60 protein-coding genes (1 of these 60 only partly in view) are annotated in these 56,241 nt (G+C 68.6%); 22 read left to right on the forward strand and 38 right to left on the reverse strand.

Translation table 11 applies throughout. The features are described 5' to 3' along the window. The 3 genes from IRT45_RS16080 to IRT45_RS16090 form a co-directional block, all read right to left on the reverse strand. Positions 1–1,730 (reverse strand): RelA/SpoT family protein (locus IRT45_RS16080; protein WP_194806664.1); only part of this gene is annotated, 1,730 nt, incomplete at its 3' end. 120 nt (positions 1,731–1,850) lie between these two features. Next, positions 1,851–3,455 carry an ABC-F family ATP-binding cassette domain-containing protein gene (locus IRT45_RS16085; protein ID WP_194806665.1) on the reverse strand — a complete coding sequence of 535 codons (1,605 nt, stop codon included), beginning with the start codon at positions 3,453–3,455 and terminating at the stop codon, positions 1,851–1,853. 187 nt (positions 3,456–3,642) lie between these two features. Next, positions 3,643–4,086: a nitroreductase/quinone reductase family protein gene (locus tag IRT45_RS16090; RefSeq protein WP_194806666.1), complete on the reverse strand. Its 444-nt coding sequence runs from the start codon at positions 4,084–4,086 to the stop codon at positions 3,643–3,645. 158 nt (positions 4,087–4,244) lie between these two features. Here IRT45_RS16090 and IRT45_RS16095 point away from each other — a divergent pair, with 158 nt between their 5' ends. Next, positions 4,245–4,547: a hypothetical protein gene (locus IRT45_RS16095; protein WP_194806667.1), complete on the forward strand. Its 303-nt coding sequence runs from the start codon at positions 4,245–4,247 to the stop codon at positions 4,545–4,547. 36 nt (positions 4,548–4,583) lie between these two features. On the opposite strand, the gene IRT45_RS16100 is transcribed toward IRT45_RS16095, so the two are convergent. The 7 genes from IRT45_RS16100 to IRT45_RS16130 all read right to left on the reverse strand — a co-directional run bounded on the left by IRT45_RS16100 (position 4,584) and on the right by IRT45_RS16130 (position 12,743). Further along, the gene (locus tag IRT45_RS16100) at positions 4,584–4,997 is read right to left on the reverse strand and encodes a hypothetical protein (RefSeq protein ID WP_194806668.1); all 414 of its coding nucleotides are present in this window, start codon (positions 4,995–4,997) and stop codon (positions 4,584–4,586) included. Between the two features lie 148 nt (positions 4,998–5,145). Further along, the gene (locus IRT45_RS16105) at positions 5,146–5,703 is read right to left on the reverse strand and encodes an adenine phosphoribosyltransferase (protein ID WP_375540107.1); all 558 of its coding nucleotides are present in this window, start codon (positions 5,701–5,703) and stop codon (positions 5,146–5,148) included. Positions 5,704–5,753: 50 nt separating this feature from the next. Beyond that, entirely contained in the window at positions 5,754–7,490 is a 1,737-nt protein-coding gene (locus IRT45_RS16110) for an ABC transporter substrate-binding protein (protein ID WP_194806669.1), read from the reverse strand. After that, positions 7,490–8,692, reverse strand: a complete 1,203-nt coding sequence (gene secF, locus IRT45_RS16115; protein ID WP_194806670.1) for a protein translocase subunit SecF — start codon at positions 8,690–8,692, stop codon at positions 7,490–7,492. Before secF ends, IRT45_RS16110 begins: the two co-directional genes overlap by 1 nt. Next, entirely contained in the window at positions 8,689–10,515 is a 1,827-nt protein-coding gene (secD, locus tag IRT45_RS16120) for a protein translocase subunit SecD (protein WP_194806671.1), read from the reverse strand. Before secD ends, secF begins: the two co-directional genes overlap by 4 nt. A 136-nt stretch (positions 10,516–10,651) precedes the next feature. Beyond that, positions 10,652–11,113, reverse strand: a complete 462-nt coding sequence (yajC, locus tag IRT45_RS37770; RefSeq protein ID WP_194806672.1) for a preprotein translocase subunit YajC — start codon at positions 11,111–11,113, stop codon at positions 10,652–10,654. 136 nt (positions 11,114–11,249) lie between these two features. After that, the gene (locus tag IRT45_RS16130; RefSeq protein WP_194806673.1) at positions 11,250–12,743 is read right to left on the reverse strand and encodes an NAD(P)/FAD-dependent oxidoreductase; all 1,494 of its coding nucleotides are present in this window, start codon (positions 12,741–12,743) and stop codon (positions 11,250–11,252) included. A gap of 70 nt (positions 12,744–12,813) precedes the next feature. Between IRT45_RS16130 and IRT45_RS16135 the strand changes: the two genes are divergently transcribed. Both IRT45_RS16135 and IRT45_RS16140 read left to right on the forward strand, forming a co-directional pair. Further along, a complete protein-coding gene (locus IRT45_RS16135; protein WP_375540108.1) occupies positions 12,814–13,446 on the forward strand; it encodes a TetR/AcrR family transcriptional regulator in 633 nt (210 codons plus the stop codon). A 22-nt stretch (positions 13,447–13,468) separates the two neighbouring features. Then, positions 13,469–13,993 (forward strand): DivIVA domain-containing protein, encoded by a 525-nt coding sequence (locus IRT45_RS16140; RefSeq protein ID WP_194806675.1) that lies wholly within the window; start codon positions 13,469–13,471, stop codon positions 13,991–13,993. Between the two features lie 28 nt (positions 13,994–14,021). Here IRT45_RS16140 and ruvB read toward each other — a convergent pair whose 3' ends face one another. The 4 genes from ruvB to IRT45_RS16160 form a co-directional block, all read right to left on the reverse strand. Next, the gene (gene ruvB, locus IRT45_RS16145; RefSeq protein ID WP_194806676.1) at positions 14,022–15,140 is read right to left on the reverse strand and encodes a Holliday junction branch migration DNA helicase RuvB; all 1,119 of its coding nucleotides are present in this window, start codon (positions 15,138–15,140) and stop codon (positions 14,022–14,024) included. A 5-nt stretch (positions 15,141–15,145) separates the two neighbouring features. Further along, the gene (gene ruvA / locus IRT45_RS16150) at positions 15,146–15,751 is read right to left on the reverse strand and encodes a Holliday junction branch migration protein RuvA (protein WP_194806677.1); all 606 of its coding nucleotides are present in this window, start codon (positions 15,749–15,751) and stop codon (positions 15,146–15,148) included. Continuing rightward, positions 15,748–16,317 carry a crossover junction endodeoxyribonuclease RuvC gene (ruvC, locus tag IRT45_RS16155; protein WP_030513910.1) on the reverse strand — a complete coding sequence of 190 codons (570 nt, stop codon included), beginning with the start codon at positions 16,315–16,317 and terminating at the stop codon, positions 15,748–15,750. Before ruvC ends, ruvA begins: the two co-directional genes overlap by 4 nt. Before the next feature lie 124 nt (positions 16,318–16,441). Beyond that, positions 16,442–16,960, reverse strand: coding sequence for an O-acetyl-ADP-ribose deacetylase (locus IRT45_RS16160; RefSeq protein ID WP_194806678.1), 519 nt, complete (start codon positions 16,958–16,960; stop codon positions 16,442–16,444). 137 nt (positions 16,961–17,097) lie between these two features. Here IRT45_RS16160 and IRT45_RS16165 point away from each other — a divergent pair, with 137 nt between their 5' ends. Then, entirely contained in the window at positions 17,098–18,582 is a 1,485-nt protein-coding gene (locus IRT45_RS16165; RefSeq protein WP_375540109.1) for an alpha/beta hydrolase, read from the forward strand. A 54-nt stretch (positions 18,583–18,636) separates the two neighbouring features. Here the strand turns inward: IRT45_RS16165 and IRT45_RS16170 are convergent, their stop codons facing one another. From IRT45_RS16170 to IRT45_RS16185, 4 genes are all read right to left on the reverse strand, one after another. Then, positions 18,637–19,389: a YebC/PmpR family DNA-binding transcriptional regulator gene (locus IRT45_RS16170; protein WP_036502880.1), complete on the reverse strand. Its 753-nt coding sequence runs from the start codon at positions 19,387–19,389 to the stop codon at positions 18,637–18,639. Between the two features lie 122 nt (positions 19,390–19,511). Further along, positions 19,512–20,174 (reverse strand): pyridoxal 5'-phosphate synthase glutaminase subunit PdxT, encoded by a 663-nt coding sequence (gene pdxT / locus IRT45_RS16175; RefSeq protein WP_194806679.1) that lies wholly within the window; start codon positions 20,172–20,174, stop codon positions 19,512–19,514. A gap of 67 nt (positions 20,175–20,241) precedes the next feature. Then, complete coding sequence (locus IRT45_RS16180; protein ID WP_194806680.1) at positions 20,242–21,060, reverse strand: acyl-CoA thioesterase II; 819 nt, start codon at positions 21,058–21,060, stop codon at positions 20,242–20,244. A gap of 83 nt (positions 21,061–21,143) precedes the next feature. After that, complete coding sequence (locus IRT45_RS16185; RefSeq protein ID WP_194806681.1) at positions 21,144–22,577, reverse strand: MFS transporter; 1,434 nt, start codon at positions 22,575–22,577, stop codon at positions 21,144–21,146. Between the two features lie 185 nt (positions 22,578–22,762). On the opposite strand from IRT45_RS16185, the gene IRT45_RS16190 reads away from it, so the two are divergent. Next, positions 22,763–23,374, forward strand: a complete 612-nt coding sequence (locus IRT45_RS16190; RefSeq protein ID WP_194806682.1) for a hypothetical protein — start codon at positions 22,763–22,765, stop codon at positions 23,372–23,374. Positions 23,375–23,423: 49 nt separating this feature from the next. Here the strand turns inward: IRT45_RS16190 and IRT45_RS16195 are convergent, their stop codons facing one another. Together IRT45_RS16195 and IRT45_RS16200 are read right to left on the reverse strand one after the other, a co-directional pair. Then, positions 23,424–24,413, reverse strand: a complete 990-nt coding sequence (locus IRT45_RS16195) for a LysR family transcriptional regulator (RefSeq protein WP_194806683.1) — start codon at positions 24,411–24,413, stop codon at positions 23,424–23,426. 288 nt (positions 24,414–24,701) lie between these two features. Then, entirely contained in the window at positions 24,702–25,691 is a 990-nt protein-coding gene (locus IRT45_RS16200; RefSeq protein WP_194806684.1) for a YafY family protein, read from the reverse strand. Between the two features lie 90 nt (positions 25,692–25,781). On the opposite strand from IRT45_RS16200, the gene IRT45_RS16205 reads away from it, so the two are divergent. Then, the gene (locus IRT45_RS16205; protein WP_194806685.1) at positions 25,782–26,213 is read left to right on the forward strand and encodes a VOC family protein; all 432 of its coding nucleotides are present in this window, start codon (positions 25,782–25,784) and stop codon (positions 26,211–26,213) included. Positions 26,214–26,359: 146 nt separating this feature from the next. Here IRT45_RS16205 and pdxS read toward each other — a convergent pair whose 3' ends face one another. Next, complete coding sequence (gene pdxS, locus IRT45_RS16210) at positions 26,360–27,262, reverse strand: pyridoxal 5'-phosphate synthase lyase subunit PdxS (RefSeq protein WP_062997834.1); 903 nt, start codon at positions 27,260–27,262, stop codon at positions 26,360–26,362. A gap of 503 nt (positions 27,263–27,765) precedes the next feature. Further along, positions 27,766–28,380 (reverse strand): TetR family transcriptional regulator, encoded by a 615-nt coding sequence (locus IRT45_RS16215; RefSeq protein WP_309240998.1) that lies wholly within the window; start codon positions 28,378–28,380, stop codon positions 27,766–27,768. A gap of 139 nt (positions 28,381–28,519) precedes the next feature. Here IRT45_RS16215 and IRT45_RS16220 point away from each other — a divergent pair, with 139 nt between their 5' ends. The 5 genes from IRT45_RS16220 to IRT45_RS16240 all read left to right on the forward strand — a co-directional run bounded on the left by IRT45_RS16220 (position 28,520) and on the right by IRT45_RS16240 (position 31,962). Beyond that, a complete protein-coding gene (locus IRT45_RS16220; protein WP_194806686.1) occupies positions 28,520–29,743 on the forward strand; it encodes an alkane 1-monooxygenase in 1,224 nt (407 codons plus the stop codon). Then, a complete protein-coding gene (locus IRT45_RS16225; protein ID WP_194806687.1) occupies positions 29,743–29,940 on the forward strand; it encodes a rubredoxin in 198 nt (65 codons plus the stop codon). Before IRT45_RS16220 ends, IRT45_RS16225 begins: the two co-directional genes overlap by 1 nt. Position 29,941: 1 nt before the next feature. Then, a complete protein-coding gene (locus IRT45_RS16230) occupies positions 29,942–30,124 on the forward strand; it encodes a rubredoxin (protein ID WP_194806688.1) in 183 nt (60 codons plus the stop codon). Continuing rightward, the gene (locus IRT45_RS16235; protein WP_194806689.1) at positions 30,121–31,353 is read left to right on the forward strand and encodes an NAD(P)/FAD-dependent oxidoreductase; all 1,233 of its coding nucleotides are present in this window, start codon (positions 30,121–30,123) and stop codon (positions 31,351–31,353) included. The genes IRT45_RS16230 and IRT45_RS16235 overlap by 4 nt, the downstream gene beginning before the upstream one ends. Positions 31,354–31,695: 342 nt before the next feature. Further along, positions 31,696–31,962 (forward strand): hypothetical protein, encoded by a 267-nt coding sequence (locus tag IRT45_RS16240; RefSeq protein ID WP_194806690.1) that lies wholly within the window; start codon positions 31,696–31,698, stop codon positions 31,960–31,962. 24 nt (positions 31,963–31,986) lie between these two features. Here IRT45_RS16240 and IRT45_RS16245 read toward each other — a convergent pair whose 3' ends face one another. The 9 genes from IRT45_RS16245 to IRT45_RS16285 form a co-directional block, all read right to left on the reverse strand. Further along, a complete protein-coding gene (locus tag IRT45_RS16245; protein ID WP_194806780.1) occupies positions 31,987–33,030 on the reverse strand; it encodes an NUDIX domain-containing protein in 1,044 nt (347 codons plus the stop codon). After that, a complete protein-coding gene (locus IRT45_RS16250; RefSeq protein ID WP_194806691.1) occupies positions 33,030–34,154 on the reverse strand; it encodes a glycosyltransferase family 4 protein in 1,125 nt (374 codons plus the stop codon). Before IRT45_RS16250 ends, IRT45_RS16245 begins: the two co-directional genes overlap by 1 nt. Then, entirely contained in the window at positions 34,151–35,134 is a 984-nt protein-coding gene (locus IRT45_RS16255) for a phosphatidylinositol mannoside acyltransferase (RefSeq protein WP_194806781.1), read from the reverse strand. The genes IRT45_RS16250 and IRT45_RS16255 overlap by 4 nt, the downstream gene beginning before the upstream one ends. 22 nt (positions 35,135–35,156) lie before the next feature. Further along, entirely contained in the window at positions 35,157–35,828 is a 672-nt protein-coding gene (pgsA, locus tag IRT45_RS16260) for a phosphatidylinositol phosphate synthase (RefSeq protein WP_194806692.1), read from the reverse strand. 2 nt (positions 35,829–35,830) lie between these two features. Beyond that, positions 35,831–36,460, reverse strand: a complete 630-nt coding sequence (locus tag IRT45_RS16265) for an HIT domain-containing protein (RefSeq protein ID WP_194806782.1) — start codon at positions 36,458–36,460, stop codon at positions 35,831–35,833. An 8-nt stretch (positions 36,461–36,468) separates the two neighbouring features. After that, the gene (thrS, locus tag IRT45_RS16270) at positions 36,469–38,547 is read right to left on the reverse strand and encodes a threonine--tRNA ligase (protein WP_228534450.1); all 2,079 of its coding nucleotides are present in this window, start codon (positions 38,545–38,547) and stop codon (positions 36,469–36,471) included. A 117-nt stretch (positions 38,548–38,664) separates the two neighbouring features. Next, positions 38,665–39,312 (reverse strand): (2Fe-2S)-binding protein, encoded by a 648-nt coding sequence (locus tag IRT45_RS16275; protein WP_228534451.1) that lies wholly within the window; start codon positions 39,310–39,312, stop codon positions 38,665–38,667. A 246-nt stretch (positions 39,313–39,558) separates the two neighbouring features. After that, entirely contained in the window at positions 39,559–41,799 is a 2,241-nt protein-coding gene (locus tag IRT45_RS16280; protein ID WP_194806694.1) for a bifunctional SulP family inorganic anion transporter/carbonic anhydrase, read from the reverse strand. 290 nt (positions 41,800–42,089) lie between these two features. Continuing rightward, positions 42,090–44,300, reverse strand: a complete 2,211-nt coding sequence (locus IRT45_RS16285) for a bifunctional SulP family inorganic anion transporter/carbonic anhydrase (RefSeq protein ID WP_194806695.1) — start codon at positions 44,298–44,300, stop codon at positions 42,090–42,092. 471 nt (positions 44,301–44,771) lie between these two features. Between IRT45_RS16285 and IRT45_RS16290 the strand changes: the two genes are divergently transcribed. After that, the gene (locus IRT45_RS16290) at positions 44,772–45,635 is read left to right on the forward strand and encodes an NAD(P)-dependent oxidoreductase (protein WP_194806696.1); all 864 of its coding nucleotides are present in this window, start codon (positions 44,772–44,774) and stop codon (positions 45,633–45,635) included. Here the strand turns inward: IRT45_RS16290 and IRT45_RS16295 are convergent. Continuing rightward, positions 45,545–46,123, reverse strand: a complete 579-nt coding sequence (locus IRT45_RS16295) for a VOC family protein (RefSeq protein ID WP_228534452.1) — start codon at positions 46,121–46,123, stop codon at positions 45,545–45,547. The genes IRT45_RS16290 and IRT45_RS16295 overlap by 91 nt on opposite strands. Before the next feature lie 219 nt (positions 46,124–46,342). Between IRT45_RS16295 and IRT45_RS16300 the strand changes: the two genes are divergently transcribed. Genes IRT45_RS16300 through IRT45_RS16310 form a run of 3 tightly spaced genes read left to right on the forward strand, consistent with a single transcriptional unit; the run spans position 46,343 to position 48,770 of the window. Further along, positions 46,343–47,167, forward strand: a complete 825-nt coding sequence (locus tag IRT45_RS16300; protein WP_194806697.1) for a GntR family transcriptional regulator — start codon at positions 46,343–46,345, stop codon at positions 47,165–47,167. Between the two features lie 29 nt (positions 47,168–47,196). Then, a complete protein-coding gene (locus IRT45_RS16305; protein WP_194806698.1) occupies positions 47,197–48,615 on the forward strand; it encodes an amidase in 1,419 nt (472 codons plus the stop codon). Positions 48,616–48,632: 17 nt separating this feature from the next. Beyond that, entirely contained in the window at positions 48,633–48,770 is a 138-nt protein-coding gene (locus IRT45_RS16310) for a hypothetical protein (protein ID WP_194806699.1), read from the forward strand. A gap of 8 nt (positions 48,771–48,778) precedes the next feature. Here IRT45_RS16310 and IRT45_RS16315 read toward each other — a convergent pair whose 3' ends face one another. After that, positions 48,779–48,967, reverse strand: coding sequence for a hypothetical protein (locus tag IRT45_RS16315; protein WP_194806700.1), 189 nt, complete (start codon positions 48,965–48,967; stop codon positions 48,779–48,781). Between the two features lie 10 nt (positions 48,968–48,977). Between IRT45_RS16315 and IRT45_RS16320 the strand changes: the two genes are divergently transcribed. The 3 genes from IRT45_RS16320 (at position 48,978) to IRT45_RS16330 (ending at position 50,542) form a co-directional block, all read left to right on the forward strand. Then, positions 48,978–49,427, forward strand: a complete 450-nt coding sequence (locus IRT45_RS16320; RefSeq protein WP_194806701.1) for a TetR/AcrR family transcriptional regulator — start codon at positions 48,978–48,980, stop codon at positions 49,425–49,427. Between the two features lie 213 nt (positions 49,428–49,640). Continuing rightward, complete coding sequence (locus IRT45_RS16325; RefSeq protein ID WP_106953639.1) at positions 49,641–50,114, forward strand: MarR family winged helix-turn-helix transcriptional regulator; 474 nt, start codon at positions 49,641–49,643, stop codon at positions 50,112–50,114. 5 nt (positions 50,115–50,119) lie between these two features. Beyond that, the gene (locus IRT45_RS16330; protein WP_194806784.1) at positions 50,120–50,542 is read left to right on the forward strand and encodes an organic hydroperoxide resistance protein; all 423 of its coding nucleotides are present in this window, start codon (positions 50,120–50,122) and stop codon (positions 50,540–50,542) included. 1 nt (position 50,543) lies between these two features. Here the strand turns inward: IRT45_RS16330 and IRT45_RS16335 are convergent, their stop codons facing one another. Both IRT45_RS16335 and IRT45_RS16340 read right to left on the reverse strand, forming a co-directional pair. Further along, the gene (locus IRT45_RS16335; protein ID WP_167331982.1) at positions 50,544–50,699 is read right to left on the reverse strand and encodes a hypothetical protein; all 156 of its coding nucleotides are present in this window, start codon (positions 50,697–50,699) and stop codon (positions 50,544–50,546) included. 36 nt (positions 50,700–50,735) lie between these two features. Then, positions 50,736–51,671, reverse strand: a complete 936-nt coding sequence (locus tag IRT45_RS16340; RefSeq protein ID WP_309241000.1) for a universal stress protein — start codon at positions 51,669–51,671, stop codon at positions 50,736–50,738. A gap of 197 nt (positions 51,672–51,868) precedes the next feature. On the opposite strand from IRT45_RS16340, the gene IRT45_RS16345 reads away from it, so the two are divergent. The 4 genes from IRT45_RS16345 to IRT45_RS16360 all read left to right on the forward strand — a co-directional run bounded on the left by IRT45_RS16345 (position 51,869) and on the right by IRT45_RS16360 (position 54,274). Then, positions 51,869–52,600: a FadR/GntR family transcriptional regulator gene (locus IRT45_RS16345; protein ID WP_194806703.1), complete on the forward strand. Its 732-nt coding sequence runs from the start codon at positions 51,869–51,871 to the stop codon at positions 52,598–52,600. Next, a complete protein-coding gene (locus IRT45_RS16350) occupies positions 52,590–53,255 on the forward strand; it encodes a sterol desaturase family protein (protein WP_194806704.1) in 666 nt (221 codons plus the stop codon). Before IRT45_RS16345 ends, IRT45_RS16350 begins: the two co-directional genes overlap by 11 nt. 161 nt (positions 53,256–53,416) lie before the next feature. Beyond that, positions 53,417–53,635 (forward strand): hypothetical protein, encoded by a 219-nt coding sequence (locus IRT45_RS16355; protein WP_036505405.1) that lies wholly within the window; start codon positions 53,417–53,419, stop codon positions 53,633–53,635. A 66-nt stretch (positions 53,636–53,701) separates the two neighbouring features. Beyond that, a complete protein-coding gene (locus IRT45_RS16360; protein WP_194806705.1) occupies positions 53,702–54,274 on the forward strand; it encodes a hypothetical protein in 573 nt (190 codons plus the stop codon). Positions 54,275–54,316: 42 nt separating this feature from the next. Here the strand turns inward: IRT45_RS16360 and IRT45_RS16365 are convergent, their stop codons facing one another. The 3 genes from IRT45_RS16365 to IRT45_RS16375 form a co-directional block, all read right to left on the reverse strand. Then, positions 54,317–54,934 (reverse strand): TetR/AcrR family transcriptional regulator, encoded by a 618-nt coding sequence (locus IRT45_RS16365; RefSeq protein WP_228534453.1) that lies wholly within the window; start codon positions 54,932–54,934, stop codon positions 54,317–54,319. A gap of 54 nt (positions 54,935–54,988) precedes the next feature. Then, entirely contained in the window at positions 54,989–55,939 is a 951-nt protein-coding gene (locus IRT45_RS16370) for an alpha/beta fold hydrolase (protein ID WP_309241001.1), read from the reverse strand. Between the two features lie 83 nt (positions 55,940–56,022). After that, positions 56,023–56,241 carry the 3' portion of an acyltransferase family protein gene (locus tag IRT45_RS16375; protein ID WP_375540110.1) on the reverse strand. Its footprint extends 1,908 nt past the window's final position, so 219 of the gene's 2,127 nt are visible here — the last part of the coding sequence; the start codon falls outside the window, past its right edge; its stop codon occupies positions 56,023–56,025.

Below are 56,241 nucleotides of genomic sequence, written 5' to 3' on the forward strand. Positions count from 1 at the left end.
TCGCGGCGTTCCTTGGCGAACCACTGCCGGATCTTGGCCTTCGCCCGCGGCGACACCACGAAGTTCTGCCAGTCCCGGCTCGGACCGGCGTTCTGAGCCTTCGAGGTGAAGATCTCGACGACCTCACCGTTCTCCAGCTGCCGTTCCAGCGCCACCAACCGGCCGTTGACCCGCGCGCCGATGCAGCGGTGGCCGACCTCGGTATGGACGGCGTAGGCGAAGTCGACCGGAGTCGACTCCTGCGGCAGCGTGATCACATCGCCCTTCGGCGTGAACACGAAGATCTCCGGGGATTTCAGGTCGAACCGCAGCGACTCCAGGAACTCCGCGGGGTCCGCGGCCTCCCGCTGCCAGTCCAGCAGCTGCCGCATCCAGGCCATATCGTCGACCTCGGCGGCGTCGCCGGAATGTTTACCCTTGGTCTCCTTGTAGCGCCAGTGCGCGGCGATGCCGAATTCGGCGGTGCGGTGCATGTCCTGGGTGCGGATCTGCACCTCCAGTGGTTTGCCGTCCGGGCCTACCACCGTGGTGTGCAGCGACTGGTACACGCCGTAGCGCGGCTGCGCGATGTAGTCCTTGAACCGCCCCGCCATCGGCTGCCACAGCGAATGCACCACACCGACCGCGGCGTAGCAATCCCGCACCTCGTCGCACAGGATCCGGATGCCGACCAGGTCGTGGATGTCGTCGAAATCCTTACCCTTGACGATCATCTTCTGATAGATCGACCAGTAATGCTTGGGCCGGCCCTCGACGATCGCGTTGATCCGGCTCGCCGCCAAGGTGTTCACGATCTCGGCTCGCACCCGCGCCAGATAGGTGTCGCGAGACGGGGCGCGGTCGGCCACCAGCCGCACGATCTCGTCGTACTTCTTCGGGTGCAGGATCGCGAACGCCAGATCCTCGAGCTCCCATTTGACCGTGGCCATACCGAGTCGATGCGCCAGTGGCGCAATGACTTCCAGCGTCTCGCGCGCCTTCTTCGCCTGCTTCTCCGGCGGCAGGAAGCGCATCGTGCGCATATTGTGCAGCCGGTCGGCGACCTTGATCACCAGCACCCTCGGATCGCGGGCCATCGCGATGATCATCTTGCGGATGGTCTCGGCCTCCGCGGCCGCGCCCAGGTTGACCTTGTCCAGCTTGGTCACGCCATCGACGAGATGGGCCACCTCGGATCCGAAATCCGCGGTCAGCTCGTCCAGCGAATAGCCGGTGTCCTCGACGGTGTCGTGCAGCAGGGCGGCCACCAGCGTGGTGGTGTCCATCCCCAGCTCGGCCAGGATGTTGGCCACCGCCAGCGGGTGGGTGATGTACGGGTCGCCGGACTTGCGGAACTGGTGGGAGTGCTTCTCGTCGGCCACGTCGAAGGCGCGCTGCAGCAACTGCAGATTCGCCTTGGGATACAGCTCCCGGTGCACGGTCGCCAGCGGCTCCAGCACCGGCTTGACCGCGGCGATACCCCGCTGCCCGGTCATCCGGCGGGCCAGCCGGGCCCGCACCCGCCGCGAGGCCGAACTCGGCACCGCGGCCGGTGTGCCCGGCTGCTTCATCGGCATGTTGCGCGGGGACGGGGACGAGCCCGATGGCTGAGCGCCTCGGTCGGCGCCGGACTTCGGCGCCGCGGGACGCGGCGCGGCGGGGGCGGCCGGCGGGGTCGCCGGTGCGGCAGCCGGCGCGGCATCACCGGCTGCCGAATTCCCGGCATTCGCCTTCTCCAGATGCTGAGTCATGCCACCACCTCTCACGCCTCGATCGCCACACCCTAGCCGACCGCTTCAACAGCCCAGAACACCCACTTTAGTAGGAGTTTTCCCATGGGTGCACCGGTCCGGCTCGACGCACCCGTTCGTTCAACCGGTTCCGGAGCCCGATTCATCCACCAACCCGTCCGGGGTGAGTTCCAGCCGGCGGGTGACGCCGATCTCGTCGAGGAAGCGCGGGTCGTGGCTGACCACGATCAGCGCCCCCTCGAAGCTGGTCAGCGCCTCGGTGAGATGGCGGAGACTGGGCAGGTCCAGGTTGTTGGTGGGCTCGTCGAGCAGCAGCAGTTTCGGTGCCGGTTCGGCGAGCAGCAGCATCGCCAGCGCGGCCCGCAACCGCTCGCCACCCGAGAGCGCGCCCGCCGCCACATCGGCGTCGCCGCCGCGGAACAGGAAGCGCGCCAACTGCGCGCGAATCCGTTCGGCGCCGGCGTGCGGCGCGGCGGCGGACACGTTGTCGAAGACCGACGACCGCTCGTCGAAGATGTCGAGCCGCTGCGGCAGCAGCCGCCACGGCACCTTCGGCGGTTCCGCGACGATCCGATGCAGGAGGGTGGTCTTGCCGGCACCGTTGCGCCCGGTGAGCGCGATGCGTTCGGGACCGCTCACCCGCAGCGTGACCACCGGCCCGTTGGCCAGCCGCACCCCGTCCATGGCCACCACGTCCTGCCCGGGATACAGCCTGGTTCCGGGCAGATCGACGCGGATCTCACGATCGTCGCGCAGCAGATCCTGGGCCTGTTCCAGGGTCGATCTGGCCTCCTCCACCTTGGCGATGTGATTGTTGCGCAGTTTGCCGGCCGACACCTGCGCCTGCCGTTTGCGCTCGGCCATCACGATCTTCGGTTCACGTTTGGTGTCCCACATCTTCTGTCCGTAGCGCTCGCGCCGGTCCAATTTGATTCTGGCCTCGACCAGTTCGCGCGACTGTTTGCGCACATCGCGGCGGGCATCGCGGATCGCCGCGCGAGCGGCCTCCTGTTCGGCCTCGACGATCTGCTCGTAATCGTCGAAATTCCCGCCGAACGTGCGGATCTCACCGCGGCGCAGTTCGGCGACGGTGGTGACCCGCAGCAACAGTTCGCGGTCGTGGCTGACGGTCAGCACGGTACCGGCGAAGCCCTCGACCACGTCGTAAAGCCGTTGGCGGGCAGCGGAATCCAGATTGTTGGTGGGTTCGTCGAGCAACAGCACGTCGGGCTCGCGCAGCAGTTCGGCCACCAGTCCGAGCAGTACCGTCTCGCCACCGGACAGGGTCTCCAGGCGCCGATCCAGTTGTGCCACATCGTCGGCCAGGTAGTTCAGACCCAGCCGGCTGAGCAGCGCGATCGCCGATTCCTCGACATCCCAGCGGTTTCCGACCCGGTCGAAATCGGCGTCGGTCCCCGCACCGGATTCGATGCGATGCAGCGCGGCCCGCACGCCGCCGATACCGAGGACGGCATCGACGCGCTGACCTGCGGCCAACCCGAGGTCCTGGCGCAGATATCCGAGCCGCCCGGCGACCGTCACCGAACCGCGGACCGGGCGTAATTCCCCGGTGATCAGCCGCAACAGGGTGGACTTTCCCGCGCCGTTACTGCCCACCAGACCGATGTGGCCGGGTCCGAGCACAGCGTCGAGACCGTCGAACACCGGGGTGCCGTCGGGCCAGGCGAAGGTGAGATCGGACAACGAAATCGTCGAAATAGACATATACGTGCTCCTGAGGGCGGCGGGAATGGCGCGCAGAAGTGCGGGCCACGCGATGGCTACCTCAGAAGAGCAACGGCACGACTCCGATCAACGGAAACAAGACTCGGCAACTCTAGCGAACCGGCGAAGGAGCCGCAAGATCACGGTGCCGGTGATATCTGTCACCGGCCACGGAAGTCGTTGCGGTTCAGTCGATCCGGAAGACGGGGAAGCCGGGCGCGATGGCGGTGAGTTCGGCGTCGGTGGCATCGGCGGTCACGCCCTCGAAGAATTTGCCGACCTCCCAGCCCCACTTCTTCAGGTACAGCCGCAGCACCGGCACCTTGTCGGCGTCGGCGACCTCGGTCACCCTGAACGCCTCGGTCCTGCGCCCGAGCCGCAGCTCCCCGCCGCCTGCGACGCGGATGTTGCGAACCCACTGGGTGCGACCGCGCGGAGCGACCAGATACCGGGTCCCGTCCGCATCCTGCAGGACGTTGACCATCGTGGTCCGCCACTCCCCGGAGGTGCGTCCGCGCACGGCCAGCAGCCGGGACCCCATCACGCTGATGCCCCATTTCGGCAGGACGTTGAACATCCGGTTCATGATCGGGTCGATACCGGTGGGGGCGATGTACCGGGTGGCGTTCATGACTACTCCTCGCTTTTGTGAGCGGTGCTCTCTTCGATGACTCAATCATCGCGCACCGGTACCCCACTGTCAAGAGCAGCGCTCACATTTCCGAGGCGGTCCAGACCTCTGGACAAAATCGGCTGCGTTCAACGCCGTCAGGCGGGTATTCGGCCGACATGTACAGATATAGAACCTATGGGACAAACCGCACGGGTGGGCTGGCGGCGATCGTCAGCACGGTCGGCGGTGTCCTCGCACTGATCGAGATCGTCTACATCCTGCTGCAGATCTTCGACGCCAACCAGACCAACCGGTTCTTCACCTTCATCAAGGGGTTGGCCGAACCGCTGGCGTTGTTCTTCCCGGGCCTGTTCAACACCGGCTCCCACGATTGGGACGTCATCATCAATTACGGTCTGGCGGCGGTGTTCTGGCTCGTCGTAACCGGGATCATCGCCCGCCTGCTGGCGCGGATCTAGTGCCGCGGAAGTGGATCGACTCGGCGTCGGAAGGTATCAGCGTTCGTGCGGGGTAAGGAATTCCATCCGATGATGGTGGAGGAATTCGAAGGCCGGAGCCCAATGCCCGGTGAAGACGTCCTCTTCCTTACCCACCGCATGCTGTGATGCCGCGCCCGTGCGCGGATCCCGGCAGACGACGCGAGCGTTGTGCCGCCCCGACGGAACCGGTCCGCTGTCCAGTTCCACCGAACCGTCGGCACCGACCGTACGCCACGGCATATTGATATCCGAACCTGTGATACGGCAGGTCTGCCCGGCTTTCTCCCCCGTGACCCGGGCCGTGACGGTGGCGCCGCCGCGCAGCGCCACCGAAGGAGTAGCCGCGGCGGTCGCGGCGCCGACGACGAACGCGACGCCCACCGCGCCCGCGAGCGCTGCCCCGATGCGGGTGCGCCGGCTGCGGCTCATCGCCACCACCGGTCGGCGTGTCCGGTTCCGGCACTGTCGCGCGCACTGCGGTACTCGTTCATGCGATCGTCCGTCGGTCGTTCATCGGGCCCCCTTGCCGCACGTCAGCATAACGATCCTCGCGCGCGCCCCACAACCGACACGCGACTCACACCTGCACGATGGAGGTCAGCGCATAGTCGCCCTGGCGAGCGCGCCCGCCGAGTTCACCGATCTCGAGTACCACCGCGGCCGCGACCACCTGCGCCCCGGCGGTGCGGAACAGTTCCGCCGCGGCGGCCAGTGTGCCACCGGTGGCGAGAACGTCGTCGAGCAGCAACACCTTGCGGCCGGTGAGGTCGATGCCGTCGGCCGGAATCTCCAATGCGGCCGACCCGTATTCGAGGGTGTACTCACGGGAGAGCACCGGCGGCGGCAGTTTGCCGCCCTTGCGCACCGCCACCACACCGGTGCCGAGCAGCGCCGCCACACCGGCGCCCAGCAGGAATCCGCGCGCGTCCACGCCGGCCACCAGATCGGCGTCGGGGGCGCAGGCGGCCAGGCATTCGATCACCGCGTGGAAGCCCTCGGCATCGGCGAACACCGGGGTCAGGTCCGCGAAACGCACACCGGGGGTGGGGAAATCGTCGTGCCAGCGCGTCAGTCGCCCGACCACCTCGGCGGTCCGCGCGACCTTCTCCTCCGCGGTTTCGGCCGTTTCCACCATCGTGTGCTTACTCATCTACACCCGCTCCCTCATCCAGCGTCCGAGGACGCTCACCGCCGCAACACCCAGCGGTCCATATTCCAGCCCGCACCGGCCTTGGTGGGGCTCGCGACCCCGTTCTCCAGGCCCTTCCCGAACGCGACGGTCCGAGGCGTGTTGAACAGCGGGATCGACGGCATCTCGTTCCACAGCAGATTCTCGGCCTCGGTGTCGAGATTCAACACCGTCACCGAATTGTCGTCCGCCGCAAGCTGATCCGCGATCGCATCGTAACGCCCGTTGCCGAAGCGCCCGAAATTCACACCCTGACCGGTGCGCAGCGCCGCGGTCGCCTCGATCCCCGGCAGCGAACCGGCCGGGCCCACGGCCGCCGCCGTGCCGCCGAGGACGGCGTCCACCTTGCCGGCGCCCAGGTACGCGGGCGTGAAGTCCGCCGCACCGGCGTCGACCACGGTCACACCCGCCGCCTTGCAGGCATCCCCGATCATCGCGACGGTGCGGGCACGGCGGTCGTCGGGGCTGCGATAGCCGATCCGGATCGTGGGATTGCTCACCCCGGCTGCCGTGAGAGCCCGCTGCGCACCCGGCGCGTCACCCGTGCGATATTTGTCCGCGGGTCCCGTGATCGCCGGGTAGTACACCGAATCAGCTTGTACCGTACGGGAATTCAGCGGGCCGGAGCCCAGGCCGGATTTGTTGTCGAAACCCGGATGCCCGAGTGTGTCGAACAACGCCTGCCGCGGGACACACAGCGCGAACGCGCGCCGGGCGTCGGCGGAGGCGAAGACACCCGCGGTGGACAGCACCAACTGCTCGGCGCCGCGGCCCGGTTCCTGATTCACCGAGAACTTGTTCAGGCTCAGGTCTTTCACCGAGCCCGCCCCGATGTCGACCACCTCGACGGAGTTGTCGGAGATCTTCTTCTTCACATCGGCGTTCTTGGGCCACACCACGATGCGGGGCGTGGCGGGTTTGTTGCCCCACCACTTCTCGTTCTTCACCAGCACCAAACCGTCGCCGTCGCTGTAGGACTCGATGCGGTACGGCCCCGACGACGGCAACACGTCGGCGTTGATGTCACCGGATTTCAGATTCCAGCCGGTGTTCCAGAACTGCGCCAGCCGGTCCAGGGCGGCCGGGTCGCCGGACTGCACCGCCGCCACCACATTCGGCACACCCGCGGCCTTGGCGGCGATGTGCGCCGGCATCAGATCACCGGCGTTGAACAGCGTCTGCCAGGCCAGGAAGTGATGATCGGGACGGAACACCACGGTGGCGTCCTTGGAGCCGGGCTGGCATTCGACCCGCTCGATATCGGAATAGCCGGTGGTGGAGGCGGCGTCGAACAACGGAATCGCGCCGCCCGGGCCGGGTTTGGTGAACCGCCCGCTGCGCGCGGCCCATTCGAGCACCAGGTCGTCGCACGAGGTGGGCACCCCGTCGGAGTAGACCGCGTCGCGATTGAGCCGGTACCGGACGGTCTGCGCCTCGCCGGCCACCTCGTTGGCGGTGCCGACATCGGTGTCGGCGACGGGCTGGCCGTCCGGACCGGTGTAGAAGAACCCGGTCAGCACGCGGGAGAACAGCGCCGCGGAACCGCCCGCGACACCGGCCGAACTCCCACCGTTGTAGGTGGCCGGCACCGCGTCGACCGCATATCCGATGGACGGCACCTGGTTCTTGCTGGAACAACCCGCGATCCCGCCGGTGAGCAGTGCACCGGCCGCGATCACACCGAATGTCCGCCGGAGCGTCCGCCGCACGCGATCCGACCCCCTTCGCCTCATCAGTGGGTTCTCTTGTGCCGCTTCCCGGTGGGCCGGGCACCGGGTCTCGGTGCGGCGGAACCGCTGGCGCGGGTACGGGTGGCCACCGGGGCACCGGCGGCGCGACGGGCCGGCGTCTCACCCGTGCGGCCGGAATCGCCGGCGGCACGCTTGGCGAGGACCTTGCGGGTGTGCGCGGCCACCGGGCCGAAGCGCTCCTTGATCGACACCAGCAGCGGCACGGCGAAGAAGATCGACGAGTAGGCGCCGACGATCATGCCGACCAGCTGCACCAGCGCGAGATCCTTCAGCGTGCCCACACCGAGCAGCCAGACCGCGATCACCAGCATGCCGACGATGGGCAGGATGCCGATCACCGTGGTGTTGATCGAACGCATCAGCGTCTGATTGGCGGCGAGGTTGGCCTGTTCACCGTAGGTGCGCCGGGTCAGATGCAGGACCCCGCGGGTGTTCTCCTCGACCTTGTCGAACACCACGACGTTGTCGTAGAGCACATATCCCAGGATGGTCAGCAGGCCGATCACCGCGGCGGGCGTGACCTCGAAGCCGACGATCGAATAGATGCCGGCGGTGACGATCATGTTGAAGAACAGCGAGGCGATCGCGGCGATCGACATATCGCGTTCGAATCGGATCGCGATGTAGATCATCGTCAACAGGACGAACACCACCAGCGCGATGAGCGCCTTGCGGGTGATCTGCCCACCCCAGGTCTCGCTGATCTCGGTGACGCTGATGACGCTGCGGCTGGCCGTACCGCTGGAATCCTTCGGGTGGTACTTCGTGAACAGCGCATCCGCGATCTTGTCCTGCTGCGCGGAATCCAGTGTCTCGGAACGGATCTCGAAGGAGGCCGAGGAACCCGAACCGACCTTCTGCACGGTCACCGGACTGTGTCCCAGCGCCTGCGAGTAGGTGTCCTCGACCGAGGTCGTGCTCATACCGCTGGTCGCCGGGATCTGGATCTTCGTACCGCCGGCGAAATCGATACCGAGGGTGAAGCCGCGCACCGCGATGCTCAGCACCGCGATCAGGACCAGCACCGCGGCGATGCCGTAGTACAACTTGCGGCGGCCGACGATCTGGAAGCCGCCGGTGCCGGTGTAGAGGCGTTCGAAGAATCCGTGCTTCGGTGCGTCCGCGGCGGGCAGCGACTCGTCCACGAGTGGTTCCTCCAACACCTGACTGCGATTGTCGCTCATCGTGCCCCCGTCCCTACGAGAGTGCCGGCCGCCTTGCGTTCCCGCGCGAGCTGCTGCACCGCGCCCAGACCGTTGACCGACGGCTTCGCCCAGAACGGCGAGCGCGAGGCCAGCATCATCAGCGGCGAGGTCACCAGGTAGAGGACGACCACGTCGAGCACGGTGGTGAGGCCGAGGGTGAACGCGAAGCCCTTCACCTGACCGGCCGCCAGGATGTAGAGCACCACCGAGGCGATGAGGCTGACGGTCTTACCGGAGAGGTTGGTCCGCTGCGCGCGAGCCCAGCCGCGCGGGACGGCGGAGCGGAAACTGCGGCCCTCGCGCATCTCGTCCTTGATGCGTTCGAAGAACACGACGAACGAGTCCGCGGTCATACCGATACCGATGATCAAACCGGCGATACCGGCCAGGTCGAGGGTGAAGTTGATCCACCTGCCGAGCAGCACGATGATGCCGTACACCGCCACGCCCGAGGCCACCAGCGAGAATCCGGCGAGGAAGCCGAGCATCCGGTAGTAGAGCAGGCAGTACAGCAACACCGCGATCAGACCGATCGCACCGGCGATCAAACCGGCGTGCAGTGAGGCCAGGCCCAGCGTCGCCGACACCGTGGACGCTTCCGACACCTCGAACGACAGCGGCAGCGAACCGTACTTCAGCGAGTTGGCGAGTTCCTTGGCGGTGGAGGCGTTGAACTGACCGGTGATCTGGGTGGTGCCGCCGAGCTGCGGTCCCTGCTGCACGACCGGCGCGCTGATCACCTTCGAGTCGAGGGTGAAGGCCACCTGCTTCTGCAGGTATTCCTTGGTGAGGTCGGCCCAGGCGTCGGCGTTCTTGAACGTCAGATCGACCGCCCACTGCGACTGCTGGTTCAGCGACGAGCTCGCGTCCTTGATGTCCTGGCCGTCGATGCGCATCGGGGCCAGCAGATACACCTCGTTGCCGTCCGACGAGCAGGTCACCAGCGGCAGCTTCGGATCGTCGTTACCGGCCAGCGGGTCGGGCTTGTGGCAGTCCATCTGCTGAGCCGCCAGCTGCTGAACCTGCGGGTCGGTGCTCTGCCGCAGCGCCCGCGCCGCGTCGATCTCCTGCTTGGCCTGCTGCTGCGGCGTCAGCGCCGGATTCGGCGCACCGGACTCCGGAGACGGAGTCGGAGCGGGGGCCGGCGTCGTCGGAGCCTGCGCCGGAGCCGGGAAGACCCGGTTCTGCGCGGTCGTGCCCGAGGATTCGCCGGTACCGGACGTCTCACCCGAGGAGGCCGTCCCCGAGGCGGTGCCGGATTCGTTCGACGGCTTGGGCTCGGTACCGGACGACGCACCCGGCGTGGGGGCCTGCTGACCCGCACCCGGAGCCGGCTCCGGAGTGTTCGCCGGCGGGGTGCCGGGCTGCTCCGCGCCGGGGGCGGTCTCGCCACCGGACTGGATCTTGCCGTCGGGCCCCACCGGGAGCGGCTGGCCGACCACCGGGCGGATGTACAGCTTGGCGGTGGTGGCCAGCGACTTCGCCTGCTGCCCGTCGTTGCCGGGCACGGTGATGACCAGGTTGTTGCCGTCGATCACGACCTCGGAACCGGCCACACCGAGGCCGTTGACCCGGGATTCGATGATCTGCTGCGCCTGCTTGAGGCTGTCCTTGCTGGGCTTACCGCCGTCGGGCGTGCGCGGGGTCAGCGTGACCTGGGTTCCGCCCTGCAGGTCGATACCCAGCTTGGGTTCCGGCGATTTGTCACCGGTGAAGAACACCAACGCGTAGATCACCGCGAGCAGCACGGCGTAGACGCCGAGCAGCCGCAGCGGATGCCCCGTTCCCTTGGAAGGTGGCACAGTACATATCTCCTAGGCGGTGAGGGTGGCGGCCGGAATTGCGGCATGACCTGCGAACACGGAGCACCGGCGGACGCGGGCCCACGGACACGCCGCACCGCCGTCGCGGCGGTGAGCCTGCGACGGCGGAAGCGGGTCAGTCTTTGCGCAGCCGGGCTGCGGTGTCCTCGACGGATTCCTCCGCACCGGACACCGGGGAGGAACCGTTGGCCGCCGAGCCGTTCGCGCCAGCCGATCCGTTGGTTCCGTTGGCGGCAGCACCCTCCACCGTCGTACCGGCGATCGCCTCGTCCTCCGACTCGTCCGCGGCGGAATCCGCCTCGACGGAGTCGGCGGCGTCCCCGGTGGGGCGCACGTCGCGGATGGCGGCGCGCAGCCAGGTGGTCACCACATCCTCGGCGATCTCCAGGTCGACGGTCTCCTCGTCGAGGTCGACCACGGTGCCGTAGAGGCCGGAGGTGGTGGTGACCTGGTCACCGACCTTCACGTTCTCCTGCATATCGGCGACCTTCTGCGCTTCGCGCTTCTGGCGGCGGACACCGAGAAACATCGGTACGAGCAGAACTACCAGTAGCAGCGGAAACAGCAGGTTCGCCATCGTCGTAGTCGGTCCTAGTTTGGTGGGTCGGATGGGCTGTACCCACACAGTCTGCCAGCAACCTGGAATATCGCCACACCCGCGGTGTGCGCGGCGGGGTGCGCCACACCGGCGCGAACCCCGCCGCGGCGGTGTCTCAGGCGGCGGGCGCGCCGTAGACGTAGTCGTCGAGCGGGAAGTTCACCGCTTCGCGGTGGGTGGTGATCGTACTGTTCGGGCGCAGCAGCGCGGCCTCGCCGTGCTGGTTGAAGTAGTAGCTGCGGGCGGTCGAGCAATCGCCGGCGTAGAACACCGACGAGCCGAGCTTCTCGGTCACGTAGTCCAGGAATCGCGCGTTGGCCTCTTCGCGCACCTCGAAGACCTGCTCACCGCGCCGACGGGCCTCGCGCAGCAGCCGGTCCATATGCTTCATCTGCGCCTCGATGGTGGTGAAGTAGGACAGACCGCTGTAGGAGTAGGGGCTGTTGAGGCTGAAGAAGTTGGGGAACTTCGGCACCGTGATGCCCTCGTAGGCCTGGAAACGGTTGTCGCGCCAGAACTTTCCGAGATTCACCCCGTCGCGGCCGATGATCTCGACGGCCGGGAAGTTCACATCCCAGAGATTGAAGCCGGTCGCCAGGATCAGGGTGTCGATCTCGGTCTTGCGGCCGTCCGCGGTCACGATGCCGTCGGCCTCGACATGGTCGATCGCATTGGTCTCGAGCCGCACGTGCGGTTCGTTGAAGGTCTTGAAGTAGGTGTTGGAGAAGGTGGGCCGCTTGCAGCCGAAGTCGTAGTGCGGGGTCAGCTTGTCGCGCGTCTGCTTGTCGCGCACCTGGGCCCGCAGATGCGCCTTCGCCAGCAGCGCGGCGCCCTTGTTGCCGAATCGGGCCTGCTTGTAGTGCAGGACGCCGGAGACCATCAGCAGTTCCAGCGCGCCGGTGTTGACCAGCCGGGCCGCCTTCTGAGTCAGCGGCAGCTTCTCGAACAGCTGCTGGACCGGCTTCGGGATGGCGGTGTCGACCTTCGGCACGACCCAGATCGGGGTGCGCTGGAATACGGTCAGTTCCGCGACCTTCTTCGCGGCTTCCGGCACGAGTTGCACGGCGGTGGCGCCGGTGCCGATGACCGCGGCGCGGCGGCCGGTCAGGTCGAAATCGTCCTCCCAGGCGGTGGTGTGGATGATCTTGCCCGCGAAGCTGTCGATCCCCGGGAACGGCGGGGTGTAGGGCTGGGACAGGAAGCCGGTCGCGGTGAGCAGATAGCGAGCGGTGAGCGTCTGGCCGCCCTCGACCGAGACCACCCAGTGCGCGTGTTCGGCATCCCAGCGGGCACCGCCGACGACCTGGTTGAACCGCATCCGGCGGCGCAGATCGTAGGTGTCGGCGATGTGCTCGGCGTACTTCTTGAGTTCGGCGCCGGGAGCGAACAATCGCGACCAGTGCGGATTCGGTGCGAACGAATAGGAGTAGGTCACCGAGGCGATGTCGACCGCCAGGCCCGGATAGTGGTTGACGTGCCAGGTGCCGCCGAGGCCGTCCTCCCGTTCGAGGATCACGAAATTCTTCAGACCGAGACGATCCAGCTGAATTCCGGCCCCCATACCGCCGAATCCCGCACCGACCACCACGGCGTCGTACTGAGGTGCCACGCCGAACCTCCCTGTTACCTGACGTATCCGATACGGAATGACACATCATTCCGTTGCGGAACACCGTATCATCGGCTCCGTGCCGAAGCCATCCACACATCTGGAGCGACGCAAGGCCGAACTGCGGCAACAGATCATCGACACCGCCTTCGCCTGCTTCGCCGACAAGGGCTATCACGCCACCGGAATCGCCGATATCGCCACGGCCCTGGGAATCGGGCACGGGACGTTCTATCGCTATTTCGAGAACAAGCGCGACATCATCGATCACGTGATCGACGATCTGGCCGCCCGGATCATCGAGGCGCTCGGAACCGAGAACGCGCCCGACGCGGCGACCTCGCTCGATGACTACCGGCATCAGCTGGACCGGATCGGGGTGGCGCTGCACCGGATCTTCCTCGAGGACCGGCGGGTCGCGCAGTTGCTGCTGTTCCAGGCGACCGGTATCGATCCGGAGTTGACGATGCGGCTCTACGGCCTGCTCGACACCGCCGACGCGCTGACCACGGGATATCTCGAACACGGGGTGGAACTCGGCTATCTGCGTGCCGATCTCGACGCCGCCAATACGGCCAAGGCGGTGACCGGCATGTTGCTGGCGGCCATCGTGCACGGACTGCGCGATCCCGATCCGGAGTCGACCGCGGGACTGGCCCAGGCGATTCCGCGACTGTTGATCGACGGGGTGCGCGCCGGCTGAGCGGTGTAGTAACAATGTGCGGGTGACGCCGGAGTATGTGCGAGGGATCCGATTCGGGCGAGCCCCGATCGGGCACCGCGGCTACGACCCCGCCGAGGTCGACGCGTTCTGCGCCGCCCTCGCCGATGCCTTCGCGGGCCGGGCCGCGCTGAGTGCGGCCGCCATTCGCGGGCACGAATTCGGCCTGGCCGCACCCGGCCGCCGCGACTACGACCGCGACGAGGTGGACGCATTCCTCGATCGCGCCTGTGTGGAGCTGGAATTCGCGCGCTACGGACCGGCCCGGCCGCAGGTTGCGTGGCCGCCCTCGCCGGAATACGTCTCCCGGCTACGGTTTTCGGCCCCGCCGCTGGGGCGGAGCGGATATGTCGCCGACGAGGTCGACGCGTTCCGCGAGCGCGTGGCGGCGTTGCTGGCACAGGCCGCCACGGGATGGGACGCCGCGGCGATCAGACCCGAATTCGGCAGGGCCGGGGCGGGAGTGCGGGCCTATCACTCGGGCGAGGTGGATGCCTTCGTGGACGCGGTCGCGGCGCTGGTGAGCTGACGCCGCCGCACGGCCGTGCCGAACCCGATCAGTCGAACAGGTCGAGCGTGGGCTGCGCTTCGCGACCCCGGACCTCGATGGACCCGAAGACCAGATCCGGCGGCGGCACCAGGCCCAGATGTTCCCAGGCGGCGGCGGTGGCGACCCGCCCGCGCGGGGTCCGTGCCACCATCCCGGCGCGGACCAGGAAGGGTTCGCACACCTCCTCGACGGTGGCGGCCTCCTCCCCCACGGCCACCGCCAGCGTCGACACCCCGACCGGTCCGCCGCCGAAGCCGCGGACCAGCGCACCGAGGACCGCGCGGTCGAGCCGATCCAATCCCAGCGAGTCCACGTCGTAGACCGCCAGCGCGGCCTTGGCGATGTCCCGGGTGACCAGGCCGTCGGCCCGCACCTCGGCGTAGTCACGCACCCGGCGCAACAGCCGGTTCGCGATGCGGGGCGTCCCCCGGGAGCGACCGGCGATCTCGGCCGCCGCGTCGGATTCGATGCGCACGCCGAGGATCGCCGCCGAGCGCTCCAGGATGCGTTGCAGTTCCTCGGGCTCGTAGAAGTCCATGTGGCCGGTGAAACCGAAGCGGTCGCGCAGCGGGCCGGTCAGCGCGCCCGAGCGCGTGGTGGCGCCGACCAGCGTGAACGGCGCGATCTCCAGTGGAATCGAGGTCGCTCCCGGCCCCTTGCCGACCACGACGTCGACCCGGAAATCCTCCATCGCCAGATACAGCATCTCCTCGGCCGGGCGGGCCATGCGGTGGATCTCGTCGATGAACAGCACATCGCCCTCGACCAGATTGCTGAGCATCGCGGCCAGGTCACCGGCGCGTTCCAGGGCCGGGCCGGACGTGATGCGCAGTGCGGTACCGAGCTCGCCGGCGATGATCATCGCCATACTGGTCTTGCCCAGTCCGGGCGGGCCGGACAGCAGGACGTGATCGGGGGTGCCGCCGCGCTGGGTCGCACCACGCAACACCAGGGCCAGCTGTTCGCGCACCCGAGGCTGGCCGATGAAGTCGTCCAGGGATTTGGGGCGCAGCCCGGCCTCGATATCACCGTCGGAGGTCAGATAGTTCGCGCTGACCGCGGATTCGCCGCCGTCCGCGCCGGTGTCGACTTCGTCGGCGCCGGAAGGGAATTCGTCGTCGTGCATCGGCGTCACCGATTCCGGCCGAGGATCGCCAGCGCGGCCCGCAGCGCCTGCGAGGTCCCCAGCTCGGGTTGTTCGGCGAGGACGCCGTCGACGGCCGGCTCGGCCTGCTTCACCGGGAAGCCGAGACCGGTCAGCGCCTCCACGACCTGATCACGTACCGGGGTGACGACCGGGGCGGGCGCCGCGCCCGGCGGTGCGGACTGCACGGGAACCAGATTCACCTTGTCGCGCAGTTCGACCACCATGCGCTCGGCACCGCGCTTTCCGATCCCCGGCACTCGCGTCAGGGCCGCGACATTGCTCTCCGCCAACGCTTTTCGCAGCGCCTCGGGCTCGAGCACCGCCAGCACCGCCATCGCCAGCCGGGGACCGACACCGGATACGGTCTGCAGCAGCCCGAACAGATCGCGCGCCTCGGTGTCGGCGAAGCCGTACAGCGTCATCGAATCCTCGCGCACGATCATCGCGGTGTAGAGGCGGGCCTCGTCGCCGCGGGTGAGACCGGCCAGCGTGGAGGGGGTGGCGTTGAGCCGGTAACCGATACCCGCGGCTTCCAGCACCGCGTGGTCGAGACCGATCTCCAGCACCTCACCGCGCACCGACGCGATCACCTGGTCACCGCCTTTCGTTGCTGGGCAAGCCTTTCGGCGTATCTGCGCCGCGCCTGTTCGGCCTGGGCCTCCGCCTTCGCCATCCGCTCCAGCATCGGCGCCCGCCAGCAGTGGCAGATCGCCAGCGCCAGGGCGTCGGCCGCATCGGCCGGTTTCGGCGCCGTCTGCAAGCCTAGGATGCGGGTCACCATGGCGGTCACCTGAGCCTTGTCCGCCGAGCCGTTGCCGGTCACCGCGGCCTTGACCTGGCTCGGGGTGTGGAAGGCGACGGGGATGCCGCGACGCGCCGCCGCGAGCGCGATCACCCCGCCGGCCTGCGCGGTGCCCATCGCGGTGCGGACGTTGTGCTGGGAGAAGACCCGCTCGATCGCGACCGCTTCGGGCCGATGAGTGTCCATCCAGTGCTCGGCGGCGTCGGCGACGCCCAGTAGCCGCTGCGCGAGATCCATATCGGCCGGTGTGCGCACCACGTCGACGTCGAGCGCGGTGACCTGACGCCCCAGCCCGCCCTCGACGATGCTCAGGCCGCACCGGGTGAGCCCGGGGTCGACACCCATCACCCGCACGAAAATGCACCCCTGTCGAGTCGCGAACAATTGTTCGAAGTCTAACCGAGAGCCCCCGCACCGGCGGCCACCGACACGGAGCCCGAGCACGGCGAGCCCGCGGACCGCGGGGTGGCGAACCCGCCTATTCCGGTGCGGCCAGCGCGGATTCGAAGATCCGATGCGCGGTCGCGTCGAACAGGACGAAACGGACCTCGGTGGCACCGGTGCGGGCAGCCCGGACGGTCTCGAGGGCGATCCGGGCGCCGTCGTCGAGGGGCCAGCCGTAGACACCGGTGGAAATCGCCGGGAAGGCGATCGTGCGCGCGCCCAATTCCTCTGCGACACGCAAGGATTCGCGATAGCAGGAGGCCAGCAGACCGGAGCGGTCGTGCTTCGCCGCCCAGACCGGGCCGACGGTGTGGATCACCCAGCGGGCGGGCAGGTTGCCGGCCGTCGTCGCCACGGCCGCGCCGGTGGGCAGCCCGTCCGGATAGGTCGTCGCCCGCAACTGCTTGCAGGCGGCCAGGATGTCGGGTCCGCCCCTGCGATGGATCGCACCGTCGACACCGCCGCCACCCAGCAACCGGGAGTTGGCGGCATTGACCACGGCGTCCACGTCCTGTTCGGTGATATCCCCGCGCACCAGCACGATCTCGGCCATATGGCCCATTGTGCCCGCGCCGGGCTCACACGGCGCCGGACTACGCCACTCCCGGCCGTACCGGACTCCGAGCGAGTTCACAGGGTTTCTCGAGGAACGCCACCGACAATTACGCCGTGTTCCCAGCGCCCATGGATGTGCCGACGCCCGCGCCGACCGCCCCCGCCGCGCCCGCACCGGCCGCCGCCACCGCGGTGGCGCCACCCCCGCCACCGCAACTGCCCTCGGCGAAACTGAACCCCTACAACGGTTTTCATCACGGCGTCTCGCTGCTGCACGGCTGGCTGCCACTGACCATCGAGATCGTCGCCGCCGTCCTGCTGGTGATCGCGATCGCGCGCTGGGGCCGGCGGTGGTGGCTGATCCGGGTCCCGATCTGCGTCGCCCTCGGTGTGGTGGCCGCCTTCGCCGCCCGCACCGTGATGAACAACGAAGGCCTGGCCTCCGATCCCGCTCCGATGCGGCTGTGGATCTGCGTGGGCGCGGCCGTCGCCGCGATCGCCCTGGTGGTCGTCGGCTGGCCGGGTGCGCGCTGGTGGCACCGCACCGCCGCGATCGTCGCGGTGCCCTTCGCGATCGCCAGCTCGGCGGTGGTACTCAACCAGTGGGTGGGCTACTACCCCAGCGTGCAGTCGGCGTGGAGTGCGCTGACCGCCGGACCACTGCCCCACCAGACCGATCAGGACGAACTGGCCGCGATGCGCGACACCCATCCCGCCCACGGCGTGGTGGTGCCGATCGACACCGGCGACGCCGCCAGCGGATTCAAGCACCGCACCGAATACGTCTACCTGCCGCCGGCCTGGTTCGCCGGGCCCACCCCGCCCGCCCTGCCGGCCGTGATGATGATCGGCGGCGAATTCAACACCCCCGCCGACTGGTTGCGCAGCGGCCAGATCATGCCCGCCATCGACGCGTTCACCGCCGCGAACAACGGCAGCGCCCCGGTCCTCGTCTTCGTCGACTCCTCGGGCAGCTTCAACAACGACACCGAATGCGTCGACGGCCCGCGCGGCGCCGCCGCCGACCACCTCACGAAAGACGTCGTGCCGTATGTGAATTCGCATTTCCGTGTCTCCGCCGATCCGGCGAAGTGGGCGGTGATCGGCTGGTCGATGGGCGGCACCTGCGCCACCGATCTGACCGTGATGCATCCGGAGCTGTTCCACACCTTCGTCGATATCGCCGGCGATCTCGGCCCGACCTCCGGCACCAGGGAGCAGACGATCGCGCGGCTCTACGGCGGCGACGGGGCCGCCTACGACCGCTTCGACCCCCTGACCGTGATGGCGAAGCACGGCCCCTACACCGATGTCGCCGGGTTGTTCGACGATCTGACGCCGCCGCATCGCCAGGACCACACCGGTAAGAACCCCGGTGGCGGCCACGTCCACATGCCGCAGGTCGACGAGAGCCGCATCGGCGTCGGCGGCCAGGACGGCGTCATGGACAGCGGCGAGGTGGGCGCCGCCGAGAAACTGTGCGGTCAGGGCCGCGCGGTCGGCATCGAGTGCACCATCCACACCACTGCGGGCGGGCACACCTGGCAGTTCGCGGCGGCCGCGTTCACCTCGTCGCTGCCCTGGGTGTCGGCGCGGCTCGGGCTGCCCGTGCACACCTGATACACGTCGCGGGCCGCCGCCGGAGTATCCGGCAGCGGCCCGCGGCGGTACGGATCAGTCGTCGAGTTCGGCGAGGACCTCGTCGGAGACGTCGACGTTGGTGTATACGTTCTGCACGTCGTCGCTGTCCTCGAGCGCGTCGACGAGTTTGAACACCTTGCGGGCGCCGTCGGCGTCGACCGCGACCGACACCGAGGGCTGGAAGCCGGATTCGGCGGAGTCGTAATCGATTCCGGCTTCCTGCAGCGCGGTGCGCACGGCGATCAGGTCGCTGGGATCGCTGATGATCTCGAACGAATCACCGAGGTCGTTGACCTCCTCGGCGCCGGCGTCGAGCACCGCGGTCAGCACGTCGTCCTCGCTGAGCCCGTTCTTCTCCAGCGTGACCACGCCCTTGCGGTGGAACAGGTAGGCGACCGAACCGGGATCGGCCATATTGCCGCCGTTGCGGGTCATGGCCACGCGCACCTCACCGGCGGCGCGATTGCGGTTGTCGGTGAGGCATTCGATCAGCACCGCAACACCATTGGGCCCGTAGCCCTCGTACATGATGGTCTGCCAGTCGGCGCCGCCGGCCTCTTCACCACCGCCGCGCTTGCGGGCGCGCTCGATGTTGTCGTTGGGAACCGACGACTTCTTCGCCTTCTGGATGGCGTCGTAGAGAGTCGGGTTTCCGCCAGGATCACCACCGCCGGTGCGCGCCGCGACCTCGATGTTCTTGATGAGTTTCGCGAACATCTTGCCGCGCTTGGCATCGATCACGGCCTTCTTGTGCTTGGTGGTGGCCCATTTGGAGTGGCCGCTCATTCCCTACTTCCTTCAGGTCGATGTGCTCGAGGCCCGGGCAGATTCGCGATCTGCGTTCCGGCGATCGCTGTGCAGTCTACTGCCCGGTTCGCCACCGCCCGGCCGGGGTGCACGGCGAACGATCAGGTACCGGCGCCCACCGCGGCCCGGACCGAGTCGACGAACAGGCGGTGCACGCGCAGATCTCCGGTCACCTCGGGATGGAAGGAGGTCGCGATGACCGAGCCCTGCCGGACCGCGACGATCCGGCCCGCCGCCTCCTGCGGGTCACCCACCGACGGTCCCTCGGCGACCACGGTGCCCGGCCGTGGCCGGTGCGGGACGCGGGCCAGCACCTCGACACCGGCGCCCACGCGTTCCACCCAGGGCGCCCGGATGAACACCGCGCGGATCGGATCGTCGAGGCCGGTGAAGTCGAGATCGGTCTCGAACGAATCCACCTGACGTCCGAAGGCGTTGCGCCGCACCGTCATATCGATGCCCGACAGCGACTGGGCGTCGGGGCGGGTGTCGAGCACCTCCGAGGCCAGCAGGATCATTCCGGCACAGGAGCCGAACGCCGGCATGCCCGCGCGCAGCCGTGCCCGCAGCGGTTCCAGCAACCCGAACACCTCGAGCAGTTTGCTGATCGCGGTGGATTCGCCACCCGGCAGCACGAGCGCGTCGACGGACTCCAGTTCCGATTCCCGTCGCACACTCACCGGTTCGGCATCGCACGCGGCCAGCGCGTGGAAGTGCTCACGCACGTCACCCTGCAGTGCCAGCACGCCAATGGTCGGTTTCACGGCACGAGCATACGAGTCGCGCGGTGCGGTCGTGGCCTGCGGCCGTGGCGGTTGTGGCGCCGCTCACCTACGGGCGCAGTGTGCGGATGAGCCCTTCCTGCACGACCTGCGCGACGAATTGTCCGCGCTGGTTGAAGATCCGCCCGCTGGTGAGCGCGCGGCCGTACCCCGCGGACGGGGAATTCTGGTCGTAGAGCAGCCATTCGTCGGCGCGGAAGGGACGCAGGAACCACATCGCGTGGTCCAGCGACGCGTCCTGGGTCGGCTCGTCGCGGTGGGTGACCTTCGACGAACCGAGCAGGGTCATATCGCTCATGTAGGCGAGGGTGCAGACGTGGAACAGCGGATCGTCGGGCAGCGGGTGGCGGTAGCGGAACCAGACCTGCTGCTGGGAGGCCAGGCCGTTGCGACGGACGACCGCGTCCTGCGGCACCAGCCGGATGTCCCAGTGCTCCCATTCCCGCATCAGCCACAGCCGTTCCGGACTCATCGACGCGCGCTCGTCCGAAATATCTTGCGGCAGTGGGACTTCCGGCATCATGTCCTGATGTTCGGGGCCCTCGTCGCCGACGTGGAAGGAGGCCGACATGGTGAAGATCGCCTCGCCGTCCTGCACGCCGGTGACCCGGCGGGTGCAGAACGAGCGGCCCTCGCGGATGCGTTCCACCAGGTACACGGTCTGCTCGGCGGGATTGCCGGGGCGCAGGAAGTACCCGTGCAGCGAATGCACCTCGAAGCGCGGTTCGACGGTGCGCACCGCCGAGACCAGCGCCTGCCCGGCAACCTGGCCGCCGAATGTGCGCGCCAGCTGGGACTTGGTGATCGCGCCGCGGAAGATGTCCCGCTCGAGCCGCTCGATCTCCAGCGCCTCTTCGATCGTCGCCATGTACCGTCCTTCCGCCACGTGCCCCGCTCAGGCTAAGCGATGGCGAACCCGCTCCGGCGAGCGACTCTCCGCCGTGACGGCGCTCACGACGCCGGTTCGCCCTGCGATCCGATCAGTTCCCGCGCCTCTTCCTCGGACCGCGCGGCCGGCGCCGACCCCCACATATGCCTGCCGTTGGGCTCCTGCAGGAAATACACCGAGACTCCGCCCACCAGCCCGGCGATGATCAGGTAGTACGCCGGCCAGTTCAGGTCGCCGGTCGCGCCGACGAGCGCGCCGACCACCACCGACGTGGTGCCGGCGAACAGCGAGACCGCCACGTTGAACGACACCGACAGCCCCGCGCCGCGCACCTTCGTCGGGAACAGCGACGGCAGGGTGGAGGGCATGGTCGCGCTGAAGCAGATGAGGGTCAGGCCCATCATGAGCAGGCCCAGGAAGACGGCGAACGCGTTGTCGGTGCGTACCAGCAGGATCATCGGAAACGCCAGCACCACCAGGGCGATGACGCCGGTCCAGATGATCGGTTTGCGGCCGACCCGGTCCGAGATCAGGCCGATCACCGGGATGGTCAGCAGCGCGATGGCCATCACCGCGATCTGCAGCCACTGCGATGCCGAGGAGGACACACCGCCGCCGGTGCTGTCGGGCACGGTCGAGGTGACGTAGGTCGGCATATAGGAGGTCAGCATGTAGTTGGTGACGTTCCACACGACGACCAGACCCATGCAGACCAGCACGTACGGCCACAGCCGGGCCAGGATCTTGGCCTCGTCGCCGGTCTTGTTCGCCTTCTCCCGGTCCTCGGATTCCTTCTCCAGGGCGGCGAAGGCGGGGGTGTCGGCCAGTCGCATCCGCAGATAGACGCCGACCGCGCCGAGCGGCAGGGCGACGAAGAACGGCAGCCGCCAGCCCCACGACAGTAGCTGGTCGTCGGTGAGGGTGGCGTCGGCGAGCGTGACGACCAAGGCGCCCAGCAGATATCCGGTGAAAGTGCCGAATTCCAGCCAGCTGCCGAGGAATCCGCGCCGCCGGTCGGGTGCGTACTCGGCGATGAAGGTCATGGCGTTGCCGTATTCGCCGCCGGTCGAGAAACCCTGCAGCAACCGCGCGCACAGCAACAACATCGGCGCCCAGATCCCGATCGTGTTCTGATCCGGAATACAGCCGATGGCGAACGTGCCGGCCGCCATGAGGATCATCGTGGTGGCGAGCACCTTGTTGCGGCCGATGCGGTCGGCCAGCGGGCCGAAGAACATGCCGCCGAAGGGGCGCACGAGGAACGCCACCGCGAAGAGGCCGAATGTGGCGATGGTGCCCGCGGTGTCCCCGAGATGGGAAAAGAACACGTCCTTGATGGTCGGCTCGAAATACGCGTAGACGCCGAAGTCGTACCACTCGGTGATGTTGCCGATACTCGCCGCGCCGATCGCCCGGCGGATGATCGGCGGATCGGTGACGACGATGTCGTCGAGCGACCACCGCTTCGGACGTTCACGCGGGACCAGCACCGCCACGGACTCCGACCTCCTCGACTTCGCGCCAACCGTCGATCACCGGTGCGGCCGGGGCTCCGCCGAGCGTGATCGATCGCCTCGCAAGTGCCACCGTGTCCGGAATCGACCCGCTCAGGCTATGCGATGGCAAACGCGGCAGTCGGGTGACTCTCCGCGATCCGCGCCGTGGCGGGCATGATAGGCGGATGCCCGCATACGAACCGATCGCCGCGGACGGGCTGGTCGAGCGGGTCGTCGCGGCCGCTCTCGCGCTGCCGGGGCCGGTCGTGGTGGCCGTCGCCGGGGCCGACGGCGCCGAACCACGGGCACCGGCCGATCGGATCGTCGAGCGGATCCGCACGAGCGGGCGGCCGGCCGCGCGGGTGTGGTTGCACGACTTCGTTCGCCCGGCATCGTTGCGGCTGGAGTTCGGGCGCGACGAGATGACCTATCGCACAGCCTGGTTCGACTACGCCGCCCTCGATCGCGAAGTACTGGAGGCGGTGCGCCGGCGCGGGCGGTGGCTGCCCGCGCTGTGGGACGAGGCCGAGGACCGATCCGCCCGGGCGCGCATGCAGTCGGCCGAACCGGGTCTCGTCCTGGTGGTGGCGGGTCCGATGTTGCTCGGCCGGGACTTGGATTTCGATGTCACCGTGCGGCTGCAGATGTCGGAGGCGGCACTGCTGCGGCGGACCGATCCCGCGGACCGGTGGACCGTGCCCGCTCTGCTGCGCCACGACCGCGAGCACGACGACGTGCCCACCTTCGATGTTCGCTGGGACCATCCGGACCGCCCGGCATTACGGATCGGCGCCTGATCCGCATCCCGCAATCGGATGTGAAGGGGCGCAACCGCGTTCGCGGCGTTCAGCCCGTGAAACGTTCGCGGTCGGCGACGGGGAGCCAGCACCCGGCGGCGATGTCGCGGTCGTAGGTCGTGCGGAAATGCTCGATCAGATGCGGCAATCCCGGATGGGTGTTGGCCGTCGACCACAGCAACGCGTGCGGATAGGCCGGTGTCGGGTCGACGATCGGCACCCGCCGGATGTGCGGATGCCACGGATTGCGGAAGTGGTCGCTGCTGACGGTGGCCAGGGTCTCGGAGGCCGCGATGCGGGCGAGCATGGCTTCGATGCCGTCGGGCCCGGGGCACCGGGTACGGTCGCGGGGCGTGGTATCGACTGTGACACCGCAGAATTCGCTCAGTTCGCGATAGAAGTCGGCCCATTCCGACGCCACCCCCGCGCCCGGGATCCACACCGTATACGTGCCCAGTTCGGCGAGCGGTACCGCCGACCGCCCGGCCAGCGGATGATCTCGGCCGACGAGCAGATGCGCCGGATCCACGTACGCGGGCACAGCCGCGATATCGGCCGGCAACGGGCGGGGGCCACCCGAGGGCCGGGCGAACGCCGCGTCGGCGCGGCCGTGCACCACCATGTCCCGCGAGGTCACGAAGACGTTCGAGATCACGATCTCGGTATCGGCGCCGGGATTGCGGTCGAGGTAGAACCGCATCTGCTCGGTCGCGCCCTGCCGCTCGCCCTGCACCGCGACGCGCAGCGGGCGCGGCATCGCACCGACCGCCGCCACCGCGGTCTCGGCCACCGCCAGCAGTGCGCGCGCATGCGGCAACAGCCGTGCACCGGCGGCGGTCGGCACGATTCCGGCGGGTACGCGGTCGAACAGCGCCACGCCGAGCTGCGTCTCGAGTTTCGCGATCCGCTTCGACACCGCCTGCTGGCTGATGCCGAGAACCACGGCGGCGAGACTGAACTGCCGTTCCTCGGCCGCGGCCACGAAGGCACGCACGGCTGCCAGGTCGAGGTCCGTTCTCGCACCTGCACTGACAACCATTCGTTGTGCACCCTTCCACCGTCTTCGCATCGAGCCCCATCGCTTCAGGGGCCGACAACTTCCGGAAAACTGTACCCGACAAGCCATTTCGGTGACCGCCCGCATCACCCTGGCCGCCCCACGCTGGGCTGCGCCGGCACTGGGAACTCACACCGTGCGGATGTTCAGCCGGGTACCGATCACCGCGGTGCTCGACATGGCGCGGCGAACGAAGCCAGGGCTGCGGCATCCGGGACGAGCCGGTGACAGCTCGGGCACCGGCTCCGCCTCGACGCCCGGGCCGGTTGCTCAGTCGCCGGCCGGCACGACGCCGCGACGGCCCGATTCCGCGAGGCGAGCGGCGAGCCCGAGAATCAGTTCACGCAACTCCCCCGGATGCCGCACCTCGAAAGGGCGATCGAGCGCGGCGAGTACCGGCGGCAGCCAGTCGAGTCGCTCCGCCCGGATACCGACGTCCCGCCAGCGCTCGGCGGCCGAGTCCGCCGCATCGAGAGTCGCCACCGTCGCGGGCAGGTGGGCGCGGATCTGCTCGACGGTACCGAAGACGCGCAGCCGCACGTCGTATCGATACTCGGCGGCGGCGAATCCGGACACCACCCGCCGCACCGGATCGATATCGCCGGGCGGGTCGAACGACCCGGGCAGCGTTCGGGCAGTGGTGATGCGATCCAGGCGGAAGGTGCGGTCCCCGCCGTGCGCGGGATCCGCACCGGTGACGTACCACCGGCCGGAATGCGCGACGATCCCGTAGGCGTGCAGCGTGCGTTCGCTCGCGCGGCCGTGGCGATCGGTATAGCGGAGGGTGAGCGGCCGGTAATGGCGTATCGCGTCGGCGATCGTCAGCAGCACCGCGGCATCCGCGGACGCGAATTCGGTCGGCGCATCGGTGAATGCGAGCGATTCCAGCAGCACGTCGAGCCGTCGGCGCAGAGGCGGGGGAAGAACCCTCCGGATCTTCGCGGCGGCGGTCTCACTCGCCGTCGCATCCGTTGCGGCCCAGCCGATTCGGCGACCGGCCAGGAGGCCGAGCAGTACCGCCAACGCCTCGTCGTCATCGAACATCAGCGGTGGCAGGCGGTACCCGGGCGCGAGCCGATAGCCGCCGTAACGACCACGCACCGATTCCACCGGAATATCGAGATCGATCAGGTGGTCCACGTATCGGCGCACGGTTCGGCCCTCGACACCGAGCCGGTCGGCGAGCTCGGCCACGGTCCGGGTGCCGCCGGACTGCAGCAATGCGAGCAGGGTCAGCACGCGTCCGGTCGGTCGAGCCATGATCTCGACCCTAGTGCGAATACTGGACCGATTCTGTCCTCTATTGCTCCTACGCTGCGGAAAACACCCTCGAACGGCAAGGAGCAGCCCATGAATTTCGTCTCGATCCGCATCATCACCGCCGACCTCGCGCGTCTGGTCGAGTTCTACGAGCGCGCCACCGGAGTGCGCGCTCGGTGGGCGACCGAGGATTTCGCCGAACTCGAGACCGGCGTCGCCACCCTCGCGCTCGCGAGTACCCGGACCGTCGCCCTGTTCGCACCGGACTCCGCCCGTCCGTCGGACAACCACAGCGTGATCACCGAATTCCTCGTCGACGACGTGGACCGCGTGCATCGCGAACTGTCCGGCGTCGGCACCGAGGTGGTCGCCGAGCCGGCCACGATGCCCTGGGGCAACCGCTCGCTGCTGGTCCGCGACCCCGACGGCAACCTGGTCAACTTCTTCACACCGGTGACGCCGGCGGCGATCGCGAAGTTCGCGGCACGGGATCGGATCGGGGCGATCGCGCAGGACGGATGAGGCGCCGACGGCACACGCCCGGGCTACGCGCGCTCACAGTGAACGTCTCCGGGTTGCGACGCGATCACTCCCGCATACGGCGAAGCCGGGCCGCCCTCGAAGGACGACCCGGCGAAAGCCGTTGTCTCGGAAGCGCTCCGAACGGATTACCAGCCGCGCTCGGCGAGGCGGTGCGGCTCCGGAATCTCCTCGACATTGATGCCGACCATGGCCTCACCCAGGCCGCGCGACACCTTCGCGAGCACATCGGGGTCGTCGTAGAAGGTGGTGGCCTTCACGATGGCGGCGGCACGCTCGGCCGGGTTGCCGGATTTGAAGATGCCGGAGCCGACGAAGACACCCTCGGCGCCCAGCTGCATCATCATCGCGGCGTCGGCGGGGGTGGCGATACCGCCGGCGGTGAACAGCACCACCGGCAGCTTGCCGGTCTCGGCGATCTCACGGACCAGCTCGTAGGGCGCCTGCAGTTCCTTGGCGGCCACGAACAGCTCGTCCTCGGGCAGCGACTGCAGGTGCCGGATCTCGCCGCGGATCTTGCGCATGTGGGTGGTCGCGTTGGACACGTCGCCGGTGCCGGCCTCACCCTTGGAGCGGATCATGGCCGCGCCCTCGGTGATGCGGCGCAGCGCCTCGCCCAGGTTGGTGGCGCCGCAGACGAACGGCACGGTGAACTGCCACTTGTCGATGTGGTTGGCGTAGTCGGCGGGGGTCAGCACCTCCGACTCGTCGATGTAGTCGACGCCGAGGCTCTGCAGGATCTGCGCCTCGACGAAGTGACCGATGCGCGCCTTGGCCATCACCGGGATCGAGACCGCGTTGACGATGCCGTCGATCAGGTCCGGGTCGCTCATGCGCGCGACGCCGCCCTGGGCGCGGATATCGGCGGGAACCCGCTCGAGCGCCATCACCGCGACGGCGCCGGCATCCTCGGCGATCTTGGCCTGATCAGCGGTGACGACGTCCATGATCACCCCGCCCTTGAGCATCTCGGCCATGCCGCGCTTCACGCGGGCGGTGCCGGTCGTCGAGGTGGTGTCGGGCGTTGTCACGGGCAAACTCCTGATTATCGGGGATTCGTTCGAGGAGGCATCGCTGCGATGCGAACCTCCACGATTCTAGGCGCCCCGATCAGGCCACTAGATAGCCAGTCCGAGAGCACTGGACTGGTCCGCCGCCCGCGGCCGGGATCGCACACCGGGCCGGACGGCCGCTACGGCGTCGCTACGGGCGCGCCGAATGCGGGTACCCGTGGCGCCGGACGGTGCGAAACCGCGGGCCGGCGCCACCTGTTCGTCAGATCGGGTCGACGACGAACAGCTGCGCCCAGTACGTCGCGGCCTGCTCGCCGATATACGGCAGCAGGAAGTCGTACAGCAGATAGGACATATGCATTCGGTACCTCACCTCCACACACCGGTTCGCCGGATTCGATGTGCGGCAAACCGGTTTCGACCCTAACCGATGGTGACCTGTCACACATCGGCAACGGCCGGGTATCGGCGAGATCAGCGGATTTCCGACGAAATGCGTTGACCGCCAACGCGTCCCGTCGTCACACCTCGGACAGCACCGGCTCGAACAACCCGACGGCGACGACCCGGATCTGCTCCAGCGCCCGTTCGACCGGTCCGGTCGGCTGAAACAGATGACTGAGGGCAAGGCGCACAACGGTTTCGGCGATCGGCGCGAGCTCCTCCTCGCCCACCGATGCCAGATCGTATTGCGCGCGCACGGCCGCGGTGACCGCCGCGATCGCCCGGCCGAGCACCGGTTCCGGTTCGGTCATCAGCGCCGGCAGCAGCGCGGTATCGGGCGCCGAGCGGCCCGACAGCACCGCCTTCAGCAGCATATTGTCCGCGCCGCTGCGCAGGGTGAACTCCACCGCCGCGATCAGGCCGGCGATCACATCGTCCGGATGGGCCGCCAGCTGCTCGGCGATCCCGATCAGGAAGACGTCCACTTCGTTCGCGATCACCACATCGGCGAGGTCCTGTTTGGTGCCGATCTCCTTGTACAGCACCGGCCGGCTGACGCCGACCTCCTTGGCCACCCGCGACATGTTCACCGCGCCCCAGCCCTCGGTACAGACCAGGCCGCGAGCGGTCTCGATGACGCGCTCGCGCAGAAGTCGGCGCATATCGGACTGGAAGTTCGGCGCGGTAGCCACGCCCCTGATCGTACACGGTTCGCGATACTGCTCGACTATTGACAATCACAACCCATCTGTATTCAATGGGAACACTTCTTCGGAAAGTGTAAATACGTCGAGGTGGGCGGACTGCCGCTCCGTTCGTGAGGAGAATTTCGTGACCACATCCCGAATCGCCGACCCTGCCCGGCTCGCGCCGCCGCAGTGGCGCGACCGCAAGCGCCATCTCTGGCTGTTCGGCCTCGTCCCGCCGACCGCGGTCCTGCTCGCCACCGGCCTGGTGTGGCTGTTCAACGAGCTGGGCTGGCACCACGCGGCGCCCGTGTGGTGGTGGATCGGGCCGCTGCTGGTGTACGTCCTGCTGCCGATCCTCGACCGATTCTTCGGGCCCGACGGGCAGAATCCGCCCGACGAGGTGATGGAACAGCTCGAGAACGACCGCTACTACCGCTGGTGCGTGTACGCCTACATCCCGTTCCAGCTGCTCAGCCTGGTGTTCGCCTGCTATCTGTGGAGCGCGGCCGATCTGTCCTGGCTGGGCGTCGACGGCGGGCTGAGCCTGGTGTCCGAGATCGGCCTGGCTCTGACCGTCGGGACCATGGGTGGTGTCGGCATCAACACCGCGCACGAACTCGGCCACAAGAAGGAGGAACTGGAGCGCTGGCTGTCGAAGATCACGCTGGCGCAGACGTTCTACGGCCACTTCTACATCGAGCACAATCGCGGCCACCACGTGCGGGTGGCGACACCGGAGGACCCCGCCAGTTCCCGGTTCGGTGAATCGTTCTGGACCTTCCTGCCGCGCAGCGTATGGGGCAGCCTGCGCTCGTCGTGGTCCCTCGAGCAGACCCGGCTGCGGCGAATGGGCAAGCAGCCGTGGACGATTCACAACGACGTGCTCAACGCCTGGCTGATGTCGGTGGTGCTGTGGGGCGCGCTGGCCGCGATCTTCGGTCCCGGGGTGCTGCCGTTCCTGGTGCTGCAGGCGGTCTACGGATTCTCGCTGCTGGAGACGGTCAACTATCTCGAGCACTACGGCCTGCTACGGCAGCGCACGGCCGCCGGGCGTTACGAACGCTGCACGCCGCAGCACAGCTGGAACTCCGACCACATCGTCACCAACATCTTCCTCTACCACCTGCAGCGCCACAGCGACCATCACGCCAACCCCACCCGGCGCTATCAGACCCTGCGCAGTATGGACGGCGCGCCCAACCTGCCCAGCGGCTACGCCAGCATGATCACCGTCGCCTACTTCCCGCCGCTGTGGCGCCGCGTGATGGACAAGCGGGTGCTCGCCCACTACGGCGGTGACATCACGCGCGTCAACCTCCAGCCCGGCAAGCGCGATCGGATCCTCGCGAAGTACGGGGTCGCCTGATGTCGCGATTCCGTTGCCCCATTTGCGATTACGTGTACGACGAAACCGACGGCGCCCCGCGCGAGGGCTTTCCGCCCGGCACCGCGTGGTCCGCGATTCCCGACGACTGGTGCTGTCCCGACTGCGGCGTGCGGGAGAAGCAGGATTTCCACGCCGATCTCGCAACCCACGACCCGACCCCGACGAAAGGCCCCTGATATGACCGACTACAAGCTGTTCCGCTGCCTGCAATGCGGATTCGAATACGACGAGGCGCTCGGCTGGCCCGAGGACGGCATCGCGGCGGGCACCCGCTGGGACGACATTCCCGACGACTGGTCCTGCCCCGACTGCGGGGCGGCCAAGGCGGATTTCGAGATGGTCGAGGTCAGTCGCGCATGACCGGACGCATCGTCGTCGTGGGTGCGGGGGTCGCGGGCGCCACCGCCGCCCGCACCCTGCGCAGCGAGGGCTACACCGGTGAGATCGTGCTGCTCGGCGCCGAGGACCGGCTGCCCTACCGCCGCCCGATGGTCTCCAAGGAATTGCTCGCCGGCACCGCGAACGAACGCCGGCTCCTGCTCGAGTCGGCGGAATCGTGGCGCGGACTCGGCATCGAGGTGCGCCCGGGGACCCCGGTCGAAGGCGTCGACGTCGACCGCGACCGCATACATCTGGGCACCGGCGAGACCCTCGGCTACGACGCACTGGTGCTCGCCACCGGTGCGCGCGCACGAGAACTGCCCGGCCCCGAATCGGGCGCGTACACGCTGCGCACCGCCGCGGATGTCGACGCGTTGCGCGCGGCCGTGGTGACCGGTGGATCGCTGCTCGTGGTGGGCGGCGGTCTGGTCGGATGCGAAGCCGCCGCGACGGCGCGTGGACTCGGGGCGGCGGTGACGATCGTGCACGCGGGTGACGCTCCGCTGGAGCGGGTGGCCCCGGCGGTGATCGGCGAGCACTGCCGGAATCTGCACGGCGGCAACGGCGTCGACATCCACGACACGGTGGTGCTGGACCGGATCGACGGTGGCGACGGTGACATCCGAGCGACCGCCGTCGACGGACGCCAGTGGACCGCCGCGGCGGTACTCGTCGCGATCGGCGCGGAAGCGGAGACCGAGGTGGCCCGGCAGGCCGGACTCGCCGTCGGGGACGGGATTCTCGTCGACGAGTCCTACACCACCTCGGCGCCGAACATCTTCGCCGCCGGCGATGCCGCCGCCGTCTACGATCCGGAATTCGGGGTCCACCGGCGCACCGAACAATGGAACAGTGCGCAATCGCACGGTGTGGCCGTGGCGAAAGCCGTTCTCGGGCAATCCCTCCCCGCCCAGGAGGTCACCTGGGGCTGGACCACGCAGTACGGCGTCACCATCCAATTCGCCGGGCGACCGCACGCCGAGGACGAGGTCGTGGTCCGCACCACCGACACCCCCGGCCAGTTCATCGCGCTCTCCCTGCGAGCGAGCCGACTGGTCGCCGCCGCGGCCGTGGGCCGGCCCGCCGACCTGCGCACCGCGCGCAACCTCATCGCCGCGCGAACGACCCACGCTCCCGAAACCTGGTGCGACACAACCATTCCCCTGCAGGAGCTGGCGACCGCCACGGAACTCTCCGGCCACCACTGACCGAGTGGCCGGTTCGCGAACCGTGTGTTCGCGCCGCGTGAACACCTGTCTCCGTGCGTTCCGCAGCCTGGTCATCCACCGAACGCCGCAGCACGTCCTCGTCGCCGACCGATGCCCGCCCGGTCGGTTACAGCGTCTCGGGCCACGTCACAGCGTCTCCGGCCACGTCACAGCCTCTCCGGCCACGATGGAGATCTTCGACGAGAGGCGGGATTCGAGACACAGCCTTACCGGCGCTGGGACGTCCTCGTGGTCGCCCACCTCGAAAGAGGCTGATACCTTGCCTCTTCCGCACAGTGGGGCCGGTCGTGAGCCGGCCGGAGGGATGAAGGAGACCGCCGGATGAACGCGGCCGCTCACTGGCTCACCGGTCGAGGCACGCGCCGGATCTGGCTCACGGTCCTGATCGTGGCCGTGGTGGCGGCAGTCGCGGCGGTCGTCTGGATCGCCGGAGCAGGCGCCGGAGGGACCCGTCACTGGTGGCCGGTTCCGGATTTCGCCGCGGCTCGACTCCGCTCCGATCCGAGATTGCGCTCGACGGTGGAAGCGATGGGCGGCCGGATGGTTGCCGTGCTCGCGGACGCATTCACCGGATACGCCGCGGCGTGAGCCGACCCGACTGATCGCCGCGGCTCAGCGGATCGACCGGACCTCCGGCTCGAGATCGGAACCGGCGGCGGTGAGCGCCTCGGCCAACAGGTTGTCCAGGTGGTAGGGGTACACCGTTTCGCCGATCCGGTCGAGTTCGGCGATATCCGGCGGCAGGCACCAGCGGTAGGCGGTCACGCAGCGGCGTTCCCAGACGGTCGGGTCGGCGGGTTTCGGATCGAACCAGCGCACCCGGGCCACGAAGAACAGTTCCTCGGAGCGGATCAGCTCTCCGTTGAAGGGGAAGACCGCGACCCGCCGCCAGATCGGGCCGCGCAGCAGCGTGGAGTCCAGCGCCAGTCCCGTTTCCTCCCACACCTCGCGCACCGCCGCGGTCCGCAGCGTCTCCCCCGGTTCGATGCCGCCGCCGACGGTGAACCAGAACGGAGAATCGGGAGTCTGCGGGTCGTGGCCACGCATCAACAGCACGCGGTCCTCGTCGTCGAGCAGCACCACCCGGGCCGAGGTGCGGACGGTGTCGACCTCGAGGCCGGTGGTCGCGGCCGGTGTGACGCGTTCCGCGATCTCGAAATAGGTGGGCAGCGGCGCGGTACCGCCGAGGTGCAGCAACCGCACCGGGCGGCGGGTACGCAGCGCCAGGGTGTCGCGCACGGCGTCGTTGTGGAAGCGGCGCGCGATCAGCACCCGCGCCTCGGCATCGGCGAGTTCGGCCACCAGTTGCGGCCGCAGCGAGGTGATGTCGACGGCGGACAACGCGGCCGCCAGCTGGTTCTCCGCCGTCTCCCGATCGCTCCAGTCGGCGCGTTCGGCGCGGTCGGCCAGGGCGATCAGCCGCTTGGACTGCTCCGCGGCCGCGGACTCCGACATCGGCCCGGCCATCGAGATCGCGACCGTGCGGGCCACCACCGCGCGCCGCGCCAAGGCCGCCTCCAGCGCGTCGCGGGCCTGGTCACCGCGCACGTGCAACCGGTCGAGCCGGTTGGCGGTGGAGTAGGCCCACACTCCGATGGCGATGATCACCGCCGCGATCAGCGCGAGGACCAGAATGGTCGTCGCGGAGAAGGTGATCATCCAGCGGTCCTCACCCGGGCGTCGCCGACGGTGACCGTCTCGTACACCCGCAGAATCTGTTCGGCCACGACCGGCCAATCGTATTCGCCGACAACCTGATCCGCGGTGCGCACGAGTTCCTCGCGGCGGGTGCGGTCGGTGAGCAATCCGTCGATCGCCTCGGCCAGCGCCGCGGAATCACCCACCGGCACCAGCACGCCCGCGGTCCCGTCGCGCAGCACCCGGCGGAAGGCGTCCAGTTCGCCGGCCACCACGGCGGTTCCGGCGGCCATCGCCTCCACGAGCACGATGCCGAAACTCTCCCCGCCCAGATTCGGCGCGCAATACACATCGGCACTGCGCATCGCCGACGCCTTCTCCGCATCCGAGACCTGACCGAGGAAACGCAGATGTCCGGCGTGTTCGCCCGCTTCCCGGCGCAGCCGCTCCTCGTCCCCGCGGCCGACGATCAGAATCTCCACGTCCGGATGCCGGGCCACCAGTTTCGGCAGTGCGCCCAGCAGCACAGCCATCCCCTTGCGGGGCTCGTCGTAGCGGCCGAGGAACAGCACCGTCCCGCCCGCTCGCGGATACCCTTGCAGCAGTGGGGCGTTCGCGAACGCCGGCACGTCGACCCCGTTGGGGATCTCGACCGCGTCGCTGCCCAGCGCCTCCACCTGCCAGCGCCGCGCCAGCTCGGAGACCGCGATCCGTCCGCTGATCTTCTCGTGATACGGCCGCAGCACGCCCTGAAAGGTAGCCAGCACCAGCGACCTCGTGGTGGAGGTGTGGAAGGTGGCCACGATGGGTCCCTCGGCCACCTTCAGCGCGAGCATCGAGATACTGGGGGCATTGGGTTCGTGGACGTGCAGGACCTCGAAGTCGCTGTCGGCGATCCAGCGCCGCAGCCGGGTGTAGGCGGTCGGCCCGAACGACAGCCGCGCCACCGAACCGTTGTACGGAATCGCCACCGCCTTTCCGGCCGAGACGACGAATTCCGGCAGTTCGGTGTCGTCGGAGGCCGGTGCCAGCACGCTCACCTTGTGGCCACGCTCGATCAGTACCTGCGCCAGCTCCACGACATGTGACTGCACACCGCCCGGCACGTCGAACGAGTACGGGCAGACCATGCCGATTCTCATGACACCGCGTCTCCGGCGGGCCGCTCATCGCCGCGCACGGCCTGCGCTGCCGCGATCCGCTCCAGGCGCTGGGCGGACAGATCCGGCTCCCACAGCGGCTGCAACATATGCCAGTCGGTGGGATGTTCGGCGATATTGGCGGCGAACCGATTCGCCAGCTGCTGGGTGGCGGCCGCGACACCGACCGAAACATCCAGCGGCGCTTCCGTTTTCAGTCCCCACCCCTCGCGGCCCTGCTCATCCACCGTGAACCAGGCGTGCACCGGCATCAGCGCGGCGCCGGTCTCGATGGCGAGTTTCGCCGCACCCGCGGGCATCCAGGTGCGTTCGCCGAAGAACTCCACCGGCACACCCTTGCCGGTGAGGTCGCGCTCGCCCATCAGGCAGACCACCTTGTTGTCGCGCAACCGCTGCGCGAGCTGCCGGAACGGCGGCTGCTCTCCGCCGGTCAGCGGGAACACCTCGAACCCCAGGCTCTCCCGGTAGGCCACGAAGCGCTCGAACAGCGATTCCGGTTGCAGCCGTTCAGCCACCGTGGTGAGGCTGCCGTAGTGCTGCACCAGCCACATGCCGGCCATATCCCAGTTCCCCGAATGCGGCAGCACGAAGACCACGCCGCGCCCCTGTGCCAGAGCCTCGTCGAGATGTTCCACCCCGTCCGGCACCGGCATCAGCGGCGAATCCGCCAGTGCCGCGTGGTCGAGGGTCGGCAGCCGGAACGCCTCGCGCCAATACCGGGCGTACGAGCGCATCGAGGCGTGGATCAACTCGTCGGGTACCTCGAGCGGGTCGACGGCGAGTACCCGGGCGAGGTTGCGGCGCAACTGATTCGGTCCCGCCCCGCGGTGGGCGGCACGGTTCGCGCGCCGGGCCGCCCAGTCGCCGCCGAAGTCGAACCCGCGGCGCGCGATGCGTTCGGGCAGTCCCCGTACCAGTCGCCACCCGGCCGCGTAGGCCCTGTCGGTCAGCGCGGCCCTCATCTGTGTCACGCCCCTACCACCTTCATTTCGCCGTATCGGATTCGGTCTTGGTGACCGGCGCGATCACGTCGCGGGCACCGGCCGAATTCCGTACCGCCAGGACTCGCTGGAAGACGGTGACGATGCTCAGCACCGCCAGGATGTACATCGCCACATACACCGCGTAGGTGAGCCACTCGACGCCGAAATAGCCGCCGATGCCGGTGAAGCCGGCGCCGACCAGCACGATCACCAGGCGATCGGGACGTTCGATGATTCCGCCGTCGGCCGACAGCCCGCTCGCCTCCGCCCGCGCCTTGGCATAGGAGATCACCTGCGAGGTCACCAGGACCACCAGCGTCGCCACGAACAGGTGCTTGCTGTGCTCGTGATACACCGACCACCAGGCGAGCGCACCGAAGATGGCGCCGTCGGCCACGCGATCACAGGTGGCGTCGAGGACCGCACCGTATTTCGTGCCGCCGCCGCGGGCGCGGGCCATCGCCCCGTCGAGCATGTCGAACATGACGAAGAGCCAGATCACCATCGTTCCCCAGAACAGGTGATCGGTCGGGAACAGCGTCACCGCGGCCACGATGGAGGCGGTGGTGCCGATCAGCGTCATCGCGTCGGGCGTGAGCCCGGTGCTCACCAGCGCCCGTCCCAGCGGCGCGGTCGCCTTGGCGAACGTCTCCCGACCGAAGAAGCTCAGCACCGCTACTCGACTTCCTTCGTCTCGTGCCACGCCCCGGCCAGCAGGGCCCGCGTCTCCCGCAGCAACTGCGGCATCACCTTCACCCCACCGACGACGGTGATGAAATTGGCGTCCCCGCCCCAGCGGGGAACGATGTGCTGGTGCAGGTGGTCGGCCAGCGATCCCCCTGCCACACCGCCGAGATTCAGTCCGACGTTGAAGCCCTCGGGCCGCGACACCTTCTTCATCACCCGGATCGCCCGCTGGGTGAACGCCATCAGTTCGGCGCTCTCCTCCGGGGTGAGATCCTCGAGGTCGGCCACCCGCCGGTAGGGCACCACCATCATGTGGCCGGGGTTGTACGGATACAGGTTGAGCACCGCGAACACCCATTCGCCGCGCGCGATGACCAGTCCGTCCTCGTCCGACATCTTCGGGATCTCGGTGAACGGGTGCTTCAGCCCGGCCGAGGTCTTCTCCTCGGCGCCGGCGGGCGCGTCGGCGTCGGCCGGCCCGTTCCGGCTGTCGGCGACCGCACCGGTGATGTAGGACATCCGGTACGGCGTCCACAATCGCTGCAACCGGTCCGGGTCCCCCGCTCCCGTGTCGACGATCCGACCCGGATCCTGTTGCGTCACAGCCTCTTCCACCATGCCCTCACTCACGCCCCACCGGTCCGGACCTCGAATCCTTCCGCGCTCGGCGAGGCGTTGTCGCGCCGCGATATCCAGTCGACGACGGTCGCCACCGCATCGGCCACCGGCACGGTGTTGACCTGGGTGCCGTCGCGGAAGCGGAAGCTCACCGCACCGGCGTTCACATCGCGCTCGCCGGCCAGCAGCATGAACGGGACCTTCTGCGCGGTGTGGTTGAAGATCTTCTTCTGCATCCGGTCGTCACTGCGATCGACCTCGGCCCGCACACCGTGGGCGCGCAGTTCCTCCACCACCGTGTCCAGATGGTCGGCGAACGCGTCGGCGACCGGGATGCCGACCACCTGCACGGGCGCCAGCCAGGCCGGGAACGCACCCGCGTAATGCTCGGTGAGCACGCCGAAGAATCGTTCGATGGACCCGAACAGGGCACGGTGGATCATCACCGGGCGCTGCTTGGTGCCGTCGGAGGCGGTGTATTCCAGGCCGAAGCGCTCGGGCAGGTTGAAATCGAGCTGAATGGTCGACATCTGCCAGGTGCGGCCCAGCGCGTCCTTGGCCTGCACGGAGATCTTCGGACCGTAGAACGCGGCACCGCCCGGATCCGGGACCAGATCCAGGCCCGAATCGGTGGCCACCTTGCGCAGCGTCTCGGTGGCCTCCTCCCACAATTCGTCGGAGCCCACGAATTTCTGCGGATCCTTGGTCGACAATTCCAGGTAGAAATCGTCGAGACCGTAATCGCGCAGCAGGCTCAGCACGAATTGCAGCGTCGAGGTCAATTCGGCGTGCATCTGCTCTTTGGTGCAGTAGATGTGCGCGTCGTCCTGGGTCATGCCGCGCACCCGGGTCAGGCCGTGGACGACACCGGACTTCTCGTAGCGATACACCGACCCGAATTCGAACAGCCGCAGCGGCAACTCCCGATACGACCGGCCGCGCGAGCGGAAGATCAGGTTGTGCATCGGGCAGTTCATCGGCTTGACGTAATAGTCCTGGCCGGGTTTGCGCACGGTGCCGTCGTCGTTGTATTCGGCGTCGAGATGCATGGCCGGGAACATGCCCTCGCGGTACCAGTCCAGGTGTCCGGAGACCTCGAAAAGATGCCCCTTGGTGATATGCGGGGTGTTGACGAATTCGTAGCCGGCCGCGATGTGGCGGCGACGGGAATAGTCCTCGAGTTCCTTGCGGATGATGCCGCCCTTGGGGTGGAACACCGGCAGGCCCGAACCCAATTCATCCGGGAACGAGAACAGATCCAGTTCCAGTCCGAGTTTGCGGTGATCGCGCTTCTCGGCCTCTTCCAGGACGTGCAGGTGGTTCTCCAGCGCCTCCGGCGATTCCCAGGCGGTGCCGTAGATGCGCTGCAGATCCTCGCGGTTCTGGTCACCGCGCCAGTAGGCCGCCGAGGAGCGGGTCAGCTTGAACGCGGGAATGAATTTCGTGGTCGGGATGTGCGGGCCGCGGCACAGGTCGCCCCACACCTTCTCCCCCGAGCGCGGGTCGAGATTGTCGTAGATGGTCAGCTCTTTACCGCCGACCTCCATGACCTCCGGATCGTCGATGCCCGACTTATCGGAGATCAGCTCGAGTTTGAACGGCTCCTTGGCCAATTCCACCCGGGCCTCGTCGACCTCGACCACCCGGCGTGAAAACCGTTGCGCGCCTTTGATGATCTTCTTCATCCGGGATTCGAGCTTGGTCAGATCCTCTGGGGTGAACGGCCGCTCGACCTGGAAGTCGTAGTAGAAGCCGTCCTTGATCGGCGGGCCGATGCCGAGTTTGGCCTCGGGGAACTCCTGCTGCACCGCCTGGGCCAGCACGTGCGCGGCCGAATGGCGGATGACGCTGCGGCCGTCCTCGGAGCCTGCGGTGACGGCCTCGACCTCGACATCGGTCTCGGGCGCCCAGGACAGGTCCCGCAGGTTGCCCTCGTCGTCGCGGACGACGACGACGGTGTCGGGGCCCTTGGTGGCCAGGCCCGCTTCGCGCACCGCGGCGCCCGCCGTCGTCCCGGCCGGCACCCGGACGAGGGCGGCGGGGGTTATGCGGGCTGAGGTGGTCACGGCTGCGCTCTCCTTAGACATGTCGGCATTCTCGTTCCGGGCCGGTCGACGAACAGAAATCTCACCGGCGCGACCAATGCTATCGGGACAGTACCGGTCGTGCGCCGATGGACCGGCCGGGAAGCGGCCGCGGCCCGCTCACCCGCGCCGGGCCAGCTCGGTGAGCAGCCGCTGCCGCTCGGCGGCGGGCCTTTTGGGGCAGCTGGTGCACATATCGCAGCCGGGCACCTCGTAGACCAGGCAGCAGGAGATGCGCCGGACGAACGTGCGCGAGGCGATATCGGTGAATCGCGGCGCGGGCAGCCGCTCCCCGACCTGGGCGGCCAGCCGCGCGCCCGCCTCGGGATCACCCGCGTCGATGGCCCGGTTGCCGATCGCGTCGGCGACGATCGCCCACAGCGCCGCCGGACCGGCGCCGGTCACCCGGGCCACGACCGGGATGACGCGCCGCAGGGTGTCGCCCAGCGCCGCGCCGACCGCCTCGGACTCGCCCGCGGATTCGGGCACGATCCGCTCGATGCCACCGTCGGGCCGGATCTCGCAGCGCAGCCGTTCCAGCGTGGGGTCGGGTGCCGGTGCGCCGGTCGCGTAGGCCTCGGTGATCGGATCCACCAGTGCCGAGGCGGCCATACACCACCACAGCGTGCCCGAGACACGGGAATTGCCTGTGCCCCAGGAAATTCCCATATCGGCGATCCGTTCCGACAGCCACGCGGGCTCGGTGAGTTTGATGCCGGCCACCTGGGCGGGCGTCCCGGACGCCACCGACTGCGCCACCATTTCCATCCGACTCCGATCCACATCGATCCAGCGAATGCATCACGTCCACCATGGCATGTCCGGCGCGCTCGGATCGAGGCGCCGGCAGGGTTTCGGGGTGCGCCGCTCAGCGTATCGGCGCGGGCGACGCCGACGTTCAGGCGCGCCGCGACAGCCGTCCCCGGGTCGTGGCGGGACGGCTGCCGCGGCGAAGGTGGACGGGTGCGCGAGTTCGGCTGTCGGGCCGACGAACTCGCGCACCCTCCGCCCGGATCAGGCGTGGGTCGGATTCCGGGCGGGTATTCCGGGCCGCTCGGCATCGGTGATCTCGGCGATGCCGGTCGTGGTGACCTCGAGGACCCGTGCGGTTCCGATATCGAAGAACAGGCCCGAAAGCGCAACACCGCGCTCGTCGACGGCCCGTGCGACGACCGGATGCTCTCGCAGCGTCTCCAACTGGACCGCGACGTTGACCATGCTCAACTGGTCGGCCGTGCCGTAACCGGCGGCCGCCGCGGCCGCCGCCACCGGATGGCCGTCGCGGTAGCGTTGCAGGGCCTCGGCGCCGTGGGCCAGCCAGTCGTCGATATCGGGACCGGCGGACCGGTCCGACAGCAGGGCGTTCATCGCACCGCAGCCCGAATGTCCGCACACCACGACGTTGCGCACCGACAGATTGTGCAGTGCGAAACTCAGCGCGGCGTCCACCGACACATCGGTGCCGCGCGCCGGGATCAGATTGCCGATATTGCGGACGGTGAACAGGTCACCCGGACCGCTGTTGGTGATCACATTCGGCACGATCCGCGAATCGGAGCAGGTCAGGAAGAAGGAGTCCGGGTCCTGACCGTTACGCAATTCGTCCAGGTGCGGCCGCATCACGTGGGCGTGACTGCGGTGGTAGGCGGCGACACCGGCGGCGACGGGATTGCCACCCTCGGAACGCCACGGTCCCAGCACATCGTCGAGCAGCCCGCGGGCCCGGGCGCGCTGCGGCGGACGCTCGGCCGCCTCGGCCATGCGCGCGGTCCCGATCTCGACGAATTCGACGGTGCCGCCGGTACTTTCGTGCTGCTGCGCCCAGGAGTGGATGGCGTCGTAGGCGGCGTGGTCGAGGAAGTCGACCGTCAGCTCCACCAGGACGTCGGCGCCGGCGGGCACCTTGGCCAGCTGCCCGGTCAGCTTCGGCAGGGCGAGGAAGGTGCAGGTGCCGTCCACGCTCACCAGCCACCGGTCGGTTCCCTCGAACGGAGCGGCCTCGACCGAGACGCGCACCACGCGCCACAGCAGCAACGCGAAGGCGACGACCAGCCCGATCAGCACACCCTCGAGCAGGTTCAAGAACACCACCGCGGCGATGGTCACCGCATAGATCACCAGTTCGCCGGTGCGGTGCGCGATCTTGATGTGAGCGAGCTTCACCAGCTGGATGCCGATCATCACCAGCAGGCCGGCCAGCGCCGATTTCGGGATCTGCTCGACCACGCCCACCAGGGCGATCGAGAACAGCAGCACCCAGACACCATGCAGCAGCGCCGAGGCCCGGCTGCGCGCACCGGCGGTCACATTGGTCGCACTGCGCACGATCACGCCGGTGACCGGCAGGCCACCGATCATGCCGGAGGTCACGTTGGCCGCACCCTGCGCCATGAGCTCACGGTCGAAGTTGGTGCGCGGGCCGTTGTGCATCTTGTCGACGGCCACGGCCGACAGCAGGCTTTCCACGCTGGCGATCAGGGCGACGGTCAACACCGCCAGCGCGACACCGCTCCAGTCTCCGCTGGGCATGTCTGGCAGGCCGACGGCGTCGAACAGCGATCCGCTCATCGTGATGCGGGCGGGGTCTCCGGGCAGCACCAGCGACAGCGCGGTGGCGACCACGATCGCCACCAGCGGTCCGGGGACCACGCGGATCTTGGCCGGCACCCAGCGCCAGCCGAGCATGATCGCGATGACCAGCCCGCCGATCACGACGTCGATACCGCTGAGATGCAGCAGCTGATTCGGCAACTCCGCGACGTTCTCCCACGCCGAGCTCTGCGATGATCCGCCGAGCAGCACATGAACCTGCTGCAAGGCGATGGTGATACCGATGCCGGCGAGCATCGCGTGCACGACGACCGGTGCGATGGCGAGCGCGGCGCGCGCGATCCGGCTCAGGCCGAACACGATCTGCAGCACACCCGCGCAGACGGTGATGAAACAGGTTGTCTTCCAGCCGAATTGATTGATGGTCTCGGCCATGACCACGGTCAGGCCGGCGGCCGGACCGCTGACCTGCAGGACGGAGCCCCCCAGGGTTCCCACCACGATGCCGCCCACGGCGGCGGCGATGAGTCCGGCCGCGACCGGGGCGCCGGTGGCGACCGCGATGCCGATCGAGAGCGGAAGCGCGACGAGAAAGACGACGACGGATGCGGGTAGATCGTGTCGCAGGACCGAATTCATCCGGTCCGACCAGCTGGGGCCCGGCGGGGCCGAGGGTCTGGGCGTAGCGACGGTGTCGGTGGACATATTGCTCCTTCACCGGAGCCGCCGCGGCGGTCCGGTCGGTCGAACATGTTCTCCAGGCATCGAATTCAGCTGCGAGACTTCGTTGTCCAGCAGTGAGCCGGAAGCGAGGGCAACCCTAATAGTAAAGACTAAGCAAAGGCTTAGAAAAGGATCTTTAGCCTCGCACACGTTCCGGATTCGATGTGATGTCCCTCACCCGCCTGCAGCTGCGACCTGCACCGGCACCACTGTGCGCCCGCTCAGGGCACGTTTTCCATCCGCCGAAATTGCCAGAACTGGGAATGCTCCTTTCAGGAAACCGGGACCGGCACGGGGTGGCGGAGGTCGTCGATATCGGCGATACCGTCGGGCGTGATCGCGAGGACGCGCGCGGTGGCGATATCGAAGAACAATCCCGACAGCACCACGCCACGCGCCTCGATCCCGCGCCGCACGACGGGATGGGCGGCCAGCGTCTCGATCTGCACGGCGACGTTCACCATGCCCAGCTGGTCGACCTCGCCGTATCCGGCGGCCGCGGCCGCCGCCGCCACCGGATGTCCGGCCCGGAAGCGCTCGAGCGCGGGCCGGCCGTGTGCGAGCCAGTCGTCGAGACCCGAGCCGGTGTGCAGACCGTGGTGCAGTGCGTCCATGGCGCCGCAGCCGGAATGCCCGCACACCACGATCGAGCGCACGTCGAGTTTGTTCAGTGCGTAGACCAGCGCGGCCTCGACCGAGGTGTCGCGGCCGTCGGCGGGGATCAGATTGCCGATATTGCGCACGGTGAACAGATCGCCGGGGCCGCTGTTGGTGATCACGTTCGGCACGATGCGGGAGTCTGCGCAGGTGACGAACAGTGATTCCGGATCCTGGGTGTACCGCAGTTCGTCCAGATGCGGCCGCATCATATGGGCGTGCCCGCGGTGATAGGCCGCGATCCCGGCGGCGATCCGATCGGTGCGGGTGGTGGGACGCCAGGGCGCGAGAACGTCGTCGAGCATCCGCCGGGCGTGACCGCGCGCGGGCGGTCCCGCGGTGAGGTCGGCGATCCGCACGGCGCCGAGTTCGACGAATTGCACCGTGCCGCCCAGGCTTTCGTGTCGCTGCGCCCATTCGTGCAGGGTGTCGGAGGCGGCGTGGTCGATGAAGTCGACGGTCATCTCCACGGTCACCGGAACGCCCGCGGGGATCCGCGCCAGCGCAGCGGTGAGTCGCGGCAAGGCCAGGAAGGTGGCCGAACCATCCACGGTCACGAGCCAGCGCCCGGTGTCGCCGACCGGCGCGGCCACGATCACCACCCGCACCACCCGCCACATGAGCAGCGCGAACGAGAGCACCAGCCCGATCAGCATACCCAGCAGCAGATTGCCGAAGATCACCACGAGAACCGTTGCGGCATAGACGATCAGATCGCCGGCGCGGCGCGCGAGGCGGATGTGGGCGAGTTTCACCAGTCCGATACCGATGACGATCAACAGCCCGGCCAGCGCGGCCTTCGGGATCTGGCGCACCACCTCGACCAGCGCGACGGAGAACACCAGCACCCACACGCCACTGAGCATCGTGGAAGCCTTGGTCCGCGCGCCGGCCTTGGCGTTGGTGATACTGCGGACGATGACCGCGGCGATGGGCAGGCCACCGAGTATGCCGGAGGTCATGTTCGCGACGCCCTGACCGAGCAGTTCGCGGTCGAGGTCGGTGCGGTACTCCGGTCGCAACCGGTCGACGGCCACCGCGGACAGCAGCGTCTCCACGCTGGCGATCAGCGCGATGGTGAACGCCGTCAGCACGACCGCACTCCAATTGCCGTGCGGCAGTTGCGGTAACGACATCGCGTCGAACAGCGACCCGTGCAGCGTGATGCGTTCCACGCTGGTGGGCACCACCATCGCGAGCGCCGTCGCCGCGACCACGGCGGCCAGCGGCGCCGGGACCGCACGGATCCGGCCCGGCAGATAGCGCCAGCCCAGCATGATCGCGATCACCACCCCGCCGACCAGCGCGTCGCCGGCGTGCATCACCGTCAGCTGATGCGGCAGCTGGACGATGCTCGCCCACGACGAACTCAACGTCTGCCCGCCCAGCAGGACGTGCAGTTGCTGCAGTGCGATCACGACGCCGATGCCGGCGAGCATGGCGTGCACCACCACGGGCGCGATGGCCAGTGCGCCGCGCGCGATCCGGCTCAGGCCGAACACCACCTGCAGCGCGCCGGCACAGACGGTGATGAAACACGTTGTCGCCCAGCCGAACTGGTGGATGGATTCGGCCACCACGACGGTGAGGCTGGCGGTGGGTCCGCTGACCTGCAGTACCGAACCGCCACACAGTCCGGCGACCAGACCGCCGACCACGGCGGCGATCAAACCGGCCGCGACCGGCGCGCCCATGGCGACGGCCACACCGATGGACAGGGGTAGTGCGACGAGGAAAACCACCACGGAGGCGGGTAAATCGTGGCGTAGAACGACCGAAAGGCCCCGAGGTGACGTCCGTCGGACCGAGTCGGTGTCGGTGGACATATTTCTCCTTCGCCGAACCGGTGTCGGTTCGGTCCATCGGTGGAACATGTACTGGCATCGAGAGCGGGCGGGCGAAGCGGATGACGCGAGATGTGTTGCGCCTGCGACGCATCCGGACAGGGATGCCCGGCAGCGGCCCAACGCGCCTAATAGTAAAGACAACGCAAAGCAGATGGAAAGGGTTTTCAGCACAAAAGTCGGCGCCGGTATCCAATTGTGATCCATATCACAATCGGACTGGAGGTCCGGAAATACCCGGAACTACCCCCGAACGCCGAAGGGCACCGAAACACGATGGCGCAGAATCGCTTCACCGTACCCACTGGCGATACTACCGCAGCCATGTTCCTGGTCACTTGTACGATTCGCCTATCACCGAGGCCGAGCGCGACCGGCGCGACGCACCGCGGGACAGTGGGAAGGGCAGGGTCGGCGCCCTGTGCCGACCGGGATCCGGACGAGGAGGCAGCAGTGCATATCGCGGTACTGGGAATGGGACGGATGGGTCGCGCCGTGGCCGGGCGCCTACTCGACGGCGGACATCGGGTGACGGTGTGGAACCGCACCGAAGGCAAAGCGGCCGAACTGATTTCGTCCGGCGCGACGGAGTCCGCAACGGTGGCGGCGGCCGTGTCGGGAGTCGACGCCGCCCTCACCGCGCTCGCCGACGACGCCGCGGTGACCTCTGTGGCCTTCGGCGAGTTGCAGACATCCCTCGATTCCGGCACCCCGTACATCGACTGTTCCACCGTCTCCCCCGCATTGGGCGCCGCCCTCGCCGACGGCTTCGGTGACCGGTTTCTGGCCCTTCCGATCGTCGGCGCGCCCGGCGCGGTGACGGCCGGGAAGGCGACGCTGCTGGCCGGTGGGCCCGCGCGGCTGCGGGACCGGCTCGCCCCACTGCTCGGCACGCTCTCCGAGCGGGTGCGCCACTACGATTCGGCGGCACATGCGCTGACCGCCAAGGTGACCACGAATTTCCTGCTGATCACCGGGGTGGCGGCACTGGCCGAAGCGTTCACCGTGGGGCGATCCGGCGGACTCGGCGACGACCAGTTGCGCGAACTGCTCGCCGACGCGCCGGTCGTCGCGCCCGCCCTGGCGAACCGCTTCGACGCCGTGCTCACCGCCTCCCCCGACGGATGGTGGACCACCGTCCTGGGCGCCAAGGACGCCGGACTCGCTTTCGACATCGCCGCACAGGCGGGCGCGCACCTGCCGCTGGCGGAAATCGTGCGCAAGCGTTACGAGGATGCGGCACGAACGAATCCCGACGCCGATATCGCGGCCATCGCCGCGCTGTACCGGGACGGCGGCGACTCGGCGCACGGGTGAGCGATCGCCTCGTCGACTCCCGGCTGCGCGACTCGAGGCTCGGCGGCTCCGGGCTCGGCGGCTCCGGTTTGGGCGAAGTGCACGACTTCCCACAGATGCCCGTCGGGGTCGGCGAAGTAGCCGGCATAGATTCCCCACGGCCGGGTGCGCGCGGGCTGGACCACGGTGCCGCCCGACGCGCCGGCGAGTTCCAGAACTCGTACCGCCTCGGCGTCACTGTCGACGAACCAGCCCAGACTCATCGCGGAACCGTGCACGCGTTCCGGCGGGATACCCGCGTCCTTGGCCAGGTCGTCGCGCCCGTAGAGCGCCGGCGTCACCCCGTTGCCGAGCGTGAACATGACCACCGCCCCACCGGGATTGTCCGCATCCGGCCGGAATTCGGTTCCGATGATCCCCGGTGACTCCAATCCGAGCGCCCGGTAGAACCGCAGCGACACCTCCAGATCGCGCACGCCCAGCGTGATCGCGTGGATCTGTGCTCGCATCGGACATGTCGCGCGCTGGGTCTCACTTCCGCAGGCCCGCGTAACTTCCGGCACCGATGTTGCGGGCCGGATCGTGCGGCGCGGCGCGACCGCGAAATGCCGTCCAGGCGCACCCGAAACCGCTGGTCACGCCGGTCCGGTCCAGGCCGGCCGGCCGCGTAATCCGGTCTTTACCGGAAGTCCTTGTCGCGTAACGCGGATTCTCTGCACGCTACCGGCATGCACCACCGCTCCGAACAACTCCGCTCCGACCGGACCACTCACGACCGCCGCGTGTTCGGCGATCAGATGCGCGAAATCCTGCCGGCCGCAGCGCAACTGCCCGCCCGGCGCCTACGGGATCTACTGCGGGCGGACCTGCGGGCGGGCTCGTTCGGCACCGGGCGGCTGCCCGGCGAACCGGAATTGATGGCGCGCCACCATCTCCCGCGCGACGTGGTCCGCGCCGCGCTGAGCATGCTGCGCGCCGACGGTTTGATCGAGCGACGCCGCGGAGTGGGCACGGTCACGGTCGGCGAGCACTATGTCGTATCCGGCGCACTGCCGCCGGAGGGCCGGACACTCGAGCAGCATCTGGCCCTCGGCCGGATCTCGCCACGCCTGCTGTACTGGGCGTGGATCCCAGCGCCGCCGGTGATCGCCGCCCATCTGGCCGGTGTCGGGCCAGGAGACGATTGCCTGTGCGTCGAATACGTCCTGCTGCTCGACGATCGCCCACTCGCGGTGTTCACCAATTACTTGCGCACACCGGAGGCGACGCGGATCGATCAGGCCGCGTTCGGCGACGACTTCTACAGCCTGTTGCGCGGCGGCCGGGTGGATGTCGGCGGCAGCGACGTCGGCGTCCAGGCCGCACGCGCCGACGAGTGCACCGCGGCACTGCTGCACATCCTGCCCGGTGAGCCGGTGCTGCTGGTGGAACAGACCATCCGCACCCGCGCCGGTATCGCCGTCGATTACGCGCTGGGTTCCTGCCGTGCCGAGATCCAACTCGAACTCGGCGCCATCCCCCGGCTCGATATGACCGCCACCCTGTCCCGCTGACACCTCCGCCCGCCCAGGTAAGGACGACCATGACACTCGCCGACCCACCCGTACTCTCCGGACTGACCGAGGCCGCCGCCGCGCTGCGCTCCGGCGAGACCACCGCCACTCGGCTGGTCGAACAGGCCCTCGCCGCCGCCGACGCTCACGACGCGACGCTCGGTGTCTACCTGTCGCGGTTCGACGAGCGCGCCGTCGCACAGGCCGCGCGCATCGACGAGAAGCTGGCCGCCGGCGTTGCGCTCGGCCCACTGGCCGGAATTCCGGTGGGAATCAAGGATATTCTCGCCCATTCCGCCGCGCCCACCACCGCGCAGAGCCTGGTTCTCGATCCCGGCTGGGGCGCCGCCCAGGGCGATTGCACGGTGGTCCGCCGGCTCGAGGAGGCCGGCGCCGTCGTCACCGGCAAGGTGACCACGATGGAGTTCGCCATCGGTCTCCCGGATCCGGCCAAACCCTTTCCGGTACCACGTAATCCGTGGGATCCGTCCCGTTGGGCGGGCGGGTCGAGTTCGGGATCGGGCAGCGGCGTGGCCGCCGGGATGTTCCTGGGTGCCGTCGGGACGGACACCGCGGGCAGTATCCGTATTCCGGCCGCATTCAATGGGGTCACCGGATTGAAGCCGACCTTCGGCCGCGTCCCGAAATCCGGTGTGGTTCCGCTGGGGTACACGCTCGACCATCCGGGTCCGATGGCCCGTTCGGCCGCCGACTGCGCTCTGCTGCTGTCGGTGCTGGCGGGATACGACCCGGCCGATCCCTACAGTGCGCACACACCGATCGACGACTATCCGGGTGCGCTCACCGGCGATCTGAGCGGGCTGACCATCGGCGTGGACGATCTGGATCGGTTCGCCGACGGTGGTATCGATCCGGCTCAGCCACAACGGTTTTCCGATGCCGTGGCCGTGCTCGCCGCGGCGGGCGCCCGGATCGTGCCCGTGGAGGTGCCGATGTACCGGGAACTGACCGCGGTCGACGTCGTGGTGATGCTGGCGGAGGCGCACGCCTACCACCGGCCCGCGCTGCGCGAACGCTGGGCTGACTACGGACAGGCCACCCGCATCATCCTCGCCGGCGGCGATGCGGTCAGCGGCCCGGATTATGTTCAGGCTCAACGGGTTCGCCGCATCGGCAGGCAGCGGATGGCCGAACTGCTGACGAAGGTCGACCTGGTGGTGACGCCGACCGGACACCTCGGCGCCCCCGCGATCGCCGATCTGGATCAACTACAACCGATGGGGGTGCTGTCGAGTCTGCACACCCCGTACTGGAACCCGCTGGGCAACCCCACCCTCGCGCTGCCGATCGGCGCCACCGCCGGCGGTCTGCCCCTGTCGATGTCGGTGTCCGGCAACCATTTCGGCGAAGCCACCGTCCTGCGCACCGGGGACGCCTACCAGCGCCGCACCACCCACCACATCGAAACCCCCACCGCCCTCCGCTGAATCGTCAGGAGCCGATCATGACCTGGACCACCGACCCCGAGGAAACCGCAGCGGTCGACGCGATGCGGGTGGCCGTGCGCGCCATGGCCGACCTGCTCACCACGGTCGACGCCACCCGCTACACCGACCCCGCGGGCGGCTTCGGTCTCACCTGAGGCTCACGTCACCGGCGTTTCACGGCGACGAGGCACCGTGCCGGGCCCAGAGCCGCGACGAGCCCACCGATTCGACCGGCCCGGCGTCCGGCCTCCGCCAGCGCCGCCTCGCCGGCCGCGCGCGCCGCCCCGAATCCGATGCGGGCGACCAGGTCGGGGCGCAACTGGGCGGCCGGCCGCTGGGTCAGCCCCATCACGCGATAGAGCGTGGCGGCGACGACCGGATCACGGGGTGCGCTGGGGACCGACAAATCGCTGACCATCGGTGTGTGGGAACTCCCGCCGCGGGCCCTGGCGCTGTTCGCGGTGGCCGCGTACCAGGTGGTCGACATGACGGCGCCCACACCGGAGTTGGCCCGCACGGCAACACTTTTCGCACTGCGCTACCTGCGCGGCCACGAGGCGTTCCGGTACACCCGTGGTCACGAACCGCAGTGGCTGTTGAACGCGGCGGTCACCCATATGGAGTCCGAGCGCAATCTCGTCGACACCGTGGCCGCGCTGCTGTCCCTGCGCCACGCCGGCGACTTGGCGGTCAGGCCGGAACAAGCCGCCGAGATCATCGTGCGCACCGTGGTGTCGCACATCCTCGTCGAACGCAGCACCCTGAGCGACGAGGAGATCGCGGAGATGGTCGTGCGGGCAACGTCGGCCTGAGGACGCACTCAAACTGAGACGCATCCGGGTATCGAGTATCACCGCCGCGCCAAAGACCACGGCGACACCGAACTACCCACCTCGGGGGGCACATCGACATCCCGCCCGAGCCGGTTCCGCCCGCTCGTCAGCCCACCCAGGTGGCAGTCGGGGTGATCCAGCACACAGCGCATATAGGTTGTGCACAACTTTATTGCGTCCTATATTTGTCTCATGACCGATCCGCTGGCTCTGGACCAGCAGCTGTGCTTCCAGCTGTACGCCGCCTCCCGGGCGGTGACGGCCCGCTATCGGCCGCAGCTGGACGCGCTGGGGCTGACCTATCCGCAGTATCTGGTCATGCTGGCGCTGTGGGAGCGCGACGGGCGCGGCGTCGGTGATCTCTGCTCCGCCCTCGCCCTCGATTCCGGTACGCTCTCACCGCTGTTGAAACGCCTGGAGGCCGCCGGGTTCGTCGAACGCCGGCGTGCCGCGGACGACGAACGCCGGGTCGAGATCCGGCTCACCGAACGCGGGGACGCACTGCGAGAACGCGCCTGCGACATTCCGGCGCGCATGGCCACCGCATTCGGCGGCGGACTGTCCCTGGACGAGCTGGTGACATTGCGCGAAACACTGGCCCGGCTGACTGCCGCGCTGAATACCGAACCGGATGCCGAAGGCGCATCCACCGAGAGAAAGCGATGACCGATATGGCAATTCTCTACACCGCCGAGGCCCTGGCCACCGGAGACGGCCGCAACGGCCACGCCCGCACCACCGACGGCAAACTGGACATCACCCTCGCCATACCGCAGGAGATGGGTGGCAGCGGGGCGGGCACCAACCCCGAGCAGCTGTTCGCCGCCGGCTACGCGGCGTGCTTCCACTCGGCGCTGCGCGCGGTCAGCAAGCAGGAGAAGGCCGACGTCAGCGATTCCGCGGTCGGCGCGAAGGTCGGCATCGGCCCGAACGACGCGGGCGGCTTCGGTCTGGAGGTGACCCTGGAGGTGTCACTGCCGCACCTCTCGCGCGACGAGGCTCAGGCGCTGGCCGACAAGGCACACCAGGTGTGCCCGTACTCGAATGCGACGCGTGGCAACATCGACGTCCACGTGATCGTCGCCGAGGACTGAGTCAGCCGCGCTGCCACCAGCGCTTCGCCGGCGCCGGGTCGGTGTGCCCGCCACACCACCGGTCGGCCGGAACCGTCGCGCGCACCTCGTCGATGTGGGCGCCGCAGCCGGACCAGGTGGTCTTGCCGCAGGTCGTGCAGGTGGTCGGGACGCACATGACATCTCCTCGTGGTCGGGGCGTCGTGGTGCGCCGTCAGCGGCGCACCACCATGATGGGACATTCGACCGAACCGATCAGCGCCACACTGGTCGAGCCGAGCAGCATCCCGGCGAATCCGCCGCGGCCGCGGCTGCCCACCACCACCAGTTGCGCCGAATCCGATTGCTCCAGCAGCGATTTCGCGGGATTGTCGCGCACCACCTGCAGAGTGACCGGCAGCTCGGGATACCGTTCGCGCCACGGCGCGAGCCGCTCGGCGAGCATGGCGTGTTCGGCGCGCACGATCGTATCCCAGCCGAACATCGAGATGTCGAGACCGGTGGTGTCGCTCCACGAATGCAGCGCCACCAACTCGACACCACGCCGGTGCGCCTCGGCGAATGCCGCGTCGACGGCGGGTTCGCTGTTCTCGGTGCCGTCGACACCCACCAGCACCGGACGCCGCACCGCGACCGGGTCGGTGGCCGCATGGGATTTGACGATCACCACCGGACATTTCGCATGATGGACCAGCGCCGAGCTGACCGATCCCAGCAACCCGCGCTGCAACGCACCTCGCCCGCGACTGCCCGCGACCAGCTTGCCGGCGGACTCCGACCGCACCAACATGTCGCCGATGATCAGCTCCAGTCCCAGTTCGGCGTCGATATCGAGATCCGGCCCGCCGATGTCGCGAGCCACGTCCGTCGCGCGCGTGAGGATCTGCTCGCCGTCGGTGCGCAACCAATCCGGCTGTGCCGTACCGGCGGCCAGGCCGGGACCGAAACTCGCCGGAATCGCGATCGAATGCACGATCTGCAGCGGTGATCCGCTCAGTGCCGCATCGCGGGCCGCCCATGCCACCGCCTGCAGCGAGGTCGGCGAGCCGTCCACGGCGACGACGATCGGCCCCTTCGCGGTCTCCGGCTGCCCCGCGGGTACGGACTCGGCGGACGCGGACTTCTCGGTCACGGATTCCTCGGTGGTCACGGACATCCTCCTCGATCGACTACGCGGCGTACGAAGGCCGGTCCGGCCCGGCGGCCGCCACAGGGCGGAACTCGGGAGCACTGCACCTATCGGAACAGCTCGATCGTAGCCGGAGCGCGGCGATTCCCTCGGAATCGAATCGAGGAGACTGGTCTGACCACTTGACCTCTGACCGCAGCGGGATTACCGTTCCGGTCATGGCCTTTCAGCGGATCGACCGGCAGACGGTCCCCGACGCGGTATTCGACCAGCTCGTCACCGAGGTCCTCGACGGAGAGCTTCCGGCGGGCGCCACCCTCCCGGCCGAGCGACAGCTCGCCGAGGCACTCGGGGTGTCGCGGCCTACCGTGCGCGAGGCACTGCGCAAGCTCGCGCACACCGGCCTCATCGACGTGCGCCAGGGCGGGGCGACCACGGTGCGCGACTTCCGTCGTGCGGCCGGATTGGATCTGCTGCCCCGGCTCATCGTGCGCAACGGCGAGTTCGACCACACCGTGGTCGCGAGCATCCTGCAGGCGCGCCTGGTCCTGGGCCGGGAGGTCGCCGCCCTGGCCGCCGAGCAGGGCGGCACGCAACTGCACGCCGAACTCGGCGACTGCCTGGAATCGCTTGCCGCACAACAAGAGCCGGTCGCACAACAACTCGAGGCGCTGAAATACTGGGACCACATCGTCGACGGCACCGGATCGATCGTCTTCCGGCTGTTGTTCAACACACTGCGTGAGGTCTACGAGCCCGCGATCGTCGCGCTGGCGGGTGTGATGGCCGCCGAGGTCGGCAGCATCGACCACTACCGCCGGCTCACCGCGGCCGTCGTCGGCGGCGACCCCGCCGCGGCCCGCACCGCCGCGGACACGCTGTTACGCGTCGCCGCAACACAATTCGACACCGTGATACGCACGATGGAAGGTGCGGACGATGACCGCTGAGACCCGCTCCCATCGCCGGACCACAACGCTGCCCGGCGCCTTCGGCGTCTTCGTGCACCGCCCCTCGCCGTGGATCATCACCACGCTGCTGGCGGGCGCGCTCGCCGCCCGGATCGCGGTGGGCGACTGGCAGCTCACCGACGCCCTGGTCGCCGGGGTGATGCTGGCGTTCTTCCCGGTGACGGAGTGGATGATCCACGTGTGCATCCTGCATTGGCGGCCCCGCCGGATCGGCCGGCTCACCCTCGATTCACTGCTCGCGCGCAAACATCGCGAACACCATGCCGACCCGCGCCGGGTGGACCTGATCTTCATCCCGTGGCAGACCTTCCTCTGGCTCTTCCCGGCTCTCGTTCTCGTTGCGGCACTGGCATTTCCGCGCATCGGACTGGGGTTGACGTTCCTGACCGTGGTCGGCGCGCTGGGTCTGGCCTACGAGTGGACCCACTACCTGATCCACACCGACTATCAGCCGCGCACCCGCCTCTACACCGCGGTCCGGCGCAACCACCGGCTGCACCACTTCAAGAACGAGCACTACTGGTTCACCGTCACCAGCTCCGGTACCGCCGACCGGCTGCTCGGCACCTATCCGGATCCGGCGTCGACCCCGAATTCCCGCACCGCGACGGCATTACACGGCACCGGTCGCTGAGCACCCTCGCCTCGGCCGGATCCCGCGGCGCACCGACAGTGGCCGCCCCCGGCACTGCTGCCCCGGATACTCGGGGCTGGTCCGATTCGTCCGGATGTAGTGAATTTGACGGTGCGGCAGCCGCATTCACAACGACGTCCACGGAATAGGACTTCATCCGAATGAAGAAACTCGGAACTCTGACCCTGATCGGTGCCGCCGCGGCGGCCGCGCTGTGCGGCGGAGCGGGCATCGCGGCGGCCGACGACGCCGTCTCCGCGACACCGGTGGTGGCGCCGGGCGAGCCGGACCCCACGGGCACCGGCTCCGCGTCCGGCATCACCGATCTGGTGAAGGCGCTGTCGAGCGGAAGTGCGCAGGCCGCGACGCCCGCGCAGTGATCGGGACGGTTCCCCACTTCACCGGAGGTGGGGAACCGGCGCGGCGGGACCACTATGTTCGTGGGTATGCACTGGGATCAGATGACCGCCACGACCGAGGAGCTGCGCAAGCGAGCGACCCGCCTGCGACGCGGCGTCGGCCAGCTCGGCATCCTCGAATCGATTCTCAGCGCGGCGCACGGCCCGTGGCTGGGCGCGATGGACGCCGACGGCCGCGGCACCGCCGAACTCAGAATGCATCTCGCCGGGCGATATCGGGTGACCGCGGTGGTGACCAGCGCGGGCAAGCTGAGCATGATCCAGCTGCACGCCCCCACCCCGGACGGTGGCGACAGCGAGCGCGTGCTCTCCCCCAAGCCCGCACTGCGCCGCGGCTGGGACGACGACGAGCCGATGCCGAAACAACCGCAGTGGCTGGACTATCTGGTCGAGTGGGTGGATTCGGCGAGCACCGACGTCGACCGGCGTTCGGTGCTGGAATGGCATCTCGAGGGCGCGGACCGGCGACTCGCGGCGATGAACGAGACCATCGAGAGTCTGCGACTGAGCCTGGCCGAGCGCGAAGAACTTCGCGACGAGGTCGCGGCCGAGGTCGACCAACTACGCGCCGAACTGGACTCGCTCGATCCCGCGCGATAGGTGCCGATCAGTCGATGCGCGACAGTGGCTGAGTAGCCCGGATCAGGTCTCGATCAACGACAGTGCGACCGGGATGAGGAGATCGGTCAGCTCACTCACGTCGGGACGGGGCTGCATCAGCAACCATTCGTGGGCCAGGCCGTTCACCGCGCCGATCAGCACACTCGCCGAGAGCGCGGCGCCGCCGCGCAGACGCGCGCCCTGGCCGGCGATCGGCACCACCACCATCTCCAGCAGGGTGACCCAGCCGTGCCGGCGTTCGCGGCGATGCTGCTCCATCCGGTCGCTCGCCCCGACCACCTCGATGAACGCCAGCTTGGCCCGGTACGGATCGGAGGTGATCGAATCGAGATAGGCCGACAGCACCACCGCCATCGCCTGCGCCGGATCGGCCGGCGAGAGCGTGCCCAGGGTGCGCACGACCGCCGCGGCGGCGTCGTCCTGGACCCGGTCGTAGGCGGCGATCAGCACATCCTCGCGGGTCTGGAACTCCTCGTAGAACTGCCGCTTCGACAGTCCGGCCGCGGCGCACACATCGGCCAGCGAGCAGTTCGCGTAGCCGCGTTCGGCGAACACCTTCGTCGCCGCGACGATGAAACGCTGACGACGTTCGGCCCGGCGTTCGGTCACCGCACGGCCGCCGTACTGTCTGTCCGCCATCGTCACGAATCCACACTATCGGTCGCGGCCGCCGGCGGCGGGAACGGTGCCCGGCTACGCCGATTCCGCGACGCTCGCGAGAATCGCCACCCGCGCCACGGACCACGCCGCGGATCCCGGATCGGTGAATTCGGCATGCCCGACACCGGGCAGGATGTGCAGGTCGGTGGGGTCGCCGGCGCGGCGGGCGGCCTCGGCGTAGCGGCGGCTCTGTTCGACCGACACCACCCGGTCCGCATCGCCGTGTACGGCCGTGATGTGCACGCCCCGGGGGAGATTGACGATCGGTGAGGCGTACCGGTAGCGGTCGGGCACCTCGTCGGGCAGACCGCCCAGCAGTTTGCGCGCGAATCCGTCGTTGCCGTGCGCCACCGCGTAGTCCAGATCCAGTACCGCGGCCATCAGCGTCACACTGCGGATGCGCAATCCGCGCGATGCGGCCTCGCCGGCGGTCCGACGGCCCGCGACCCACGCCGCCAGCTGTCCGCCCGCCGAATGACCGGCGAGATGGACATTGTCCAGATCGAGGCGGCCCCCGGCACGCTGCTGGACGACCGTGGCCAGAGCTGCGACGGCGTCGTCGACATCGGTCAGCGTCACCGGCCAGCCGCCGGCGCCGTTGACCCGCCGATACTCGACATTCCACACCGCCACACCGGATTCGGCGAGTTGCCGGGCCTGCGCGGAGAACTGGGTCAGATCGCGGTACTGCGCCCAGCCGCCGCCGTGGATCAGCACAACCACCGGACACCGGCCGGTCGATCCGGACAGCGGCCCGCCGGCGGGCAGATAGAGGTCACCGAAGGTATCGGCTTCGCGGTCGTACGCGATCCGGATCGGCACACCGGCTTCGGCCGGTTGGATGCTCAGGCCCGGCACCGCCGGACCGGCATGACCGTCCGGCGCCGCCGGTTCCACGGAACCGAATCCGATCGCCGCGACGACGACCGCGAGTACCCCGGCCATGACCCACCGGCGCGTCCCACCCTGTCCAACGCCCACCACGTGCGGGCACCTCCTGCTCGAGCCACTCGTGGAATACGGTACTGGCAATCGAGTCGCCGTGTCTCCCCACGTGACGCGCGGCACTACCACCAGTGCAGCAGCGGTCCCAACTCCCGGCCGAGAGCCCCGGACAGCGAGCGCGAATAGCTCGAAGTCAGATGGTGTTCGTCGTGGTAGATCAGGATGTTGCCGGCGACCACGGGGCACACCGACGCATCGCAGAACGCATCGCTCAGGTCGATCGGGAAGATGTTCGGGTAGCGCGAGGCCGGTTCGAGCTGCGGATCGACCGGATCGAGCGC

Origin of the sequence: Nocardia sp. BSTN01 (genome assembly GCF_015354405.1) — a bacterium.
In the GTDB taxonomy this organism is placed as follows: domain Bacteria; phylum Actinomycetota; class Actinomycetes; order Mycobacteriales; family Mycobacteriaceae; genus Nocardia.

Coding starts and splice junctions, on each gene's coding strand:
- IRT45_RS16085 (WP_194806665.1), bottom strand. CDS start 3,455: ATGTCTATTTCGACGATTTCGTTGTCCGATCTCACCTTCGCCTGGCCC.
- IRT45_RS16090 (WP_194806666.1), bottom strand. CDS start 4,086: ATGAACGCCACCCGGTACATCGCCCCCACCGGTATCGACCCGATCATG.
- IRT45_RS16095 (WP_194806667.1), top strand. CDS start 4,245: ATGTACAGATATAGAACCTATGGGACAAACCGCACGGGTGGGCTGGCG.
- IRT45_RS16100 (WP_194806668.1), bottom strand. CDS start 4,997: ATGAGCCGCAGCCGGCGCACCCGCATCGGGGCAGCGCTCGCGGGCGCG.
- IRT45_RS16105 (WP_375540107.1), bottom strand. CDS start 5,703: ATGGTGGAAACGGCCGAAACCGCGGAGGAGAAGGTCGCGCGGACCGCC.
- IRT45_RS16110 (WP_194806669.1), bottom strand. CDS start 7,490: ATGAGGCGAAGGGGGTCGGATCGCGTGCGGCGGACGCTCCGGCGGACA.
- secF (WP_194806670.1), bottom strand. CDS start 8,692: ATGAGCGACAATCGCAGTCAGGTGTTGGAGGAACCACTCGTGGACGAG.
- yajC (WP_194806672.1), bottom strand. CDS start 11,113: ATGGCGAACCTGCTGTTTCCGCTGCTACTGGTAGTTCTGCTCGTACCG.
- ruvB (WP_194806676.1), bottom strand. CDS start 15,140: ATGCACGACGACGAATTCCCTTCCGGCGCCGACGAAGTCGACACCGGC.
- IRT45_RS16160 (WP_194806678.1), bottom strand. CDS start 16,960: ATGGCCGAGATCGTGCTGGTGCGCGGGGATATCACCGAACAGGACGTG.
- IRT45_RS16170 (WP_036502880.1), bottom strand. CDS start 19,389: ATGAGCGGCCACTCCAAATGGGCCACCACCAAGCACAAGAAGGCCGTG.
- IRT45_RS16180 (WP_194806680.1), bottom strand. CDS start 21,060: ATGGCGACGATCGAAGAGGCGCTGGAGATCGAGCGGCTCGAGCGGGAC.
- IRT45_RS16190 (WP_194806682.1), top strand. CDS start 22,763: ATGCCCGCATACGAACCGATCGCCGCGGACGGGCTGGTCGAGCGGGTC.
- IRT45_RS16195 (WP_194806683.1), bottom strand. CDS start 24,413: ATGGTTGTCAGTGCAGGTGCGAGAACGGACCTCGACCTGGCAGCCGTG.
- IRT45_RS16200 (WP_194806684.1), bottom strand. CDS start 25,691: ATGGCTCGACCGACCGGACGCGTGCTGACCCTGCTCGCATTGCTGCAG.
- IRT45_RS16205 (WP_194806685.1), top strand. CDS start 25,782: ATGAATTTCGTCTCGATCCGCATCATCACCGCCGACCTCGCGCGTCTG.
- IRT45_RS16225 (WP_194806687.1), top strand. CDS start 29,743: ATGTCGCGATTCCGTTGCCCCATTTGCGATTACGTGTACGACGAAACC.
- IRT45_RS16230 (WP_194806688.1), top strand. CDS start 29,942: ATGACCGACTACAAGCTGTTCCGCTGCCTGCAATGCGGATTCGAATAC.
- IRT45_RS16235 (WP_194806689.1), top strand. CDS start 30,121: ATGACCGGACGCATCGTCGTCGTGGGTGCGGGGGTCGCGGGCGCCACC.
- IRT45_RS16240 (WP_194806690.1), top strand. CDS start 31,696: ATGAACGCGGCCGCTCACTGGCTCACCGGTCGAGGCACGCGCCGGATC.
- IRT45_RS16250 (WP_194806691.1), bottom strand. CDS start 34,154: ATGAGAATCGGCATGGTCTGCCCGTACTCGTTCGACGTGCCGGGCGGT.
- IRT45_RS16255 (WP_194806781.1), bottom strand. CDS start 35,134: ATGAGGGCCGCGCTGACCGACAGGGCCTACGCGGCCGGGTGGCGACTG.
- IRT45_RS16265 (WP_194806782.1), bottom strand. CDS start 36,460: ATGGTGGAAGAGGCTGTGACGCAACAGGATCCGGGTCGGATCGTCGAC.
- thrS (WP_228534450.1), bottom strand. CDS start 38,547: ATGTCTAAGGAGAGCGCAGCCGTGACCACCTCAGCCCGCATAACCCCC.
- IRT45_RS16275 (WP_228534451.1), bottom strand. CDS start 39,312: ATGGAAATGGTGGCGCAGTCGGTGGCGTCCGGGACGCCCGCCCAGGTG.
- IRT45_RS16280 (WP_194806694.1), bottom strand. CDS start 41,799: ATGTCCACCGACACCGTCGCTACGCCCAGACCCTCGGCCCCGCCGGGC.
- IRT45_RS16285 (WP_194806695.1), bottom strand. CDS start 44,300: ATGTCCACCGACACCGACTCGGTCCGACGGACGTCACCTCGGGGCCTT.
- IRT45_RS16295 (WP_228534452.1), bottom strand. CDS start 46,123: ATGCGAGCACAGATCCACGCGATCACGCTGGGCGTGCGCGATCTGGAG.
- IRT45_RS16300 (WP_194806697.1), top strand. CDS start 46,343: ATGCACCACCGCTCCGAACAACTCCGCTCCGACCGGACCACTCACGAC.
- IRT45_RS16305 (WP_194806698.1), top strand. CDS start 47,197: ATGACACTCGCCGACCCACCCGTACTCTCCGGACTGACCGAGGCCGCC.
- IRT45_RS16310 (WP_194806699.1), top strand. CDS start 48,633: ATGACCTGGACCACCGACCCCGAGGAAACCGCAGCGGTCGACGCGATG.
- IRT45_RS16325 (WP_106953639.1), top strand. CDS start 49,641: ATGACCGATCCGCTGGCTCTGGACCAGCAGCTGTGCTTCCAGCTGTAC.
- IRT45_RS16330 (WP_194806784.1), top strand. CDS start 50,120: ATGGCAATTCTCTACACCGCCGAGGCCCTGGCCACCGGAGACGGCCGC.
- IRT45_RS16335 (WP_167331982.1), bottom strand. CDS start 50,699: ATGTGCGTCCCGACCACCTGCACGACCTGCGGCAAGACCACCTGGTCC.
- IRT45_RS16345 (WP_194806703.1), top strand. CDS start 51,869: ATGGCCTTTCAGCGGATCGACCGGCAGACGGTCCCCGACGCGGTATTC.
- IRT45_RS16350 (WP_194806704.1), top strand. CDS start 52,590: ATGACCGCTGAGACCCGCTCCCATCGCCGGACCACAACGCTGCCCGGC.
- IRT45_RS16355 (WP_036505405.1), top strand. CDS start 53,417: ATGAAGAAACTCGGAACTCTGACCCTGATCGGTGCCGCCGCGGCGGCC.
- IRT45_RS16360 (WP_194806705.1), top strand. CDS start 53,702: ATGCACTGGGATCAGATGACCGCCACGACCGAGGAGCTGCGCAAGCGA.
- IRT45_RS16365 (WP_228534453.1), bottom strand. CDS start 54,934: ATGGCGGACAGACAGTACGGCGGCCGTGCGGTGACCGAACGCCGGGCC.